Here is a 56896-nt window from a genome sequence, read left to right as displayed (position 1 = left end):
ACATGGACATTTTCGAGTTCGCCGCGATGATCGAGGAAACCCCGGTGCGCAGCCGGGTGATCGAATATACCGCGCAAGGCCCGGACGGGCGCCCGTCGCTGGCGGCGGTTTGCCTGACCGACGTGCTCGATGACGGCCTTTCGATGGTCTACAGCTTCTACGATCCGGAACGCGCCCAGCTTAGCCTTGGGACCTACGTGATCCTCGATCATATCCGCATCGCGCGCGAGGCGGGCCTGCCCTATGTCTACCTTGGCTACTGGGTGCCCGGCAGCCCGAAGATGGGGTACAAGGCCAACTTCTCGGCGCTTGAGGTCTACAAGGACGGACGCTGGCAGGACCTTGGCGACCCCGAGGATCACTCCGCGGCCACGCACCCCTTGTCCACCGACCCGATCGCGGAACAGGTCGCACGGATCAACCTTCCGGACAGCCGCCCCGTAAAGGGCTAACGGCCCGCATCACGTCAAGAAAAGCGAGCGATCACTCGGTGCAGGGCCACGCGGCCTGTGCGGGATCGACAGCGGGATGCCGCATCTCTGCCCCTGCCTCGATGCCCAGCAGCGCGGCCATGCCGCCGTTGATTTCCAGCACGTACTGGATGTCATTGCCGCCGGGGATTGGGGTTTCGTCCAGCGGGACGGCGTTCTCGTGCACCTTGCGGACGACACCATCCGACCCGATGAAGATCATATCCAGCGGAATCAGCGTGTTGCGCATCCAGAACGCCACCGGCGCCGGACGCGGATAGACGAACAGCATCCCCGCTTTCGCCGGCATCGACTCGCGGTGCATCAGCCCGCGGGTGATCTCTTCGCGGTCGTCCGCGATCTCGACCGTGAACTGGGTCTGGCCGCGATCCGTGCGGAAGACGACGGAATTCTCGGAACAGGCTGCCTGCACGGCCCCGGCCTGAAGCAGGGCGATCCCGGCCGCCCCGATAACACGCAACATCACTCTTTCGACCTCAACACCGTATCCCACGCGACCACCTGAGCGGCCATGCGTCCACGATGCCCGTCCACGACGCGCAGGACAACCGCCTCGCCGGGCTGCAGGTCGGCAAAGCCAGACCGGCGCAACACTTCTATGTGAATGAAGATGTCCTCTGGTCGGCCGAACACGTTGGCAAAGCCAAAGCCCTTGCCCTTGTCGAACCACTTCACCCGCGCCGGCTCCGCCGGCACCGCGGCAAGGTCGAGATCCTCGTCGTCGGACGCAAGTTCGTCCAGCGGCGGCGCCGTCTCTCCGCCCGGCGGTTGGATGCTAAGAACCTGCACCGCTTGAATGCCGCGCGGGGTCTCTTGCACGGTCAGCGTGATCAACGACCCGTCGGCGACAGAGTTCTGGCCGAAATTGCGCAACACGTTCGCATGCAGCAGGATGTCTCGGCCGCCGCCATCAGGCACGACAAAGCCGAACCCTTTCACGGGATCGAACCACTTCACCTGCCCTTCGACAGATGCGAAACTGTGATTTCCGTCGGTCATCGCCCACCTACGGCGTCCGGTTTTTGAATTTAACACCGGACAGTTGCGTCGTTATACTACTCACCGCCCCTCGCGGCGAAAGTCCAGAACAAACTGGTTACCAATAACAATTTGGCGCCAAATACTTGGTCAGCGCCTCAAGGATACAACCTATCGACGTCCCACGCCGACGAAATGTCGCTCCGCGTCCAGCGGAAGCGGTCGTGCAGCCGGAAGTCCCCGTCTGCCCAGAATTCGATTTCAAGCGGCCGAATGCGGAACCCGCCCCAGTAGGGCGGCCGTTTCGGGCTAGGGCCATGAGTGACGCCGGCCTTCGCAACCCGCGCCATCAGTTCGGCACGGCTCTTGAGTGGGCGCGACTGGTCAGATGCCCACGCGCCGATCCTACTTTGCAATGGACGATTGGCAAAATAGTTATCCGCCCCGGCCCCGTTTTCCTGTTCAACAAGGCCGCGAACGCGGATTTGGCGCCGCAAAGACTTCCAATGCATCACGAAGGCCGCCTTGCCGCTGGCCAGCAGTTCGGTGCCCTTCGCGGACTCGTAGTTGGTGTAGAACACAAAGGCGTCGGCCTCGGTCTCGCGCAGAAGCACCATGCGCGCGTTCGGAAGACCGTCGGCATCCACCGTCGCCAGCGCGATGGCGTCGGGATCGTTGATCTCGGTCTCTTTGGCCTCTGCCTGCCAAGCGCGCACGATCTCGAAAGGGTCGTCGCCGGCGAAGATACCGCTTCTGCTGACGGGCGCGGATCCGCTCATAAGTGTCTCCCGTGAAATCACCCGCTAGGGGTAAACCCCTGACACACATGGAGCAAGCCCTGTCCTCGGACACTTGCCGCTACGCCACCCTCGGGCCCGGCTCTTGAAGCGCACGGCCGGTTATCCTAAAGCAGGCAACAATCTTAGGTTTCAGAGGCGACCCATGGCACAAGACTTGATGGCGGGAAAACGCGGCCTGATCATGGGGCTGGCCAACGACAAATCCATCGCGTGGGGCATCGCCAAGGCGCTGTCCAACGCCGGAGCCGAACTTGCCTTTTCCTATCAAGGCGATGCGCTGAAAAAGCGGGTCGAACCGCTGGCGTCCAGCCTTGGGTCGGACGTGGTCCTGCCCTGCGACGTCGGGGACGAGGCCAGCATCGACGCGCTGTTCGACGCGCTGCAGGAAAAATGGGGCAAGCTGGACTTCGTGGTCCACGCCATCGGCTTTTCCGACAAGAACGAGTTGCGCGGCCGCTACGTCGACACCAGCCGCGCCAACTTCATGATGACGATGGACATCTCGGTGTTCTCGTTCACCGCCGTGGCCAAGCGCGCGGCGGCGATGATGCCCGACGGCGGCGCGATGCTGACGATGACCTACTACGGCGCCGAGCGCGTGATGCCCCACTATAACGTCATGGGCATCGCGAAAGCCGCGCTGGAGGCTTCGGTGCGCTATCTCGCCGAGGACCTTGGCAAGGACGGTATTCGCGTGAACTCGATCAGCGCGGGCCCGATCAAGACGCTGGCCGCCAGCGGCATCGGCGACTTCCGCTACATCCTGAAGTGGAACGAATTCAACTCGCCCCTGCGCCGCAACGTGACCATCGATCAGGTCGGCAATTCCGCCCTGTACCTGCTGTCCGATCTCGGCGCGGGCGTCACGGGTGAAACGCATCACGTCGACTCGGGTTACCACGTCGTGGGCATGAAGGCCGTCGACGCGCCCGACATCGAAAAGAACTGACCGCGCACAGCCAACCCGGGAGGACCAGCCGCGATGAGTGATCGACTGCCGCACGAAAAGGGGTTTCACGTCAGCTGGGACCAGATCCATCGCGACAGCCGTGCGCTGGCGTGGCGCCTTGACGGCAAGGGCCCGGACAACGGCGCATGGCGCGCCGTCGTGGCCATCACCCGGGGCGGCATGGCCCCCGCGATGATCGTCAGCCGCGAACTCGACATCCGTACGGTCGATACGATCAGCGTCAAAAGCTACGACAACCAAAGCCAAGCCGACGCCAAGGTCCTGAAGGCGCCCAACGCCGAGATGATGGGCGACGGCACCGGCATCCTTATCGTCGATGACCTTGTGGACACCGGCAAGACGCTGGAACTGGTCCGCCGGATGTATCCGCAGGCGCACTTCGCCACCGTCTACGCCAAACCGCAGGGCGAGCCGATGGTCGACACCTTCATCACCGGCGTCAGCCAGGACACGTGGATCTTCTTCCCTTGGGACATGGCGATGCAATACGTGAAGCCCTATCGCGGCAGCGATTGATCGACAGACCGATCACGACGCCGCAAGCCTGCGCACAAGGCGTTCCGCGGCCCCTTGCCCCCCTGCCCTCGCCCCTTTAGACAGCCCAGACAGGCTCAGAGGGAACCAGGGGACACCGGGCGATGGCTAAGAAGAAATCCGCGTACAACGCAGTAGTCTGGGTGATCCTGCTTCTGCTGATTGTCGGCCTTGCCGGTTTCGGCGCCACCAACTTCGGCGGCACGGTGAACTCGGTCGGATCCGTCGGCAATCGCGACATCTCGGTCGACCGCTACGCGCGCGAGCTTCAGAACGAACTGGCCAGCCTGTCCCAGCAATTCGGCACCAACCTGACCCTGCAACAGGCGCAGATGTTCGGCATCGACCAAGCGGTGCTGCAACGCATCCTGTCCACCACCGCGCTGGAGAACGAGGCCGAGCGCATCGGCCTGTCCGTCGGCGACCAGCGGGTCGGAGAGCAGGTCCTGAACATCACCGCCTTCCAAGGCGTCGACGGCGAGTTCGACCGCGAAGGCTATCGCTTTGCGCTGCAGAACGCCGGCCTCAGCGAAAGCGAGTTCGAGGAAGGTCTGCGCATGGACCTCGCCCGCACGCTGATGCAAGAAGCCGTGTCGGGCGCGGCGGCGATGCCCGACGCCTATGTCGACGCGCTTCTGAGCTATGCCGAGGAAACCCGCGATTTCACTTGGACGGTGCTGACCGCCGAGGATCTGGATACCCCGATCGCCGATCCGTCCGAAGACGACCTGAGCGCCTTCTGGGAAGAGAACCCCGACAGCTTCATGCTGCCCGAGACCCGTGACATCACCTATGCGCTGATCACCCCCGAAATGGTCGCAGGCACCATCGAAGGCGACGACGAGGCGCTTCAGCGCCTGTACGACGAGCGCATTGACGAGTTCCGCCAGCCCGAGCGCCGTCTTGTGGAACGGCTGATCTACACCGACCCCGCCGCCGCGCAGACCGCCGCCGACGCGCTTGCCGCTGGCGAGACCACGTTCGAGGATCTGGTGGCTGAACGCGGGCTGGACCTTGTGGATGTCGACATGGGCGACGTCGCGCAGGACGAACTTGGCGCCGCCGGGGAACCTGTCTTCGCGCTGGAAGAACCCGGCGTCGTCGGCCCCATCGACACCGATTTCGGCCCGGCCCTGTTCCGCATGAATGCCGTGCTCGAAGCGCAGGAAACGCCCTTCGAAGAGGCGCGCGAACAGCTGCTGGTCGAATACCGCACAGACGCCGCCCGACGCGCCGTGGCGGATATGATCGACGGCATCGATGACCTTCTGGCTGGCGGCGCCACGCTGGAAGAGGTCGGCGAGGAAACCGAGATGGAAACCGGCCAGATCGACTGGACCGAGGGTGCGACCGACGGCGTCGCCGCGTACCTAGAGTTCCGTCAGGCCGCGCTGGAAGCAGAGGTCGGCGATTTCCCCGAGATCATCGAAACCAGCGACGGTGCGCTGTTCGCCCTGCGCGTCAACGAGGTGATCGAGCCCCGCGTGGAACCCTTCGACGAGGCCCGCGATGACGTCGAAGCGGAATGGCGGCGGGTGAACACCGTGGCCGCACTGGCCGAACAGGCGCGCGCGCTGGCCGAGGCCGGCATGGAGACCGCCTTGGATGACACCCCCGCGGAAGAGCCGGTGACGGATGCTTCTGAAGAGGAGCCCGCGACGGAAGAAGATACCGCGACGGAGACCGAGGGCGACGCGACCGCCACCGACACGCCGGACGCCGAGGCAGAGACCGACGAAGCGGTCACCGAGTTGGACTTCCCGATCGTCGAGGAACCGGCCGGCATCCAGTACGTGACCGAAACCGGCATCGGCCGCGACGGCTTTATCCCCGACACGCCGACCGATTTCGTTGCCGCCATCTTCGAGATGGAGCCCGGCGACACGCAGGCGATCGAAGGCACCAATGCCGCCTACCTCGTCCGGCTGGACGCGATCAACGAACCCGACCTGTCCGACCCCGCCTATGCCGACGCGGCCGCGCAACTGCGCGATCAACTCGCGTCGTCGCTGGGGCAGGACATCCTGGGCGCCTATGCCGCGACCGTCCAGTCCGAGGCGGGCATTTCCCTTAACCAGACGGCGATCAACGCCGTCCACGCGCAGTTCCCGTAACACCACATGGCCCAGCTTACTCCCGCCTTCGAAGCCTTTGCCGAAGGGTACGACAAGGGCGAGAACCAAGTCGTTTATGCCCGCCTTGCGGCCGACCTCGACACGCCCGTCTCGCTGATGCTCAAGCTCACCGAGGCCCGCAAGGACAGCTTCATGCTGGAATCGGTGACCGGCGGCGAGGTGCGCGGGCGCTACTCGATCATCGGGATGAAGCCGGACCTTGTCTGGCGCTGCAACGGCGAGACCTCTGCGCTAAACCGGTCCGCCCGGTTCGATGCCGAGGCGTTCGAACCGCTGGACGGGCATCCGCTGGACACCCTGCGGGCGGTGATCGCCGAAAGCCGGATCGACCTGCCCGACGACCTGCCCGGCGCCAGCGCGGGGCTGTTCGGCTATCTTGGCTATGACATGATCCGGCTGGTCGAAACGCTGCCGGACGTGAACCCCGACCCGCTGGGCCTGCCCGACGCCGTGATGATGCGCCCGTCGGTGATCGCGGTTCTGGATGGCGTGAAGGGCGAGGTGACGGTCGTGTCCCCCGCGTGGACGACCTCTGGCCTGTCGGCCAAGGCTGCCTATGCGCAGGCCGCCGAACGGGTGATGGACGCGGTGCGCGATCTTGAGCGTGTGCCGTCCGACACCAGCCGCGACCTTGGCGAGGCGGCGCAGATCGGCGAGATGACGTCGAACTTCAGCCATGATGCCTATCTCGAGGCTGTCGAGAAGGCCAAGGAATACATCCGCGCGGGCGACATCTTTCAGGTGGTGCCGTCGCAGCGGTGGCGGCAGGAATTCACCCTGCCCCCCTTCGCGCTGTACCGCAGCTTGCGCCGCACCAACCCGTCGCCGTTCATGTTCTTCTTCAACTTCGGCGGCTTTCAGGTCATCGGCGCCAGCCCCGAGATCCTTGTCCGCGTGTTCGACAACGAGGTCACGATCCGCCCCATCGCCGGCACCCGCCCCCGCGGCGCCACGCCGGAAGAGGACCGCGCCTACGAGGCCGACCTGATGGGCGACGAGAAGGAATGCGCCGAGCACCTGATGCTGTTGGACCTTGGCCGCAACGACGTGGGCCGGGTCGCAAAGATCGGCACCGTCCGCCCGACCGAGAAGTTCATCGTCGAACGCTACAGCCACGTCATGCACATCGTGTCGAACGTGGTGGGCGAACTGTCGGACGAACACGACGCGCTGTCCGCGCTTCTGGCCGGTCTGCCTGCTGGCACCGTGTCCGGCGCGCCCAAGGTCCGCGCGATGGAGATCATCGACGAACTGGAGCCCGAGAAACGCGGCGTTTACGGCGGCGGCGTCGGCTATTTCAGCGCAGGCGGCGACATGGATATGTGTATCGCGCTGCGCACCGCCGTTCTGAAGGGCACCGACCTGTATATCCAGGCTGGCGGCGGTGTCGTCTATGACAGCGATCCCGAGGCCGAGTTTCAGGAAACCGTCAACAAATCCAAAGCGATCCGCGCCGCGGCGCAGGACGCCGGGCGCTTCGTGGGCAAGGGCAACCGCTAGGTCCTACTGCGCCTTCAACAGCGCAGAGGCCGGGGCCAGCGTCACGCTGGTCGCCCGCTGCCCCAGCGCCCATTCGGTGATCGCCGCGATCGTGTCGGGCCGCATGTGGCCCACCAGCAGGACACTGCCCTGCTGCCCGGCGCGGAACGCCCCCACATCCAGCACCCGCTTCATCGCCGCAACGCTTTCGCTGCCGTCATCGAAGGACCGGAACACCGCCAGCGCGGGCACGTCCATCGTGTCGGCGACCTGAAGCGCCGAGTTCAGGCCCCGTTCGTAGGTGATGATCCCCCGCCCCGTCGCGGCGGCGATCTCGGCCACCTGCGCAGCACGCGGGCGGTTCGCCTGCATCCGGGCGTCGGGCGTGTCCATCACCGCAACCGACTGCGGCACGGTGTCGAGGTATTCCTGAAACGCCACCTCGACATCGGCGGGCGTGGCGCCTTCCGGTAGCGGGGCCAGCACGGCCACCTCTACACCGGCGGCGCGGTAGGCACGCATCGCATCGGCCGCGCCCGGTTGCATCGGGTCGACCACCACGGTCAACGGCACCGGCAGCCCGGCGAGGGCGGCAGGATCGGGCCGCGACGGGCCGGGATCAAGAAGCACAAGCGACATCAGCGGGTTGCCCGGCACTGCTTCGAACGGAACGGCAAAGGCGTCCAGCGCCGGCTGCGGTCCTGCCTCGGGCTGTTCCGGTTCCGGCTCGGGCGCGCCGGCGCCGATGCGCGGCAGGCGGTCGGTGGTGATCCCGGGGGCAAGATTGCCGAAGCCGGGGGAATCGTCCTCGGCCTCGACCGCCGGCGCGGGCGGCTCGGCGGGCGTGTCGGACACCTCGGGCGCGTCCGGCGCGGCGTCTGGCTGCACTATCGCGGGCGGAACCGGCTCGGTCGCGGGGGCCTGTTCGGCAGAGGCGATCTCGACGCCACCATCAGACGTCTCGTCCTCCGGCGGCATGGGCGCAGCGGGCGCGTCGGTAACCTCTGGCGGCTCGACACTGGCCGGGACATCCGGCGTGGCGTCCGGCTCTGCGATGGCGGGCGCGTCGGTCGCGGGCGGTGCCGCTTCGGCGACGACCGGAGCCTCGCCCGCTGCGTCCTCTTCCGGTGCGGCGGGCGGGGTCGGAACCTCCGCGATCACCGGCGGCGCACTGGCCTCTGGCGTGTCCGGCGCGCTTTCCGGGGCTGCGATCATCGGCGTCTCGGCGTCATCGGCCGGCAAGTCCCCGGCCACCTCGGGCACCTCGGCGGGCGCATCCTCGGACGGCGCGACGGGTTCCTCGGGGGCGTCCGCCACGACGTCGGCCGGTTCCGGTTCCACGGGTGCGGGACGCTCTGTCGCGACTTCGGGCATGTCTTCCACCTCGGGCAGCGTATCCACCACGGCCTCGGGCGCGGCGGTGACCTCCTCTGCCGGCAAGTCGGGCGCGGGCGGAGTATCCGCAACCGGCGCGGCAGGCATGTCAGGCGCGGCCGGCGCGTCCATATCGGGCGCTGCGGGCATCTCGGCCTCGGGCGCGGGCATCACCGTTTCCTCGTTGCCCGGGGTGTCAGGAACCTCCGGCGTCTCGACCGTTGTTGCAGGCTCTTCAGGCGCAGCGATCTCGGGGACCGGCGCAGGATCGACCTCGGGCGGCGCGGTCTCGGCGGCTTCTGGCTCGGGCTCAGGCTCGGATTCTGACGCAATTTCCGGCGAAGCGTCTGGTTCCGGGGCCTCGCTCACCTCGGGCGCGCTGACATCGGGCGTGTCGGAGGGTTCCGGCGGCAGTGGCTCGGCATCGGGCACCGCAGGACCGGACACGGTGTCGCCCGGACCTTCGACCGCGCCGGTCGACGGCGCCGGATCGTCCAGCGTCACCACGCCTCCGAAATAGGATACCGGTGCAAGCCCCGCCCCCGAGACCACGGCCCCAACGACAGCGCCCGTCAGAAATCTACGCACGTGCCCACGCCCCCTCGCGCCTCATTGTTATTGCGCCGGGCACCTTGACCCTCGGCCCGGCCTCTGAGCATGTATAGCGCGATGAAAAACCGGGGGCACCCCCTAACGGAAGCCGTAACAGGCCGGGCCGCACATGATCCTGCTGATCGATAACTACGACAGTTTCACCTACAATCTCGCGCACTATCTGGGCGAACTTGGCGCCGACGTGGTCGTGCGCCGCAACGACGCTCTGAACGTGCAGGACGCAATGGCGATGAAGCCCGACGGGATACTACTGTCCCCCGGCCCCGCCACACCCGACGACGCGGGCATCTGCCTTGCGCTGACCGCCGCCGCGGCCGAGACGAAGACACCGCTGATGGGCGTCTGCCTTGGCCACCAGACCATCGGTCAGGCCTTTGGCGGCAAGGTGGTACGCTGCCACGAGATCGTGCACGGCAAGATGGGCACGGTGCTGCACAACAACACCGGCGTTTTCGAAGGCCTCCCCTCGCCCTTCAAGGCGACGCGCTATCACTCGCTGGTGGTGGAACGCGACAGCCTGCCCCCTGAACTGGAAATCACGGCGTGGCTGGAGGACGGCGTGATCATGGGTCTGCGCCACCGCGAGCTGCCCATCGAGGGCGTCCAGTTCCACCCGGAATCGATTGCTACGGAGCATGGCCACAAGCTGATGCAAAACTTCCTGAACCGCGTGCCGGAGGCGGCATGAGCGACGCCCTGAAACCGCTGATCGGCGCCGCCGCCGAGCGTCCGCTGACCCGCGAAGAGGCCGAGAAAGCCTTCCAGATCCTGTTCGCGGGCGAGGCGACGCCCAGCCAGATCGGCGGCCTGCTTATGGCGCTGCGGACGCGCGGCGAGACGGTCGAGGAATTCGCCGCCGCCGCCGCCGTGATGCGCGCAAAATGCCACAAGGTGACCGCGCCCGAAGGCGCCATCGACATCGTCGGCACCGGCGGCGACGGCAAGGGCACGCTGAACATCTCGACCGCGACCGCCTTCGTAGTGGCCGGCGCGGGGGTTCCCGTCGCCAAGCACGGTAACCGCAACCTGTCGTCCAAGTCCGGCTCTGCCGACGCGCTAAGCCAGATGGGCGTGCAGGTGATGCTGCCCGCCGAGGCGGTGGAAAAGGCGATGGCCGAAACCGGTATCGGTTTCATGATGGCCCCGATGCACCACCCGGCGATGGCCCATGTCGGCCCCACCCGCGCCGAGCTGGGGACGCGCACGATCTTCAACATCCTTGGGCCGCTGACCAACCCCGCCGGGGTAAAGCGCCAGCTGACCGGCGCGTTCTCGCGCGAGATCATTCGCCCGATGGCCGAGACGCTGAAGACGCTTGGCTCCGATGCCGCGTGGCTGGTTCACGGGTCCGACGGCACTGACGAGCTGTCGATTGCGGGCGTGTCATGGGTCGCCGCGCTGAAAGACGGCGACGTGACCGAATTCGAAGTCTCGCCCGAGGATGCCGGCCTGCCCGTACATCCCTTCGAGGACATCATCGGCGGCACGCCCGCCGAGAACGCCGCCGCCTTCCGCGATTTGCTGAACGGCACGACGTCGGCCTATCGCGATGCGGTGTTGCTGAACTCTGCCGCGGCCCTGCTGATGGCCGAGAAGGCGGGCGACCTGAAGGAAGGCGCGGACATGGCGGCGGAAAGCATCGACAGCGGCGCCGCCCGCGCGAAAGTGGAAGCACTGGCGAAAGCCACGACGGAGGCAGCATGAGCGGCAACGTTCTGGACCGGATCAAGGCCTACAAGCTTGACCATATCGCGGCCTGCAAAGCCGCCCGCCCGCTGGCGGATGTCGAGGACACGGCCCGCGCCGCGCCGCCGGTGCGCGGCTTTGCCGACCGCCTGCGCGACGCGGCGACGACGGGCTATGGCCTGATCGCCGAAATCAAGAAGGCGAGCCCCTCCAAGGGCTTGATCCGCCCCGATTTCGACCCGCCCGCACTGGCCCGCGCCTACGAGGCGGGCGGCGCGACCTGCCTGTCGGTGCTGACCGACGGCCCCAGCTTTCAGGGCGCCGACGAGTTTCTGACCGCCGCGCGGTCGGCGGTGTCGCTGCCGGCGCTGCGCAAGGACTTCATGTACGACACCTACCAGGTGGCCGAGGCCCGCGCGCTGCACGCCGACTGCATCCTGATCATCCTTGCCAGCGTGTCCGACGCACAAGCCGCCGAGCTTGAGGATGCCGCCTTCGGCTGGGGCATGGACGTGCTGATCGAGGTGCACGACGGCGAGGAACTGGACCGCGCGCTGGCGCTGAAGTCGCCGCTGCTGGGCATCAACAACCGCAACCTCAAGACCTTCGAGACGACGCTGGACACCACGCGCGAGCTGTCGAAACGGGTGCCGGACGACCGGTTCCTGATCTCGGAATCGGGCCTTTTCACCCCCGCCGACCTTGCCGACATGGCGCAGTACGGCGCGCGGGCGTTCCTGATCGGCGAAAGCCTGATGCGGCAGGACGACGTGGCCGCCGCCACCGGCGCGTTGCTGGCCGACCCGGTGCCCGCCTGATGGCCGAACTGACCCATTTCGACGCCAAGGGCGACGCCCACATGGTGGACGTGTCCGACAAGGCCGTCACCTCGCGCACGGCCGTGGCCGAAGGCTGCGTGATCATGTCGCCCGAGACCCTGGCCCTGATCACCGAGGGGCGCGCCAAGAAGGGCGACGTCGCTGGCGTCGCACGGCTGGCCGGGATCATGGGGGCAAAGCGCACCTCTGACCTGATCCCGCTGTGCCATCCCCTGCCCGTCACCAAGGTGTCGGTCGACGTCACCCCGGATGACAGCCTGCCCGGACTGCGCGTGCAGGCCACCGTCAAGACGACCGGCCAGACCGGCGTCGAGATGGAGGCGCTGACCGCCGTCAGCACCGCCTGCCTGACCGTGTACGACATGGTGAAGGCGGCGCAGAAGGACATGGTGATCTCGGACATCCACCTGCTGCTGAAAGAAGGCGGCAAATCGGGACGTTACGAGGCCCCATGATCACCGTCGACGAGGCTTTGGCCGAACTCTTCGCGCTGGTCACTGTCGCAGAGACCGAGACGGTTCCGCTTGACCGCGCCGCCGGTCGCGTGCTGGCGGCCGACGTCACCGCCCTGCGCGACCAGCCGCCGTTTCCCGCCTCGGCGATGGACGGCTATGCGGTAAAGGCCGACGAGGTGCGCCCCGGCGCGACGTTCCGCGTGGTCGGAGAATCCGCTGCCGGGCATGGCTATGACGGCAATGTCGGGGCCGGCGAGGCTGTCCGCATCTTTACCGGCGCACCGGTGCCCGAGGGCGCCGACCGCGTGGTGATTCAGGAAGATACCGCGCGCGACGGCGATACCATCGTGTTGCAGGACGATCTTGATCCGCAGGTCTACGTGCGCCCCGCAGGCGGCGACTTTCGCGCCGGTTCGGTCGTTCAGGCGCCCCGCCGCCTTGGCCCGCAGGATGTGGCGTTGCTTGCGGCGATGAACATCGCCGACGTCCCCGTCCGCCGCCGCCCCGTCGTCGCGTTGATCGCCACCGGGGACGAGCTGGTGATGCCCGGTGAAACCCCGTCGCGCGACCAGATTATCGCGTCCAACTCGTTCGGGCTGAAGGCCATGCTGGACGCCGCGGGCGCAGAGGCTCGCCTGCTGCCCATCGCCCGCGACAACCTGCCGTCGCTGCGCACCGCCTTCACGCTGGCGGCGGACGCGGACCTGATCGTCACCATCGGTGGTGCGTCGGTCGGCGACCACGACCTTGTCGCCCCGGCGGCCGAAGAGATGGGGCTGGACCGCAGCTTCTACAAAGTCGCGATGCGGCCGGGCAAACCGCTGATGGCCGGGCACATGGGTGGGTCCACCCTGATCGGGTTGCCGGGCAACCCGGTGTCTTCCATGGTCTGCGGACAGGTCTTCCTGCTGCCAGTCCTGCGCGCGATGCTGGGCCTTGGCACCGGCCCCGCCCCGCGCCTGCAACGGCCGCTGGATGCGGACATCGGCCAGAACGGGCCGCGCGAACACTACATGCGCGCGAAACTCAGCGCCGGGGGCATCGCGCCGTATGACCGTCAGGACAGTTCGCTGCTGACCGTGCTGGCCGCTGCCGACGCACTTTTGGTACGCCCGCCGCATGACGGCCCGCGCCGCGCGGGCGAAATGGTCGACTACATCCCTCTCTGATCCCGCCGTGCAAGTGATTCGCATGACCGTTGACACATAGCGGGAACGCGCATAGAACATTTAATGAACGCATGGCCCGCAGCAGACCGCTTCGGCGCGTGCATTTCGAATGGGGTGAGACAATGCTGACCAAGAAGCAGCTGGAACTACTGGAGTTCATTAACCGCCGGATGCAGCGCGATGGCGTGCCGCCGTCCTTCGACGAGATGAAGGATGCGCTGGACCTGCGCTCGAAATCCGGCATCCACCGCCTGATCACCGCGCTGGAAGAACGCGGCTTCATCCGCCGCCTTGCCCACCGGGCCCGCGCGATCGAGATCGTGAAGCTGCCCGAGGCGCTGGAAAAGAACGGGTTCACCCCCCGCGTCATCGAAGGCAGCCGGTCGGAACCACCTGCCTCGTCCATGCCGGTCGAAAGCGGCGGCGCGCTGGATGTGCCCCTGATGGGCCGCATCGCCGCCGGTGTCCCGATCGAGGCGATTTCCCACGTCGAACACAACGTGTCCGTCCCCGGCGGCATGGTCACCGGGCCGGCGCACCACTATGCGCTTGAGGTCAAAGGGGATTCGATGATCGACGTCGGCATCAACGACGGCGACATCGTGGTGATCCGCGAAACCAACGCCGCCGACAACGGCGACATCGTCGTCGCGCTGGTCGAAGGGCACGAGGCTACGCTGAAGCGGTTCCGCCGCAAGGGCTCTGCCGTCGCGCTGGAAGCCGCGAACCCGGCCTATGAGACCCGCGTGTTCCGCGAGGATCAGGTGAAGGTGCAGGGTCGCCTTGTCGGGCTGATCCGCACCTACTGAGACCACAGGCGGCGCGCACCGTCCTGCGCGCCGACCAGCCTTAGAACGCCGCCGTCGGGATAGACGGCCAAGGCTCCGGTTTCCCGGAGCCTTTTTTCGTTGATCAGGATGCAGGGGCCCGCCACCTCGTCCTCGGTCGACAGGATCACAAGCGAGGCTGTCCGGCATCCAGCGTCCGCGCGCGCGGCGGCATCGCGCCCGGTGACATGCAACACGGTGCGGCCGTCCAGATCGAACAATCCGGCCTCCATCGCGGGGCGGGCAAAGGCGTCCTCCTGCGCCGCCGCGTCGCCGTCGTTTTCCAGCCAACTGAGGGCGACGAAACCTTCGCCCCTTGGCTTGGACAAGGCGCGGCCGGTGTCCGTCATCACCCCGACCAGCCCGCCGGTGTCCGAAATCAGCAGCGGCGGCCGGTCCGCCTGCGACCACAGGATGAAGGCCACCGCCATCGGCACCAGCCCCGCCAGCCGCGCCCGCCCCTGCCACAGGATCAGCCACAGCGCCCCAAGCGCCAGCACCGGCAGCACCCACGGCCCGGGCGACACCACCGGGGTCGTCGCCCCCGGCCAGTCCGACACCCGATGCGCCACGCCAAGTATCCAGTCCAGCCCGGGCTGCATCAACCGCAGCGCCAACGGCGCCAGTCCCAGCGGCCAGCAAACCGCCGCCAGCACCGCCACGGGCATCACCAGCGTACCCATCACCGGCACCGCCAGCAGGTTCGCGATCAGACCGTAATCCGACAGCCGGTTGAAATGGGCCGCCGCCACCGGCGCCGTCGCCAGCCCCGCCACGGCGGACGAGACGAAAACCGCCAGTGCTGGTCTCGCCCACCGGGGCGGCGTCCAGCGGCGCATCTCGCGCAGTGCGCCGAACACCGCGACCAGCGCCGTCGTCGCCGCAAAGGACATCTGGAACCCCGGTTCCAGCAGCGTTTCGGGGCGCAGACACAACACGATCAGCGCCGCTATGGCAACCGAACGCAGGGTGATCGCCCGCCGGTCCAGCATCACCGCCGCCAGCATGACCGAGATCATGATCAGCGCCCTTTCTGTCGCCACGTTGCCGCCGGACAGAAGGTAGTAGAACACGCCCGCCGCCAGCGCGCCCGCCGCCGCCAGCTTCTTCACCGGCCAGCGCAGCGCGGCATAGGGCGCCAGTGCCATCGCCAGCCGTAGGGCGGCGAAGACAAAGCCCGTCAGCAGCCCCATGTGCAGCCCGGAAATCGCCAGCAGATGCGCAAGGTTGGACGCGCGCAATGCCTCCAGCGTGTCGCGGCTCATGCCGGATCGGTCGCCCGTGGTCAGCGCGGCGGCGAAGGCGCCCGCCTCACCGGGCAAGGCGGCCTGCACCGCGGCCGACATCGCCATGCGCAGACGGTGCACCCGCAGCCCGGCGGCGCCTTCGCGCGCCGGGGCGACGGCCAGCACCGGCGTCCGGGTGTAGCCCACCGCGCCCAGCCGGTCGAACCATGCCATGCGGCGAAAATCGAAACCGCCGGGTTCGGTCGGGCCCGAGGGGGGCGACAGGTGCGCCGTCATCATCACGCGCAGACCCGGGACCGGGTCGATCCAGCCTTGGGTGCCGTGCAGCGATACCCGCACCCGATGCGGCGTCCGGTTCGGCGCGGTGCGTTCCAGAACCACCCGGTCCAACGTCAGTCGCACGGCGTCGGATGCCGACCGGTCGATGTTGACGATCCGCCCCTCGACCGCGCCGTAGTAGCGAAAGCCCAGCACCGGTCCCGCCACGACATGCGCCCGCAGCGCGCCAAGACACAGGCCCGCCAGCACCAACGCCGGAACCAGCAGGAACGGCGACCAGCGCGGGCCCAGCCACCACGCGGCGACGCAGGCCGACGGACACGCCGCGCCACAGCCCGCCAGCAAGACGCGCCCCGGTTCCGCCGTCAGCGCAAAATACACCGCGATCCCAAGGCCCAACGCCACCGGCGCCCACGGAAACAGGTGCCCGCGCTGAGCCTCTACCACGTCGACGATCCAGCGAAGGGGTGCCACTCTTGTCCTCCTGACCCCGATTGACTAGACCGCTGGCAAGCCTAGTTCCGCACCCTTTCCAAAAGGTAAATGTTGCCCATGACCGACGCCCCCGTCGTCACCCGGATCGCGCCGTCTCCCACCGGCTACATGCACATCGGCACCGCCCGGACGGCGCTGTTCAACTGGCTCTATGCACGGGGCCGGGGCGGCAAGTTCCTGCTGCGGATCGAGGACACCGACCGTGCCCGGTCAACCCCCGAGGCGACCGAAGCGATCTTTCGCGGCATGAAATGGCTTGGGCTCGACTGGGATGGCGATGCCGTCAGCCAGTTCGAACGCGCCGACCGCCATGCCGAGGTAGCGAACCAGATGCTGGCCGAGGGCACGGCCTACAAGTGCTTTTCGACGCAAGAGGAAATCGCCGCCTTCCGCGAGGCCGCGAAGGCCGAGGGCAAGTCGACCCTGTTCCGCTCGCCCTGGCGCGATGCCGATCCGTCGACCCACCCCGACCTGCCCTTCGTGATCCGGGTCAAGGCGCCGCTGGACGGCGTCACCGTGATCCGCGATCAGGTGCAGGGCGACGTCAAAGTGAAGAACGATCAGCTGGACGACATGATCTTGCTGCGGTCGGACGGCACGCCGACCTATATGCTGGCCGTCGTCGTCGACGATCACGACATGGGCGTGACCCACGCGATCCGGGGCGATGACCACCTGAACAACGCCGCCCGACAGATGCTGGTTTACGACGCGATGGGATGGGACGTTCCGGTCTGGGCGCACATCCCGCTGATCCACGGCCCCGACGGCAAGAAGCTGTCAAAGCGCCACGGCGCGCTGGGGGTCGAGGAGTATCAGGCGATGGGCTTCCCCGCCGCCGCCATGCGCAACTATCTGGCCCGGCTTGGCTGGTCGCACGGCGATGACGAATTCTTCACGGATGAGCAGGCAATAGAGTGGTTCGACCTTGATGGAATCGGCAAGTCGGCGGCCCGCTTCGACATGAAGAAACTCGAACACCTTTCCGGTCAGCACATCGCTGCGACGGACGATGACGCGCTGGTTCCAGAGATCCAGGCTTACCTTGCGGCTGCAAAAGAGCCGACCCTGTCGGATGCAGATGCACAGGCGTTGCGCGGCGCGATGTTCTGCCTGAAAGATCGCGCGAAGACATTCCCGCAACTTATTGAAAAGGCGTATTTCGTCCTGGCTGACCGGCCGCTTGAAATGGACGAGAAATCGGCCAAGGCGCTGGACGATGTATCCCGTGGTATACTGGCTCAATTGACGCCGCAGTTGCAAAATGCTAGCTGGAACCGCGACGCGCTGGAAGAGGTCGTGACGCACGTGGCCGAGGCGAATGACACCAAGCTTGGCAAGGTGGCGCAGCCATTAAGGGCAGCCTTGGCCGGGCGTTCGGTGTCTCCCAGCGTTTTTGATATGATGCTGGTCCTTGGCCGTGACGAAACGCTCGCGCGCCTGGGCGATGTAACCGCTTGATCCGGGCACGGTGATCGCCGTGCCTGCACAGAGTAGCCCCGTCCGGGGTGTACCTTTCAGAGAGGGATGAGATGGCAGACAGCAACAAGACGGCGACGCTGAAAATCGACGGCAAGGAACTCGAGTTGCCGATGCACTCGCCCACCGCCGGTCCGGATGTCATCGACATCGGCAAGCTCTACGCACAGGGCGACGTGTTCACGTTCGACCCCGGTTTCACCTCGACCGCCTCGTGCGCGTCGACCATCACCTTCATCGACGGCGAGAAGGGCGAGCTGCTGCACCGCGGCTATCCGATCGACCAGCTGGCCGAAAAATCGCACTTCCTCGAAGTCTGCTATCTGCTGCTGTACGGCGAACTGCCGACCGCCGACCAGCTGGAAGACTTCGAAAGCCGTGTGACCAACCACACGATGCTGCACGAGCAGATGACCTACTTCTATCGCGGTTTCCGCCGCGACGCGCACCCGATGGCCATCATGGTCGGCGTTGTGGGCGCGATGTCGGCCTTCTACCACGACTCGACCGACATCAGCGATCCGTGGCAGCGCGAGGTCGCCTCGATCCGCCTGATCGCCAAGATGCCGACCATCGCGGCGTGGGCCTACAAGTACCACATCGGCCAGCCCTTCGTGTATCCGCGCAACGATCTCGACTATGCGTCGAACTTCCTGCGCATGTGCTTCTCGGTCCCGGCCGAGGAATACGAGGTGAACCCGATCCTGAGCCGCGCGATGGACCGGATCTTCACCCTGCACGCCGACCACGAGCAGAACGCTTCGACCTCGACGGTGCGTCTTGCCTCGTCCTCGGGCGCCAACCCGTTCGCCTGCATCGCCGCCGGTATCGCCTGTCTGTGGGGTCCTGCCCACGGCGGCGCCAACCAGGCCTGCCTGGAAATGCTGCGCGAAATCGGCACGCCGGACCGCATCCCCGAGTACATCGAAAAGGCGAAGGACAAGAACGATCCGTTCCGCCTGATGGGCTTCGGCCACCGGGTCTACAAGAACTTCGACCCGCGCGCGAAGGTGATGAAGCAATCCGCCGACGAAGTGCTGGACCTGCTGGGTGTCGAGAACAACCCGACCCTGCAGACCGCCAAGGAACTGGAGCGCATCGCGCTGGAAGATCCGTACTTCAAGGACAAGAAGCTGTACCCGAACGTCGACTTCTACTCGGGCATCATCCTTGACGCGATGGGCTTCCCGACCTCGATGTTCACCCCGATCTTCGCGCTGGCGCGGACCGTGGGCTGGATTTCGCAGTGGAAGGAACAGCTGTCGGATCCGGCGCACAAGATCGGCCGCCCGCGTCAGCTGTACACCGGCGCGACGTTCCGCGACTACGTGGATGTCGAAAACCGCTGATCGGCGGTGGCATCAAGATACCAGACGGCGGGCCTTCGGGTCCGCCGTTTTCGTTTTCAGGCCCAGTCGCGGCCCCGCCCCATTCGCCCCGAACCTGCTTACCCCGGCCCGCAGCCCAAATTTTTTCGCTGCCATGTTCCGTCTGTGCAAGCATCGCCCGGACCCGCGCTTGACTTAGCGTAACAGCGCCCGCCAAACTGCCTTTCGATTGAAGAACCATTGTTGATTGCCGGTCCGGAGCGATCCGAACCGCAGAACCATTTTATCAGGCCCCGGCATGCGACATCTCAGCCGCCCGCAGCCAATGACACCGCACGCCCCCGGCCAGCGGGACGTCGTGCCCGTCGCAGTGCCCCCAACTTCGCCCCTGTTGTAAGTCCGCCGAAAGGGCAAACCATGTTTCGCAAGCTTATTCCCACCATTCTGTACCTGACCGCAGCCGTCACCCCCGCCCTTGCCTTCGACCTGCCCGATCCAATCGACGACGCGGATTTTATCCAGACCGACCCCGAACTTGCCGCCATCGGCCGCCTGCTGTTCTACGACAAGGTGCTGTCCGGCAACCGCAACATCAGCTGCGGCACCTGCCACCATCACGACCTGAGCGGTGCCGACGGCCTGTCGCTGGGCATCGGCGAAGGCGGCGAAGGCATCGGCCGCGACAGGTCTCCGGGCTATGAGACCATGCGCATCCACGCCCGTATCCCGCGCAGCGCCCCGCCGATCTGGAACCTTGGGCACAAGGGCATCTCTTCGGTGTTCCACGATGGGCGGCTGCAACTGGGCGACCGCTGGGGCAACGGGTTCGATTCACCGGCGGAAGACTGGCTGCCCGAGGGCCTGACCTCGATCCTCGCGGTGCAGGCGCTGTTCCCGATCACCAGCCAGGACGAGATGGCAGGCAACCCGGGCGAGAACGACATCGCCGATGCCGTGGTGCCCCGGCTGGACGGCGGCTGGCCGGTGATCGCTGCCCGGATCCGGGAAATCCCCGCCTATGTCCGCATGTTCACCGCCGCCTACGATCATGTCGCCAGCGCCGAGGACATCACGATCGTCGAGATCGCAAATGCCATCGCCGCCTTCGAGGCGCAGGAATGGCGCAGCCACGACAGCGATTTCGACGCCTACCTCGCCGGAGAACCCGACGCGCTGGAAGCGCCCGAACTGCGCGGGATGAACCTGTTCTTCGGCGAAGCGCAGTGTTCCTCTTGCCACTCGGGCCCGCTGTTCACCGATCAGCAGTTCCATGCGCTTGCCCTGCCGCATTTCGGCCCCGGCAAGACCCGTCCGTGGGACCCGGTACCGCGCGATATCGGGCGGATGCTGAAGACTGACGACCTTGCCGACGCCTACCGCTTCCGCACCCCGTCCCTGCGCAACGTGGCGCTGACCGCGCCGTATGGGCACAACGGGTCGATGCCAACACTGGAAGCGATGATCCGGCACCACGTCGACCCCGCCGCCAGCCTTGCCGCGTGGACGCCCGAACTGGCGGGCCTGCCGGATGTGCCGTGGCTGTCGAACGCGGATTTCGTGATGCGCGAGGACAGGCTGGAGGACGCTCGGATGCTCGCGCGGGTCGATGTCGACGTGCCGACGCTGACCGACACGGAAATCGCCGAACTCGTCGCCTTCCTTGAATGCCTCACGGGGCGGACGGCCGCAGACCGCCCGCTGGGCCGGCCCGACGCGGTGCCCAGCGGCCTGCCGGTGGACTGAACCGCCGCATCGCCAATCGCGGCAGCCTGCGCTAGCTTGACGGTCCGAAGGAGACCGCGATGCAGCCTGCCCCCCTGCCCCTGACCCAAGAGCTTGTCCTGATCGGCGGCGGCCATGCCCACGCGCTGGTGCTGCGGATGTGGGGCATGAACCCGCTGCCGGGGGTCCGCGTGACGGTGATCGATCCGAACCCCTCGGCCCCCTACACCGGCATGCTGCCGGGGCACATCGCGGGTCACTATGCGCTGGACGCGCTGGAAATCGACCTTGTGAAGCTCGCCCGGTTTGCCGGCGCACGTCTGATCCTTGGCCGGGCCAGCGCACTCGACCGCGACGCCCGTCTGGTTCACGTCCCCGGGCGCCCGCCGGTCCCCTATGACGCGCTTGGGATCGACATCGGCATCTCTTCGGCGCCGCTGACGCTGGACGGCTTCGCCGAGCACGGCGTTCCCGCCAAGCCTCTGGGGCCCTACGCCGACCGCTGGCGCGCGTTCCTTGCCGACGGCGGTGGCCCGGTCACGGTGATCGGCGGCGGCGTCGGCGGTGTGGAACTTGCGATGGCGATGGCCCATGCCCTGACGCAGGCGGGCCACCCACCCCGCGTTACGCTGCTGGAACGCGACCACATCCTGCCCGGCATCGGCGACCGGGCGCGGGCCACGCTTCGCGCGCGCCTGTCCAAGCTTGGCGTCGACTGCCGCGAAGGCGCCAGCGTCGGCAACGTCACCGCCGACACGGTGACCCTGTCGGACGGCTCCGCCCTGCCCTCGGCCCTGACCGTCGGTGCGGCAGGCGCCCGCCCGCAGGCGTGGCTGGCCGACACCGGGCTTGACCTGACCGACGGCTACGTCACCGTCGGGCCCGACCTGCAATCGGTGAACACCCCGGCCGTCTTCGCCACGGGCGACTGCGCCCACCTGTCCCATGCGCCGCGCCCCAAGGCCGGGGTCTTCGCGGTGCGCGAGGCGCCGATCCTGTACCGCAACCTTCGCGCGGTGCTGGCCGGACATCCCCCGCCCAAGACCTACCGCCCCCAGCGCGACTATATGAAACTGATCTCGCTGGGCGACCGCGCGGCGCTGCTCGACAAGCACGGCCTGTCGCTGTCCGGCCGCTGGCTCTGGCGCTGGAAAGACCGCATCGACCGCCGGTTCATGCGCAAGTTCCACGACCTGCCCGCGATGCCGCCGCCACCGCTTCCGGCAGAGCACGCGGCAGGCATGGCAGAGGCGCTTGGCGACAAGCCCGCCTGCGGCGGCTGCGGCGCCAAGGTCAGCGGCACCACGCTGGCGCGGGTTTTGGCGCAGCTTCCCACCACCGGACGCCTAGATGTCGAAACGCAGCCGGGCGACGACGCGGCGGTTCTGGCGATCGGCGGCACCCGGCAGGTGATCACCACCGACCACCTGCGCGCCTTCACCGAGGACCCGTACCTGCAAACCCGGATCGCCGCCGTCCACGCTTTGGGCGACGCGTGGGCGATGGGTGCGAAACCACAGGCGGCGCTGGCGCAGATCATCCTGCCCCGCATGGCCCCGGCGCTTCAGGACCACTGGCTGGCCGAGATCATGGCCGCCGCCGGGTCGGTCTTTGCCGAAGCCGGGGCCGAGATTGTGGGCGGCCACACCTCGCTGGGGACCGAGCTGACCGTGGGCTTCACCGTCACCGGCCTGAGCGACCGCGCACCGATCACGCTGGCCGGGGCGCGGGCGGGCGACGCGCTGGTGCTGACCAAACCCATCGGCTCGGGCACCGTTCTGGCGGGCGAGATGCAGATGAAGGCGCAGGGCCGCTGGGTTATGGCGACGCTGGACCAGATGGCCAGACCGCAGGCCGACGCGGCGGCGGCGCTGGCCGGCGCCCACGCGATGACCGACGTGACCGGGTTCGGGCTGGCCGGACACCTGCTGGCGATCTGCGACGCCTCGAACCTCGCGGCCGAGCTCGACCTCGATGCGATCCCGCTGCTGCCCGGCGCGGTGGAACTGGCCGAGGCTGGCATCCATTCGACCCTTTACCCCGGCAACCGGGCGCTGGCGGACCGCATTTCGGTGCCGTGGGGGGCCAAGGGGGAATTGCTGTTCGACCCGCAGACAGCGGGCGGGCTGCTGGCCGCCATCCCCGCCGACACGACTGGCGAGGTGCTGCAGCGCCTGCGCGACGCTGGCCATTCCGCAGCGCGGATCGGGCGCATGGTCCCCGGCGCGCCCTTCGTCACCGTGACGTGACGCGTCAGCCCCGCTCGACGACTGCGGCGATCCGGTCGGCCGCGCGATCAAGGTCGTCGTCCTTGAGATCCTCCGCCTCGATCACCGCCATTTCGTCATGGTCATGTCGACTTCGCCACTTGGCATAGCGCGGGTCATAGTGCTGGCGCATCAGGTCACCGGCCAGCGGCGCGAATGCCCCGCCGGCCGCCAGTTTCAACCATGCATCCACCTGCTCGCGGCCCTGATAGGGCACCAACTGGCGAATGGTGTCGGCCAGCGCCTCGGGCGCGGCGGTCAGGTCGGCATAGGCCCGGGCCAGATACCGTGCCCGCGCGTCCAACGGCGCCGCGACCCGGATCCTCTGTGCCGTCCGCATCGCCGTCCAGACCGAGGGCGGCACCAGCAGGTCGCCGATCTTCGACGATTCCGCCTCCACCACCACCGGCCGCGCCGGGTCCAGCTGTGTGAAATCCTTCGCCAGCAGCGACTCGAACGCCTTCTGCGCCGGCTGCGGCCGCTCGACCGCGCCGAACAGCGATCCGCGATGCGCCGCCAACCCCTCTAGGTCCACCACCTGAACCCCGCGCGCGGACAGCCGGTGCAAAAGCGCGGTCTTCGCCGTCCCCGTGTTGCCGTCCAGCAGGATCAGCCGATGCGGCAGCGGCGTGTCGTGCAGCATCCCCGCCACCAGCCTGCGATAGCTGCGATAGCCGCCCTCGACCGTCTGCGCGCGCCAGCCGATCTGGCTGAGGATCGACGCGACCGAGCCCGACCGCTGCCCCCCGCGCCAGCAATAGACCAGCGGCCGCCAGCCCCCGTCCTTGTCGGCCAGCGGTCCTTCAAGATGCGACGCCACGTTACGCGCCACGATCGCCGCCCCGATCTTGCGCGCGCGGAACGGGCTTTCCTGCACGTACATGGTGCCCACGACGGCCCGCTCATCGTTCGACATGGCCGGAAGCGACATGGCGCCGGGGACATGGTCCTCGGCGAACTCGGCGGGCGAGCGGACGTCGATCACGGTGTCGTACCCATGAGCGTAGAAATCGGCGAGCGTGGGAAAAGGCTGCGGCATGACGGTCCTTCTAGTCAAAGCCGCCCGGCCCGGCAAACGCAGATATCTTCTTCTCTTGCCAAGTACCTCGGGGGAGCCGCGCGTCCCGCGCGGCGGGGGCAGCGCCCCCGTCCCCGGCCCGCAGACTATTCGATCCCACGGGCGGGATCGTCCTCCAGATCGTCGCGCCCCACAGGCGGCGCCCAGCCGCGTTCCAGCCGCGCATCATAGGCCGTCCCGCCACCGGTCATCGCCGCCTCGGTCTCGGCCCGCAGCGCCCGCGAGCGTTCGATGTAAGGGCCGTTCTGGTGGATCGGGATCTCGGGGTCGTACAGGTCCGCCAGTTCCCGCATCGTGCGCCGGTCGATGTCGACAAAGCCGCGCGCCATCCGCTCGGCGTCGAACGGGTGGACGCCCAGCGCCTCCAGCGCCGACCGTCCGGCCCGCACACCGCTGTCGAAGGTCTCGCGGACGATGTCGCGGCATCCCGCGCCCCACAGCTCGTAGACGTGATTGCGGTCACGCGCGCGGGCGATGATGTAGACATGCGGATGGTGCTTGCGGACATGCCGCACGATCTCGGTCGCCTGCGCCCGGTCGTCGATGGCGACCACCAGCATCTTCGCATTCTCGATACCGGCCGCGACCAGCAGGTCGGGCCGCGAGGCGTCGCCGAAGAACACCTTGATCCCGAAAGCGCGCAGCATCTCCAACTGGGCCGAGCTGTGGTCCAGCACCACCGTCCGATAGCCCGCGCCCAGCAGCAGCCGGTTCACGATGCCGCCCCAGCGCCCGTGACCAGCGATGATCACCGGCGCTTCTTCGTCGATCTCGTCGGGCGTGGTCTCGCCCGCGACCGAGAACCGCGGCGCGATCACCCGGTCGTACAGGATGAACAGGCCGGGCGTCAGCAGCATCGACAGCGCCACAACCAACAGCGCCACGTCCGCGATGGACTGCGGCACGACCTGCACCGCCGTGGTGAAACTCAGCAGAACGAAGCCGAACTCGCCCGCCTGCGCCAGCCCCAGCGCGAACAGCCAGCGGTTCGCGCCGTCCACGCGGAACGGATAGGACAGCGCCAGCAGGACCGCCGCCTTCAGTGCGATCAACCCCGCCGTCAGGCCGACGATGGTGAACAGCCGGTCCCACAACAGGCCAAAGTCGATGCCCGCCCCGACCGTCATGAAGAACAGGCCCAGCAACATGCCCCGGAACGGGTCGATGTCGGATTCCAGTTCGTGCCTGTATTCGCTGTTGGCCAGAACCACCCCGGCCAGAAAGGTCCCGAGCGCTGGCGACAGCCCCACGAGGTTCATCAAAAGCGCGATGCCGACCACCATGCACAGCGCCGTCGCGACGAACAGTTCGCGCAATCGCGCCAGCGCGATGTATCGAAACAGGCGCGGCGTCAGCCAAGAGCCCCCGACCACCACCAGCGCCATCGCCCCCACCGTCAGAAGCGCCCGTTTCCAGCCCGGGATCGTGTCGATCCAGCCGGGCGCGGCGGGCCCGTGCTCTTCGCCCGCATGGTCATCGACACCTTCTGCGGCATCGGCGTGGGCTCCGTCCTCGATCGGGACCTCGGGGGCCTCCACATGCGTTTCCACCGGTTCGACCGGCGCCGCGTAGCTGTCCATCAGCGCGGGCGCGGCCAGCAGCGGGATCAGGGCCAGCATCGGGATGACGGCGATGTCCTGGAACAACAGCACCGAGAAGCTTGCCTGCCCCCCGTCCGACCGCATCAGCCCCTTCTCGCCCAGCGTCTGCAACACGATGGCCGTCGAACTCAGCGCGAAGATCAGCCCAAGGCCCAGCGCAATCGACCATTCCAGCCCCACCGCCATCGCAAGCCCCGTCACCGCCGCCGTCGTGACGCCGACCTGCAGCCCGCCCAGACCCAGAAGCCGCCCCTTCATCTCCCACAGCATCGACGGCTTCAGCTCCAGCCCGACGAGGAACAGCATCATCACCACCCCGAACTCGGCGAAATGCTGAAGCGACACGACGTCGACCCGGAACGCCGACAGGATCGGGCTTAACGCGATCCCCGCGATCAAGTAGCCCAGCACCGACCCAAGGCCGAACTTCGACGCCAGCGGCACCGCGATCATCCCGGCGACAAGGAACAGGAAGGCAAGCGTCAGGAAATCCATGTCAGGCCTTTTCCCCAACGGTCTCGAAGGTCAGCACCGCATCTGATGCGGCCTCTTCCACCGGCACGCGCCCCGTGGAAAGCCCCGCCAGAAGCTGCCCGTAGCTTTCGGCATTTTGTTCGATCTGTGCAGAATTCTCGGCCTTGAGCGCACCAAAAAGTACCAGCGGTGCAAGAAAAGTCATATTGCACAGCCGCGTCGTCTGCTCTAGCGGGCGCAGATAAACGCGGATCGGATAGCGGTTGTGCCCTGTGGCCGCATAGGCGCTTTCCGGACCGGCGGTGGTCACCGCCAGCTGCACCGCCTTGCCCGCCAGTCGCGTACCCTCGTGGCCATAGGCAAAGCCATGCTCCAGCACGAGGTCCTGCCATTCTTTCAGAAGCGACGGGGTGGAATACCAGAACACCGGGAACTGGAACACGATGACGTCGTGCTCCAGCAGGCGCCGCTGCTCGCGGTCGACGTCGATGTCAAAGCGTGGATATTCGGCATAAAGATCGACGCAGGTCGCGCCGTCCACCGTCTTCGCCCGCGCCCACATCGCGGCATTCGCACGCGAAAACCGCTGACCGGGGTGGGCATAATAGATCAGCAGCTTCGGCATGGCCCTTCCCTTCGCGTGGCGTCAGGAAATTCTATGGCCTGCGCGCGGGCCTGTCCACGGCCCGCGCGATCCGGTCAGACCGGCTGACCCGATCAGCCGAACGAGATGTCCACCGACCCGAAGGTCCCGAAATCCGCGAAGACATGGCAGCCCGACGGCGCCTCGATCGGCCGGATGAAACTGCCCGACAGCACGACCTGCCCTGCCGAGATCCCCTGCCCGTACTGCGCAAGCCGCCGCACCAGCCAGACGATGCCCATCGCCGGATCGTTCAGCACCCCAGCGCCCAGCCCGGTTTCCTCGACCTCGCCATCGCGGGCGACGATGGCCCCGGTCCAGCGCAAATCGAACGCATCGACCGGGTGGCGTTCCCGGCCCAGCACAAGACCCGCATTGGCCGCATTGTCGGATATGGTATCGCAAATCTGCCTTGGCGCCCCCGAATCCGGGTCTTTTCGCAGGATACGTGTATCGAGGATCTCAAGGCTCGGCGCCACGTACTCGGTCGCCGCCAGCACATCGTCGCGCGAGATGTCGCCCGACAGATCGGATTTCATCACGAAAGCGATCTCGGCTTCGATCCGGGGCTGGATGAACCGTCCGGCGGGAACGGTCGCGCCGGTGTCGAAATGCATGTCGTCGAACAGGATGCCGCTGTCGGGCGTGTCGATCTGCAACGCCTGCTGCATCGCCTTCGACGTCAGGCCGATCTTCCAGCCCGTCACGATCGCCCCAGCCGCGCGCTTTCGTTCGCAGAACGCCGCCTGAACGGCATAGGCGTCATCCATGTCGATGTCGGGATGGGCCACGGTCAACAGCCCGATCTGGCGACCCGTTTGCTCTGCCTCGAACAGCGCCGCGCCGGCGGCTTCGATCTCATCCGGTGTCATTCGTCCACCACCCCGTTCACCAGCGTACCGATCCCTTCGACCGACACCTCGATTTCGTCTCCGGGCACCAGAAAACGTGGCGGGTCGAACCGCGCCCCCGCCCCCGTCGGCGTGCCGGTGACGATGATGTCGCCCGGCACCAGCGTCGTGAAGGTCGAGATATAGGCGATCTGCCGCGGGATCGGGAACAGCATCCGGCCGGTGCGATCCTGTTGGCGGACCTCGCCGTTCACCTTCGTCACGATCTCGACGTCCGCAAGCTGCGCCCGATCGGTAAACGGCACCAGCCACGGCCCCATCGCGCCCGACCCGTCCCAGTTCTTGCCCTGCGTGACGTTGAACTTCGCATGCCGCACCCAGTCGCGGATCGTCCCCTCGTTGCACAGCGTCACCGCCGCGATGTGGTCATAAGCCTCAGCCTCGGGAATGCGCCGTCCGCCCTTGCCGATCACGATGGCGATCTCGCCCTCGTAATCCAGTTGCGGCGACTCCGGAGGCCGGACCAGCGGCTGCCCGTGGCCGGTGAACGACCGCGGAAAGCGCGGGAACAACGACATGTTGGGCGGCGCCTCTTGCCCGTCCTTGTACTCGGCATTCCGGTCCGGGAAGTTCACCCCGACACAGATGATCTTCTCTGGCGCCGGCACCGGCGGCAGGAACGTCACCTCTGACAATGCGTGGGTGTCGCCGCGCGCGTCGGCTTCGGCGGCCAGCGCGTCGAACCCGCCCACCTCTACGACCTCGCGCAATGTCGGCCAGTCCGGGAACAGATCGTTCACCGCCGAAAATCCGGTTTCCGTCACCGCGCCGTACAGGACCGCCCCGCCCGCGCGTACCGTCGAGAACTTCATTACCGCCCCCTCCTTCTTCTCTTCGAAAATACCTCCGCCGGAGGCAAGAAAGTCAATGTCCCGCCCTCACGGCGCAACGATCGGCTGCGCCTTCAAAAGCGACGGGCGCACCTCGGCCCCTTCGAACACGCTGCCCTCTTCGAACCACGACTTCGGCGCCGGCGCCCCCCATAGGGTCTGGCGCTGAGGGTCCTTCAGATCCCATTTGATCGGCTCAAGATCGGGATCAACCGTCTGGTAGTCGGAACAATAGATCTCGATCCGGTGTCCGTCGGGGTCGCGGATGTACAGGAAGAACGCGTTCGAGATGCCGTGGCGGCCCGGTCCGCGTTCGATATTCGAAACCCAGCCGGTGGTCGCCATCAGGTCGAGAAGGTCGATGATGTTCAGCGGCGTCGGCACCCAGAACGCAGTGTGATGCAAGCGCGGGCCAGTGCCGTTGGTGAAGGCCATGTCGTGCACGCCGCCCTTGCGGTGGCACCAAGCCGCCCACAGGTGACCGCTGTCCTCGTCCTCGGTGTACTCGGTCACGCGAAAGCCCAGCTCGTTGTAGAAGGCGACGCTTTCGTCGACGTTGGGCGAGAAGCAGTTGAAATGGTCGATCCGCAAAGGCTTAACGCCCCTGTACAATTCGTACTTCTGATGGATCGGCGGCAGCCGGTCCATGCGGGCGTAGAATTCCAGCGGGATGCCGTGCGGATCACGGGTGCGGAAGGTGCGTGACTGGTACGGGCGCTCGACCCAGTCCACCGGCAGCCCCTTGTCCGAAAAGAACTTTTCGGCCCGATCAAGGCAGTCGTCGTCGAACACCTTGAAGGACAGATCGCGCGCGCTGGCGGTGTCGCCCTTCTTCAGCACGATGCAGTGGTGGCCGCGCTCTTCCATCGCGCGCAGCCAGATCGTGTCGGCGGTTTCGTCGGTCACCTGCAAGCCCAGCGTATCGACATAGAACGCGCGCGACTTGGCAAGGTCCGTGACCACCAGTTCGACGTGGCTGAGGCGCACGATGTTGAAGGGCGGGTAAAGGTTCGGTGCGGGAATGGGCATGTCAGGCCTCCTTCGCCCCAGAGACGGGGCAATTCATTGAACAGGCAGGATTACGTTGGTCTGGCCGGTGCCGGACGACGGGAAATACTCGGTCACCACCTCGCCCTTGCCGGTGTAGGCGTCCCAACCGAGCGCCCCCAGCATCATGACGGTGTCGTGCATCGAGCCTTCGCCGCAGCAGAAGTCGGCGTATTCGGGCAGCATCTTGATGAAGGTGTCCCATTCGCCGCGCTTCCAAAGCTCCAGCACGTGCAGGTCTACCTGTCGGTTGAACTCTTTCGAGATGGTGAAGGTGCCGTTGTTGGCGGCGTATTCGTCGTTCGGCCAGATCCGGTGCGACAACGAGCCGGAGGCGACCAGAAGCACCTTTGAATCGCTTTCCTCTACCGCCTCGCGGATCGCCTCGCCCAGCTTTCGAGAGCTTTCGTAGCTATGTACCGTGCACCACGCCGCGACCGAGACGACTTTCATCTCGTGTTCGCGGCTCATGAAGCGCATCGGCACCAGCGTTCCATACTCCAACTCCAACGAGTCGAGCTGATGCGACAGCGTGTAGACGTCTTTCTCCTGCGCCTTCGCCGCAATGGCGTCGCCCAAAGCCGGGTTGCCTTCATAGCGATACGGCAGGTTCTGGATGAACTGCGGGAACTCGTTCGATGTGAACAGCCCCTCGAAGCGGTCGTTAGCGTTGATGTGATAGCCAGCGTTCACCACCCAGTGGGTGTCGCAGATCACCACGGTGTCCGCGCCAAGGGCTTTCGCCCGGCGCGCGATCTCGGCATGCCCGTCGATCGCCGCCTGCCGCTTGCCCTGCACCGGCCCCTCTTGTTCCGACATGATCATCGTCGGAACATGAGTCATCTTGGCCGCAAGTACGATTTCCCCCATCGGTCTCCTCCTTGAAAGGGAACGTTCGCGCGTTTCCCGGTCGTCCGGTCCTGTTTCGAATGGCTGCTCAGGCGCCAAGCCGCTGGATCTTGTGATCCCCCAGCGCAAAGCCGATGTGCTTCTGTTCCATGTAGAATTCGAACGACCAGTCCCCGCCGTCGCGGCCGATGCCGCTGGCCTTGACGCCGCCGAAGGGCGTCGGCAGGTGCCGCACGTTCTCTGAATTCACCCAGATCATCCCGGCTTCAAGCTTGTCGGTGAACCGCAGCGCGCGGGTCAGATCGTTGGTCCAGACATAACCCGTCAGGCCGTATTCGACGCCGTTCGCGATCTCCAGCGCCTGCTCTTCGGTATCGAATTCGATCATCGTCAGGACCGGGCCGAAGATTTCCTCTTGCGCGATCCGCATGGTGGGCGTGGCGTCGGTGAACAGCGTGGGCTTCACGTAACAGCCCGCGTCCCCCGTCGTTTCGCCCCCTGCGGCGATGGTGGCGCCGTCCTGTTTCGCGATGTCGAAATAAGAGGTCACCTTGTCCAGATGCACCTTGTGGATCAGCGGCCCGACCTCGGTCGCCGGGTCCAGCGGGTGGCCGACCTTGATGTTGTTCACCCGCGCGATCAGCTTTTCCTTGAACTCGGCCGCGACCGAGGATTGCACCAGCAACCGCGAGGACGACGTGCAGCGTTCGCCGTTCAGCGAGTAGATCATGAAGATCGCCGCATCCAGCGCGCGGTCGAGGTCGGCGTCGTCGAACACCACCACGGGGTTCTTGCCGCCCAGTTCGAAATGCACCCGCTTCAGCGTGTCGGCGCCCTGTTTCATGATCATGCTGCCGGTTTTCGATTCCCCGACGAAGGCGATGGCCTTGATGTCCGGGTGCTCGGTCAGCGCACGGCCCGCGTCTTCGCCGAACCCGTTGACCACGTTCCAGACGCCCGGCGGCAAACCGGCGTCATGCGCAATCTCGGCTAGGATGCGCGCCGTGACCGGAGAGAACTCGGCCGGTTTGTGAACCACGGTGCAGCCCGCCGCGAGCGCCGGGGCGATCTTCCACGTCGACAGCATGAACGGGGTGTTCCACGGGGTGATCACGCCCACCGGGCCGATCGGCACGCGTGTGGTGACGTTCATCAGCGTCGGCGACGGCAGGCTTTGCCCGTCCCGCGCCGAGGGGGCACGATCCGCGAAAAAGCGGAAGTTCTCGGCCCCGCGCAGCGCCGCCTTCGACATGAAGCGCAGCGCCTGCCCGGTGTCCCAGCATTCGCAGAACGCGATTTCCTCGGCCCGCGCGACGATGCCGTCCGCGATGCGGTGCAGGATTTTCTTGCGCTCGGTCAGCGGCACGTCGCGCCATTCGGCAAAGGCGGCCTTCGCGGCCTTCGCGGCGGCGTCCACGTCCTCTGCCCCGCTGCGGGCGACGGTGGCGATGACGCTGTCATCGACGGGGGACGTGGTTTGGAACGTGGCGCCGGACTGCGCCGGGACCGCCTTGCCGTCGATCAGGTTGGTCACCATCCCGTCGCGGTACGGCGCAAGATAGTCCTGCAGCCGCGCGAGGTTGTTCTGCAACTCAGCCATTCTTCTTCCTTTCGATGAAATCGCGCACTGTGTTCAGCTTCGGCGCGAGCTCTGCGTCGATGTCGCGCATCTCAAGCGACAGCATGACGGGGCGGCGATCGACCAGATCGCCAAGGTGATTCTTCGCAGCGTCGAAGATCGCGGCCGTCGCCGCCTTCCGCTTGTCCAACGGACGGCCTTCGCGCAGCCGGACAGAGATGTCGATGAACCCATTCCGGGGGTCCCCATCGGCAATCGAGTAGATTTCACAACGGATTGCGCGAACGCGGACACCGGTTTCGGGGAAGATCTCCTGTGCTGCCGCGCTGGCGCGCAGCACGTCGCAGAGGTCCGCCAGATCGACGTCCTCTTCCAAATTCGCGGAGTATTCCACGATGATATGCGGCATCTCTCCCTCCCATTTCCATTAACGTGTTAATTAATGGCATGTGACTATAAAAGCAGATTTCCTTGACAGAATCCAATGGGTAATTTTCACTGTGAAGCATCGAGTGACCTAACGTAAACGAGTGTTATGAGTCTAGCTTCAGCCAGAAAAGATGTTCCACCCATGCGCGCTACGACACGATCCTTGCCGATCGCGCTGCTCAGGGCGCGAGAACGTGTCATGCAGCCCATCCGCTCCATTCTTGCCAAGGCCGAAGTGACGGAGGCGCAGTGGCGCGTTCTTCGCGTGCTGAACGAGATCGGACCGACGGACGCAACAGAGATCGCGGGCGAAGCCTGCCTTCTCATGCCAAGCCTGACCCGCATTCTACAGGGTCTGGAAGAAAAAGGGCTGACCTCGCGCCAGCCCCACCCCAGCGACGGGCGCAAGCAGCTGGTATCGATCACCGATGCCGGGCGGGCCTTGATCGACGCACATGTCGAAGAGGCCAACAAGGTCTATGACGCGCTAGAGCGTGAAATGGGCTATGAAAAGGTCAGCACGCTGCTGGACCTTCTGAACGAACTTTCCCGACTGGACCGCTAAACGGACCGACAGGGCTTTGGGGGATGGGGATCCCTACAAATGAAAACCGCCCCGATGGCGGGGCGGTCCTTGCAGTGAAGCTGTGGGGGCTGGTTGCGTGTGGGCTCAGGCCCCTTCGGCGCGTGCCAGATAGCGCGCGAAGACCCAGCCGGTCGTCTCGCCATCCTTGACGCGGACCGGAACCCAGCCGTTGCGCGTGTCGCCAATCCGTTCGGCAAGGGCGCCCTTGGCAAGACCGGTTACGACCGCGTGACTGCTGGACGGGCCTGCCCGCATGTTCAGCGCGTTGGCGGTGACCTTGAACAGCTCGGCGTCGACGGCAGGGTCAGCGGGCTCTGCAACCTCTGTCACTTCGGGCGCGGCCTCGGGCTCGGGCTGGGGCTGGGGCTCGGCGTCGGGAGCGGCATAGCCGGAAATGGTCGCGATCACGATCGGGTCGCTGTTGGCGTTCATCACAAGACTGCCGACCTCCTCGGTCGCCGGTGCCAGCGGGATCGAGCGATCGTCGTCGGGCGCTTCGACGCTGGCAAGGCTTTCGCCGGGCGCTTCAACTTCGGGGGCGGGATCGGCAGGCGCCTCGGAAACCACCGTCTCGGGGCTGTCGCCCTGACCTTCCGGCATTTCCGCGGCCTGAGGCTGTGCGTCCGGGCCTTCGACAGACGCATCGGGCATCGCCGGGAAGATGCCCAGCGCGGCGAAACGACCAAGGCCGTCGTCTTCGGCGGGCTTTGCAGCATCGCCGGTCATCCGGACGCCGACCTCTCGGTCGTCGAACAGGTGCGGCAACAGACCGAAGGGCACGGCACTGACCATGCCAAGCGCCATATTGCCCGTCACCATGCCCGGCATCGCCCCGCGCGGGGTGATCCCGGCGTCGGCGACGATCTCGGCTTTGGTGTCGACCGGCAGCAGCGCCTCGGGTGTCGACGCGGCGGCCGATCCTGACGGCACCTCGGCCGACGCAAGCGTCACGGTGTCGTCCATCGGCGGCAATGTCACCACATCGACGGGTTCGACCGGCTGCGCGGTCGCAGGTTCTTCGGACAGGGTGACGAACGGCAGCGTCACCGAGGCAGCAATAAGTATTCCGAAAAGCAGCAGGTAGCGCATAGTGCCCTCCAGGACGGTTTCCCCGGCCCGAACATAACCGCGCAATTTTGGTTAAAGCGTGGCAAGCTCGGGCCGGTACCGTGCCGGATCAGGCCGATTTGAACAGGCCGTCGGCCTTCGCGCCTTCGTAGGCTTCGTCGATGGATTTCAACGCCCGTTCGACCATCGTGTCGATCTCTTCGGGGGTAATCACCAGCGGCGGGCAGACGATCATCCGGTCGCCGACGTGGCGCATGATGACGCCGTTGGCGAAACAGCGTTCGCGCACGCGCAGACCGATGGTGCCGACCGGGGCCTCGAACTTGGCGCGGGCGTCTTTGTCGGGCGACAGCTGCAGACCACCCAACATCCCGAAGGTGCGCGGATCGGCGACCATCGGGTGCTCGCCCAGCGTGGCGAACTTCTCGGCCAGCGCGGGGGCGGCGATGTCACGGACATGCTGCAGCACGCCTTCCTCGTCCAGCAGGCGCACGTTCTCAAGCGCGACGGCACAGGCGACGGGGTGGCCCGAGTAGGTATAGCCGTGGTTAAAGTCGCCCGCCGCGTTTACAACAGCCGCCACATCCTTGTGGACGATCGAGCCGCCGACGGGCTGGTAGCCCGAGGTGACTCCCTTGGCGAAGGTCATGATGTCCGGCCGGATGTTCATCGCTTGGCTGCCGAACCATTCGCCGGTGCGCCCGAAGCCGCAGATCACCTCGTCCGCGATCAGCAGGATGTCATGCGCGTCGCAGATGCGCTGGATCTCGGGCCAGTAGGTTTCCGGCGGGATGATCACGCCCCCTGCCCCTTGGATCGGTTCCGCGATGAAGGCCGCGACGTTGTCTTCGCCCAGTTCGGCGATCTTCTCTTCCAGCTGGCGTGCACGGGCGAGGCCGAATTCCTCGGGGCTGGTGTCGCCGCCTTCGGCCCACCAGTGCGGCTGGTCGATGTGGGTGATATCCGGGATCGGCAAGCCACCCTGCGCGTGCATTGCCGACATCCCGCCAAGGCTGGCGCCGCCCATCGTGGACCCGTGATAGCCGTTCTTGCGCGAGATGATGATCTTCTTCGACGGCTTACCCATCGCGTGCCAGTAGTGGCGGACAAGGCGGATGTTAGTGTCGTTCGCCTCGGACCCGGAGGACGAGAAGAAGACGTGGTCCAGCCCTTCCGGCGCAAGCTCGGCGATGCGGGCGGCCAACGACAGCGCGGGCACGGTCGTGGTCTGGAAGAAGGTGTTGTAGTACGGCAGTTCGCGCATCTGGCGCGCGGCCACTTCGGCCAGTTCCGAACGGCCATAGCCGAGGTTCACGCACCACAGGCCGGACATGCCATCAAGGATCTCGACGCCGTCGCTGTCCTTCAGGAAGACGCCTTTCGCGCTGGTGATGACACGGGCCCCCTTCTTCGCCAGCGCGTCGCCGTGCGTGAAAGGGTGCATGTGGTGCGCGGCGTCAAGCGCCTGCAGTTCTGCCGTCGGCAGGTGATTCTGGATCGTGGTCATGTCGGGAACCTCGGGATAGAGTACGCCGCGCACGATATTATCCTGCGCGGCGCGGTCAATCTCCGAAACGCTGGGCATTGGACCGGTCCGCCCGTTACGCAGCGGCCGGACGCGTCATCCGGTCGTCCAGCGTCAGGACCACGGCGCCGGTCTTGTGCCGCGTTTCGACCCGACGGTGCGCATCGGCGATCTGTTCCAACGCGAACCGGCTGTCGATGACGGCCCGCACCGAGCCATCGGCCAGCATGTCGGCAAGCTGCGCCATGGACTCGCGCGTCTCGGACGTGACGCCGACGCGGACGCGCTTGGTGAACAGGCCACGCAGCACGTCCCGCAGACCGAACTCCAGCGGGGCGAACCGGCCGTTCGGCGACAGGATGCGCCGCACCCCGCGCCATGTCAGAACGCCAGCCGTGTCCAGCACCACGTCGAACCGGTCGCTGCCCCGGGTCACGTCGGTGTCGCGGTAGTCTATGGCGCGGGCGGCGCCTAGATCGCGGACAAGCGCGTGCAGGTCCGACCGGGCTAGCGCAGTCACCTCGGCCCCCATCGCGGTGGCGATCTGCACGGCATAGGCACCGACCCCGCCGGTCGCCCCGGCGATCAGCACGCGGTCGCCGCGCTGTACGTGCGCGATGTCCCGCAGGTAGCCCAGCGCGGCCAAGGCGCCGAACGGCACGGCGGCGGCCTCGTCAAAGCCAAGCCCCTCGGGCATCGCGGCGACGGCACCGTCGGCGTCTACCAAAAGGTATTCGGCATGGGCGCCGCCCTTGGCGGTTCCGAACACGGCGGCGCCCAGCCGGAACCGGGTGACCCCGGCGCCAAGGCCGACGACCCGCCCGGCGAAGTCGTGCCCGCCGACGGGCTGGCGTGGGCGGAACAGCCCGAACAGCAGGCGGGCGGGCAGCTTGAAGGCCGGGAAATCCGCCGCGCGGATGCGCCAGTCGGCCGATGTGACGCCAGCGGCGGCGACCTGAACAAGGATCTGGCCGGGCCCAGCGTCCGGGCGGGGCAGCGTTTCGATAGAAAGAACGTCGGCGGGGCCGTAGCGGCGGTGAGTTGCAACTTGCATGGTGTGTCTCCTTTATGTCTGCCACAACAGATACCCATGCGATGCCGTATGCGTAATTGACCAATATCGCCTCTCTGATATGCGTATCTGCATGGATTGGCGGTCTGTGAAATTCGACTGGAACCGCGCGCGGGCCTTCTTGGTCACCGCCGAAGAAGGCTCTTTGTCCGCCGCCGCGCGGGCGCTGGGGATGGCGCAGCCGACCCTTGGCCGACAGGTCAGCGCGCTGGAGGCAGAGCTGGGCCTTGCCCTGTTCGAGCGGGCGGCGCACGGGCTGGTGCTGACCCCTTCAGGTCTGGAACTGCTGGACCACGTCCGCGCGATGGGAGAGGCGGCAGGACGCATGTCGCTGGCCGCAGGGGGCCGTTCGCAAGAGATCGAGGGCACGATCTGCATCTCGGCCTCTGAACTGTACGCCGCGCACCTGCTTCCGCCGATCGTCGCCCAACTGCGGCAGCAGGCCCCCGGCATCGAGGTCGAGATCGTCGCGTCCAACGCGGCGGCGGACCTGCGCCGGCGCGAGGCCGATATCGCGCTGCGCAACTTCCGCCCCGAGCAGCCGGATCTTGTCGCCCGCAGACTGCGCGACGACCACGCGTGGCTGTACGCCACGCCAGAGTATCTGGAGCGGATCGGCAATCCCACGCGCCCCGAACACCTGTCGAGGGCCGAGTTCGTCGGCTTCGACACCGGCCCCGCGCTTCTGCGGGCGCTGAACGCGCTTGGCCTTGATCTTTCGCCTGCGAACATCACCGTGACTTGCGCCAGCCAAATGGTTCAGTGGTACCTTGTCCGCGCCGGAACCGGCATCGGCATGTTCCCCGAAACGCTGGGCGCAACCGATCCGGGCGTTTGCCGCATTCCGGTCGATCTGCCGCCGCTGGATGTGCCTCTTTGGCTGACAGCGCACAGAGAACTGAACACAAGTCGCAGGGTTCGCTTGGTTTTTGACCTGATTGCGAACGCCCTCACGCGATCCTGACTTCGCCGCCCCCGCGCTCGGACAATCCCCATTGCGGGGGAACGGGTTATCCGTTCAAATGCCCAATCGAAGGAGTTGCGACTCTTTCCCACAATTGGGGAGTACACTTATGAAAACGGAAATCGCCGCCCTGGTCGCCGCCACTCTGGCAGCCACGGCCGCCACCGCCGACGAGGTCCGGGTCTATAACTGGTCCGACTACATCGACGAAGAACTGCTGACGAAATTCGAGGAAGAAACCGGGATCGACCTGATCTACGACGTGTTCGACTCGAACGAGGTTCTGGAAACCAAGATGCTGGCCGGTGGCTCGGGCTATGACATCGTGGTTCCGACCGGTTCGTTCCTGCAGCGCCAGATCCAAGCCGGTGCGTTCCAGCCGCTGGACTACGAACAGCTGCCGAACGCCGAGAACCTGTGGGACACGATCAAGGAACGGACCGACAAGTACGATCCGGGCAACGAATACTCGATCAACTACATGTGGGGCACCACCGGTATCGGCGCCGACATGACCGCCGTCACCGAAGTTCTGGGCGAGGACGCCCCGGTCGACAGCCTCGCGCTGATCTTCGACCCGGCGAACATGGAAAAGCTGGCCGAATGCGGCGTGCATTTCCTTGATGCCCCGACCGAGGTGATCCCGGCCGCGCTGAAATACCTGGGCGAAGACCCGGACAGCAAGGACCCCGAGGTCATCGCGAAGGCGGAAGAAGTGCTGCTGGGCGTCCGGCCGTACATCCAGAAGTTCCACTCGTCCGAATACATCAACGCACTGGCCAACGGCGAGATCTGCGTTGCGTTCGGCTGGTCCGGTGACGTTCTGCAGGCGCGCGACCGCGCGGCCGAGGCCGACAACGGCGTCGAGATCGTCTACAACGCGCCGAAGGAAGGCGCGCTGATGTGGTTCGACCAGATGGCGATCCCGGTCGACGCTCCGAACCCCGAGGGCGCGCACACGTTCCTGAACTTCATCATGGATGCTCAGAACATGGCTGCGGCCTCGAACTACGTCTACTACGCCAACGGTAACGAGGCGTCGCAGGAGTTCCTGATCGAGGACGTGATCGGCGACTCGGCGATCTACCCGGACGAGGCGACGCTGGACAACCTGTACACCTTCACGCCCTATCCGCCGCAAGTGCAGCGCACCGTGACCCGGCTGTGGACCAAGGTGAAATCGGGCACCTGAGCTTGCCCGAGCTGACACAGAACGCGGCGGCCCGGACACGGACCGCCGCACCCTGCGAGACGGGACGCGTCTTCCCATCAGAGGGCGCGAGCCCTCTCGGGACAATGCGCGCACCCGCTTCGTTTCCCACCACGCCCCCGTTGCTGCTGGAAACCCGCGCATGAGCTCTCAGACCGTCTTCGCCCCTTGGACAGACCCGACCCAGAAACCGCTGATCCGCTTTCAGGGCGTGACCAAGCGGTTCGGAGACTTCACGGCCGTCGACAACATCGACCTCGACATCTACACCCGTGAATTCTTTGCCCTTCTCGGCCCGTCGGGCTGCGGCAAGACCACGCTGATGCGGATGCTCGCCGGGTTCGAGACGCCGACCGAAGGCACCATCCTTCTGGACGGTCAGGACATGGCGCCGGTGCCGCCGAACAAGCGGTCGACCAACATGATGTTCCAGTCCTACGCGCTGTTCCCGCACCTGTCCGTGCGTGACAACATCGCCTTCGGGCTGAAGCGCGAAGGCAAGCCCAAGGACGAGATCCACGCCCGCGTGGAAGAGATGCTGCGCCTTGTGCAGCTTCAGAAATTCGCGGCCCGCAAGCCGCACCAGATTTCCGGCGGCCAAAGACAGCGCGTGGCGCTGGCCCGGTCGCTGGCGAAGGCGCCGAAGCTTCTGCTGCTGGACGAACCGCTGGGCGCGCTCGACAAGAAACTGCGCGAGGAAACGCAGTTCGAACTGATGGACATTCAGGAAAAGACCGGCACCACCTTCGTGATCGTGACCCACGATCAGGAAGAGGCGATGACCGTCGCCAGCCGTGTCGCCGTGATGGATGCGGGCCAGTTGAAACAGGTCGCCACCCCGCCGCAGATCTACGAGAACCCGAACTCGGTCTACGTGGCGGACTTCATCGGCGAGGTCACCATCATCGAAGGCACGGTCCGCAAGGACGGCGAGGTCTACGCGATGGACTGGGCCGAGGGACAGCCGCCGATCCGCATCCGGTCCGCGCTGGACCTGACCGACGGCAGCCGCGGCTATGTCGCCGTGCGCCCCGAGAAGGTCGAGATCCATATGCAGAAGCCCGAGGACGACAACGTGCTGCGCGGCAAGATCATCGACATCGGGTATCTTGGAAACCTGTCGACCTATCACGTCGAACTGGCCAACGGTCAGATCATCCGCGCCCAGAACTTCAACACCGAGCGGTCGACCCGCCAGACCTTCACTTGGGAAGACGAAGTCTGGGTGAACTTCACCACCGCCTGCGGCGTCCTGCTGGAGTCCTGAGATGCGCCGTTTCGCCCTGATCGCCCTGCCCTACGCCTGGCTTCTGGCGCTGTTCCTGGTGCCGTTCATCATCGTCCTGAAGATCTCGCTGTCGGACTACGCGGTCTCGATCCCGCCCTATACGCCGCTGCTTGATCTGTCGGCGGGCTGGGAGGGCGTGAAGCGGTTCTTCTCGCAGCTGGACTTCGACAACTTCCTGTTCCTGACGACGGACGACCTGTACTGGAAGGCCTACCTGTCGTCGCTGAAGATCGCGGTGATCGCGACCATCCTGACGCTGCTGGTGGGCTTCCCCATCGCCTATGGCATGGCGAAGGCCGAGGAAAGCTGGCGCCCGATGCTGCTGATGCTGGTGATCCTGCCGTTCTGGACCTCTTTCCTGATCCGCGTCTATTCGTGGATGGGGATCCTCAGTCAGGACGGGTATCTGAACCAGCTTCTGCTGGGGCTTGGGCTGATCTCGGAACCGCTGCGCATCCTCAACACCAACGCCGCGGTCTATATCGGGATCGTGTACACGTATCTGCCGTTCATGGTGCTGCCGATCTATGCCACGCTGGAAAAGCTGGACAGTTCGCTGCTGGAAGCGGCCGAGGATCTTGGCTGCTCGCGCACATCGGCCTTCTGGCTGGTGACGATCCCGCTGTCGATCCCCGGCATCGTGGCCGGCTGTTTTCTGGTGTTCATCCCGACCATCGGCGAATTCGTGATCCCGTCGCTTCTGGGCGGCTCCGAGACGCTGATGATCGGCAAGGTGCTGTGGGACGAGTTCTTCTCGAACCGCGACTGGCCGCTGGCCTCTGCCGTTGCCGTCATCCTTCTGCTGATCCTGGTGATCCCCATTGTGCTGTTCCAGCGCAACGAGCAGAAACAGCGGGAGGCCGAGGGATGAGGGATCAGAATTTTCTGGAAAATTCTGCATGTCGGGGCCTATCGGAAGGCCCCTTGGGACACGATCTTCTAGAAGAACGTGACGCCCCGCCGCGGCCGGAGGTGCCCGCATGAGACGGTTTTCATGGTTCAACGCCACGTCTCTGACGCTTGGCTTCGCGTTCCTCTACCTGCCGATGGTGATCCTTGTGATCTACAGCTTCAACGCCTCGAAGCTGGTGACGGTCTGGGCCGGGTTCTCGACCCGCTGGTACGGGGAACTTCTGAGCAACGAAGCATTCCTGAACGCGGCATGGGTCACGCTGAAGGTCGCGGTGTTCTCGTCAACGCTGGCGACCGTGCTGGGCACGCTTGCCGCACTGGTGCTGGTGCGCGCCGGACGCTTCCCCGGACGCACCGCGTTCTCGGGCATGATCTACGCGCCGCTGGTGATGCCCGAGGTGATCACCGGCCTGTCGCTGCTGCTGCTGTTCATCGCCATCGGCCTTGACCGGGGCATCCTGACGATCGTGCTGGCGCACACCACCTTTTCGATGTGCTACGTGTCGGTCGTGGTCTCGTCCCGGCTGGCGACCTTCGACAAATCGCTGGAAGAGGCCGCGCTTGACCTTGGCTGCACCCCTTTCGAAGCGTTCCGGCTGGTAACGCTTCCCATCATCGCGCCTGCCGTGATATCCGGCTGGCTGCTTGCCTTCACCCTGTCGCTTGACGATCTCGTCATCGCGTCCTTCGTTACAGGCCCATCGGCCACGACATTGCCTATGAAAATCTGGTCCTCCGTCCGGCTCGGTGTCAGCCCGGAAATCAACGCGCTCTCGACGATCCTGATCGGAATCGTCACCGCGGGCGTCGTCACTGCGTCCATCGTATCGAAACGCGCCATCTCGGCGCGCCAGCGCGACGAACAGGCTGCGGCTGCCACATGACGAGCTTTCTTGACGAGTACGCGGCCTACACCGCCGCGCACGGCACGCCCGACCGCATCGAACTGCTGCTGCCCGACATCAACGCGATCCTTCGCGGCAAATGGCTGCCCGGCACAGACGCGAAGAAGCTGCAGGACGGCGGCGTTCGCCTGCCGCTGTCGACCTATGCGCCCAACATCATGGGCGAGGACATCCCCGAAACGGGCCTTGGCATCGCCATCGGCGACCCGGACGGCATCATGGTGCCGGTCGAGGGCACGCTGAAGCCGGTGCCGTGGGCCGAGGGGCACGTCGCGCAGGTCCAGTGCGAGATGACCGGCGACGGCGACGTGACCTCGCCGCTGTCGAGCCGCGACAAGCTGGCGGCGATGCTGCAACGCTTTGCGGACCGCGGGTTGAAGCCGGTGATCGCGACCGAGCTGGAGTTCTACCTGCTGCTCCCGCGCGAGGCGCCCGAGGATGCGCCCTGCCCGCCGCCGCACGCGCCCGAGACGCAGAACTACGAAATGAACGTGCTGGACCGCACGCACGAGATCCTGACCGAGATCCAGCAGGCCTCGGCGATTCAGGGGCTGGCGACGGATTCCCTGATCGCCGAGTACGGACCGGGCCAGTACGAGATCAACTTCCACCACAGCGACAACGCGCTGGAAGCGGCGGACACGGCGGTGCTGTTCCGCCGGCTGGTGCGCGGCGTGGTGCAGCGGCATGGGATGGAGGCCACGTTCATGGCCAAGCCCTATGCCGACTATCCGGGCAACGGGATGCACGTCCACGTCAGCGTGTCGGGCGAGGACGGCAACATCTTCCCCGGCACCGGGGACGATCCGTCCGAGGTGCTTGGCCACGCGGTGGCCGGGGTGCTGAAGACGATGCCCGAGGTGCAGGCGGTGCTGGCGCCGCACATGAACTCGTTCCGCCGGTTCGCGCCGGGCAGCTTCTCGCCCAACCGGCCGGACTGGGGGCTTGACCATCGCGGCGCTGCGGTGCGCCTGCCCGACACCGAGGGGCCGGGCGCACGGCTTGAACACCGGATCGGCGGCGCCGACTGCAACCCGTACCTTGCGATCACAGCGATCCTCGGCGGCGTGTTGTGGGGGCTGGACAACAAGCCGGAACTGCCTTTGCCGATCGACGATCCCACCGCCCCGCAGCCCGCGCCGCTGGCGCATGACTGGCGCAAGGCGGTGGATGCCTTCGCGGGGTCAGAGTTCATCGCAGACATCTTCGGCGAGCGGTTCGTCGAGATCTACGCGACGCTGAAATACGACGAGATCGCCAAGCTGACCTCCGAGATCACGCCGGCGGAATACCGGACCTATCTCGGGCGTCTCTGACCGGCTGGACGCGTGGAAGCGAGGGGCCTGCCCCTCGCGCTCCCCGAGGTATTTGAGAAGAGAAGAAGGGGCGCGGCCGCGGATTGAGCGGCGACGACGCCAAAAAGCAACGCGGTCCCCTTCGCGAACCGTGAGGGGTTGAAACGCGATTCAAATTCGCGCGCGGCTGTTCTATGGTGTGCCCAATAAATAAAAGACGAGGCGGGCATGCGAATTCTCATCACGAACGACGACGGGATCAATGCGCCGGGACTTGAGGTTCTGACGCGGATTGCCGAGGACGTCGCCGGGCCGGGCGGCGAGGTCTGGACCGTCGCGCCGGCGTTCGAGCAGTCGGGCGTCGCCCACTGCATCAACTACGTCCATCCGATGATGATCGCCGAGCTGGGTCCGCGCCGCTTTGCCGCCGAAGGATCGCCCGCCGACTGCGTATTGGCGGGCCTGTACGACGTGCTGCCCGATGGCCGCCCCGACCTTGTGCTGTCCGGCGTGAACCGGGGCAACAATGCCGCCGAGAACGCGCTGTATTCCGGCACCATCGGCGGCGCGATGGAAGCGGCGCTGCAGGGGCTGCCCGCGATCGCGCTTAGCCAGTTCTGGGGCCCGGACAATGCCGGGCTGGACGACCCGTTCGAGGCCGCAGCCGCCACCGGCGCGGGTATCGTGCGCAAGCTGCTGGATGCCGGCGAATGGGGCGGCGACGGCTATTCCACCTTCTACAACGTCAACTTCCCGCCCTGCCCCGCGTCGGCGGTCAAGGGCACCCGTGTCGCGGCGCAAGGCCTGCGCAAAGGCACCAATTTCAGCGCCGAGGCGCATATCTCCCCGTCCGGCCGCCGCTTTCTGTGGCTGAAGGGCGGCAACCAGCATGTCGACAGCGCACCCGGCACCGACAACCAGGTCAACCGCGAGGGCTATGTGTCGGTCACCCCGATGCGATGCGACCTGACGGCGCATGATTTGCTGGATAAGCTGCGGGGGACAGTCGAATGAACATGATGGCGCCGCCGATGATGGACGCAGAACGTACCATGCAGTTCCTGTTCGCCCTCCGGTCCAAGGGGGTCACGGACAAGCGCGTGCTGGAAGCGATGGAGAAGGTCGACCGCGGGCTTTTCGTGCGCGGCCACTTTGCCGGGCGCGCCTATGAGGACCTGCCGCTGCCGATCGCCTGCGGCCAGACGATCAGCCAGCCCGGCATCGTCGGGCTGATGACGCAGGCGCTGGAGGTTCAGCCGCGCGACAAGGTTCTGGAGGTCGGCACCGGGTCCGGTTACCAGGCCGCGATCCTCAGCCAGCTGGCGCGCCGGGTCTATACCGTCGACCGTCACCGCCGCCTTGTGATGGAAGCGCGCGAGGTCTTCGACGCGCTGGATCTGACCAACGTGACCACCATCGTCGGCGACGGCAGCTTCGGACTGCCGGACCAAGCGCCATTCGACCGCATCGTGGTGACCGCCGCAGCAGAGGACCCGCCCGGCCCCCTCTTGGCGCAACTTCGTACAGGCGGTATCATGGTGGTGCCGGTGGGTCAGTCGGATACGGTTCAAAGCCTTATAAAGGTTACCAAAACCGAGTCCGGGCTGGAGTATGAAGAGCTTGCGCCGGTACGATTTGTGCCCCTCGTCGAGGGGCTGGGACAGGACTGAGCGAAAGGCCCCGGGCAACAACGGGGTCGCGAGGGAACGAGCTATGGCAAGAATCCGCCGATCCAAAACCCGTGTCTGCCTTGCTTCTGCAAGCCTTCTGGCGCTTGCGGCCTGTGCCGACGGCTTCGACGTTGACATGCGCGACCTGAGCGGTGGTCTGGACACCACCGAGGCCACGCGCCTTGCGACAGAGCCCCGGCCCCAGCCGGACAGCCGCGGGGTCATCACCTATCCGAATTTCCAAGTGGCGCTGGCCGAGCGTGGCGACACCATCAGCGGCATGGCGAACCGGCTGGGCCTGAACGCCGCCGAGCTTGCCCGCTACAACGGCATCGCCGCCGGTGTTCCGCTTCGCGAGGGCGAGGTGATCGCCCTGCCCCGCCGCATCGACGGGACCGTCGTCACCGGTGGCACGGACGACATCGCGTCGCTGGCCACGGGCGCGCTGGACCGGGTGGACGGGGGCAACCGCAACCGGAACTCGACCGTCACCACCACGACGCTGGACGCCGCGCCGTCGGCGCCCTCGACGCCTGTCGCCGAGCCGGTGCGCCACAAGGTCACCCGTGGCGAGACCGCCTATTCCATTGCACGCCTTTACAAGGTGTCGGTGCGCGCCCTGTCGGAATGGAACGGGCTGGGCCCCGAGATGAACGTGCGCGAAGGTCAGGTTCTGCTGATCCCCGTCGCGTCGGACAGCCAGCCGTCTGCGGTTCCCGTCGCGGTAGAGGCCCCGGGCGTGGGCAGCCTTACGCCCGAGCCGCCCAGCGCCTCGCAGCCGCTGCCGGAAGAGGTCGACGTCGCCTCGGTCGCGCCGCCGCCGTCGCCGAACCTGTCGTCCGAACGCACAACCGACAGCGCATCGCGCCTGCTGTTGCCGGTATCCGGCTCGATCGTGCGGCCCTATCAGAAGGGCAAGAACGACGGGATCGACATCTCGGCCCCCGCCGGAACGCCGGTGAAGGCCGCCGAGGCCGGGACGGTCGCCGCGATCACCCGCGATACCGAGGAAGTGCCGATCCTTGTGATCCGGCACGCCGACGGTCTGCTGACGGTCTACGCCAACATTCAGAACATCCCCGTCGAGAAAGGCGCCAAGGTCAGCCGTGGCCAGACCATCGCCGAAGTGCGCGGGTCCGGGGCCTCTTTCCTGCACTTCGAGGTGCGCGAGGGGTTCGAAAGCGTCGATCCGGTGCCGTTCGTCAACTGACGCGGCGCCGGTGGTCCGCGACGCGGGCCTCGCCGCATTTACGTCACGGAAAGCCCCGTTCACGCGGGGCTTTCCGCATTTCGCGCCCCATTAACCTAAAAACCGTCCGAATCTCGCCCCGACGCGGTCCCCGTTAACCATCAATCGTGGTTACCGAACCAGGGGTGGTTTACGAAGCAGCGGCGGGGGCCGGCCAGTCAGGTCAGCGCCCGCCGAAGCATCGCCATCCCCCTCGGGAGGACGGACATGGCGACCTACAACATCCGTTTCTACAATGCCGATCCCTTCGGCATCCTGCCGCAAGACGCAGGCCAGACCTTTACGTGGTCGGGGCCGGTGGACGCGGTCGGCAAGGCCATCGTCACCGACCCGGACTCGGGCATCGGCGGCACCACGCTGGATGACGACAACGCGGGCAGCGAACGCGCGACGGCCGACATCAGCATCGGCGGCGTCACCTCGGACGGGTCGGACGTCGACGCGGAAGAGGTTTGGACGGTCCGGGATTCCGTGACCGGCGAAGAATTTCAGGTGGCCACCTTCGAGGTCGAGGACGGGGCCGCCGCCGGGTACTATACCATCACCGAGATCCCGCTGGTCGCCGGTCGGGAATACACGGTGCTGGAGTACGACAGCAATCCGGACGTCACCGCGGGCGACATCGCGTTCAGCGCGACGGATTATGTCGCCCCCGAGCACGAGATCACCGGCACGTCGGGCGATGACACCATCGACGGCAGCTATCTTGGCGATGCGCAGCAGGATTCCGTGGACGACGGTTTCGGCGGGGGCGCGGACGGCAACGACAACACGATCGACGCACAGGGTGGCGACGACGTGGTGGACGCCGGTCTTGGCGACGACACCGTCGACGGCGGGTCGGGCAACGACAGCATCGACGGCGGCGCGGGTAACGACAGTCTCGACGGCGGCACCGGCGCGGACGAGATCACCGGCGGTGCGGGCGACGACACGATCGAGGGCGGAACGGGCAACGATACCCTGTACGGTGATGGCAACGGCGGGGTGCAGGCGCTTGCATCCGGCGATGCCGAATACCTGGACTGGAGCGCGCAAGGCGGCGACGGGACGAACCTGTCCGGTGGCTTCAGCCAGACCACCGGCGACATGACGGTCTCGGTGTCCTTCAGCGACACCGGCAACAACTCGGCGCAGTATCGGGTCGAGACCTCGGACACCGCCTATACCGACGGCGGCGAGCCCTTCGATCCAAGATCGAACCTGTACCTGCACGGCGATGGCGACGGCGAGACGTCGCAGACGACGCTGGACTTCTCGGCGGCGCCGGACGCTGGCGTTCTGGACGAGGTCCGGGACGTGTCCTTCCGCCTGAACGATATCGACTATGCCCAGAACAACCACCGCGACGAGGTGACGATCCGGGCCTATGACGCGGACGGCAACCCGGTGTCGGTCAACCTGACAGCCGAAGGGAACGACACGACCGACGACACCGCCGGGACGATCCGGGCTGGCAACGCGCTGGAAGATCCGGACGATGCGCAGGGGTCGGTGCTTGTCGAGATCGCAGGCCCGGTGTCGCGGATCGAGATCCACTATTCCAACGGGCTGAACGGCACGCAGGCGATCTACGTGTCGGATGTGCATTTCACCACCGTTCCCGATCCCGACGCGGGAACGATGACCGGCAACGATAGCATTGATGGCGGCGAAGGCGACGACATCATCGACGGCGGCGCCGGGAACGACACGCTGATCGGGGGCGAGGGGTCGGATACGCTGACCGGCGGCGACGGCTCGGACGTGTATGTGCTGCACTCTGGCAGCGGCGCGGACGTGATCACCGACTTCGATACCGGCGACGATGACGGCGACGGCATTTTCAATGACCAGATCGACCTTGGCAACCTGACCGACGCCGACGGCAACCCGGTCAACGCGTGGGACGTGACGGTCACCGACGACGGCAAGGGGAACGCGGTTCTCAATTTCCCCGGCGGGGAAAGCCTGACGCTGATGGGCGTCGATCCCGCACAGATGTCGGGTGCGCAGGCGCTGGCGTCGGCTGGGGTGCCCTGCTTTGCCGAGGGAACGCTGATCCGCACCCCGCGCGGCGACGTGCCGGTGCAGAACCTGAAGGTGGGCGACAAGGTAACGACACTGCACCACGGGGCGCAGCGCATCCTGTGGCGCGGCGCACGTCGGGTGGACGCGGCGCGGCTGGCGGCGGAACCGCACAACCGCCCCGTTCGCATCCCCGAGGGCCTGCTGGGCAACTACGCGCCGCTGATCGTGTCGCCGCAACATGCGATGGCGCTGGACGAACGGCACGGCTTCGACGAGCCGGTGCTGGTCCGCGCCAAGTTCTTGGCCGAGGCGCCCGGCCCGGTGCGGGTGGCACATGGGCGGCGGGACGTGGTGTATCACCACCTGCTGTGCGCCCGGCACGAGCTGTTGCTGGCCAACGGCTGTGCGGCTGAAAGCTTCTATCCGGGGGAAGAGGCGCTGAAGATGTTTCCGCCCATCGCGCAGTTGCAGCTGACCTGTCTGATCCCGCAGCTGGGTCTTGCGCCCACGGCCGAGGTTTATGGCCCCACCGCACGCCCCATGCTGCGTCGGCGCGAGGCGCTGGAACGGCTGGACCTGCGGCTTCTGTCGCTGCGCTACCGGATGGCCTGACGGCCTTGCCCTACGCGCAGGGCGCTAGTTCTTGTCGAGGTCCCTGCGGAAATCCGGGCGTGGGTTGGTCGTGGGCGCCTCGTAGCCCTCATCCTCGTCGCGCGATGGGGCATCGTCGCCCTTCCCCGGCTCGCCGGGCTTTTCGTCGTCCTGCGGGAAGACGATGATCTGACCGCCGTCTAGCAGGAAGCTGCCTTGCAGCGTGTAGACTTGGAACGTGCCCTCGGACTTCTTGCCGCGCCCGTTGTCCATCACTTCGCGATCCCGGACGAACTCGTCCGTGGAAAAGCTGATCTCGTAGCTATAGGTGCCGTCGTACAGCTTTTCGCCGTTCGGATAATCGCGGTTTTCCAGCGGCTCGTCCTTGGTCTCAAGAAAGGCCCGCAGGTCGATTTTCGGGATGCGCTTGCCGGTCTCGACCTCGGCGCGATAGCCGTTCGGTCCGACCACGAACAGGCGGAACTTGCGCGCGCTTTCGGGGATCTTCTCGAACCCGAAGTACAGGATCGTGCCCTCGAATCGCTCGGTAATCACCGCCTCGCCGTCCGAGATCGTGACGGCCGATGCAAATCCCGTTCCGCCCATAAGCACTGCGGTTGCAAAAGCGACTGTCTTGAACATCTTCAAAGCCCTATGCCACGCCGGACCCGTCAAAGGGCCCGTTGTCAATAGGACGAAGGTAGCGGCAAACTCACGCTACGGCAACTTTCAAAGCCTGCCGGTCAACCGGAGCGGTCAGATCGCCGCGCCGCGTCGCCCCGCAAGGTCGGTGAAGTACTGCCACGCCACCCGGCCCGACCGGGCGCCACGGGTCGCCTGCCATTCGATGGCTTCGGCACGCAAGGTCTCGTCGTCGATCTCGACCCCGTGCGCGTCGCAGTAGCCCCGGATCATCGCAAGGTACTCGTCTTGCGAACAGGGATGGAAGCCCAGCCACAGGCCGAAGCGGTCCGACAGCGATACCTTTTCCTCGGTCGCTTCCGACGGGCTGATCGCGCTGGACCGCTCATTCTCGATCATGTCGCGCGGCATCAGGTGGCGGCGGTTGGACGTGGCGTAGAAGACCACGTTGTCGGGCCGCCCCTCGATGCCGCCATCCAGCACGGCCTTGAGCGACTTGTAGTGCTGGTCGTCGTGGCTGAAGGACAGGTCGTCGCAGAACAGGACGAAGCGGTCGCCGCTGTCCCGCAGAAGGGTCAGAAGGCGTCCGACGCTGGGCAGGTCCTCGCGTTGAAGCTCGACGATCTTCAGGGCATGGCCCTGCGCCAGAGCTTCCGCATGGATCGCCTTGACGAGGCTGGATTTCCCCATGCCCCGGCTGCCCCACAAAAGCGCGTTGTTGGCCGGCAAGCCACGGGCGAATTGCAGCGTGTTGGCCAGCAACGTGTCCCGTGCGCGGTCGATCCCCACCAGAAGCGGCAGGTCGACGCGGTTCACCTTGGGCACCGGCACCAGCCGGTCGGGTTCGACATGCCAGACAAAAGCGTCGGCGGCCGCGAAGTCCGGCGCCGCCATCGGCGCCGGGCTCATCCGTTCCAAAGCCTCGGCGATGCGGGTCAGCACCGCGTCGCTCATTCCTTGGCCTCCGGCTGCTCGGGCTCGTCGTCGTCCAGCCCGTACAGGTCGTCGAGGTCCTCGTCCTCGTCAAGGACACCCTCTTCGCGCAGCTTCTCGACGCGCTTGCGCTCGACCCGGCGGACCAGGAAGATCGAGATTTCGTACAGCCCGTAGACCACCACGAACAGGATCACCTGAGTGATGACGTCCGGCGGGGTGACCAGCGCGGCCAGCACGAGGATGGCGACCACGGCGTATTTGCGCACCTCGCCAAGGCCGCGCGACGACACCAGCCCGGCCTTGCCCATCAGGGTCAGCAGAACCGGCAGCTGGAAACACAGACCGAAGGCGACGATGAACTTGATCGTCAGGTTCAGGTATTCCTGCGCGGACCCCTGGAACACGACCGAAAGGCCCTGTTGGACCTCTTCGGTGGGCACAGCCTCGCCCTCGGCGCCGAACTGCTGGAAGCCAAGGAAGAAGTCATAGGCCAGCGGCGTGACGACGTAGAACGCAAAGGCCGACCCCAGCAGGAACATGAAGGGCGACGCCACGAGGAAGGGCAGGAACGCGCCTTTCTCGGACTTGTAAAGGCCCGGCGCCACGAAGCGCCACATCTGGTAGGCGATCATCGGGAAGGACAGCATGAAGCCGCCCAACAGCGACACCTTGATCGCGACGAAGAAACCTTCCTGCGGGCTGATGAAGATCAGGTCACAGTCCTGCCCCCGCTCGCCCAGCACCTGACACAGGGGGGCCGTCAGGAAGTTGAAGATCGGCGTGGCGACGGTGAAGCAGATCACCATGCCCACGATGAACGCAAGAACCGACCGGATCAGCCGCGTCCGCAGCTCGGCCAGATGTTCGATCAGCGGCGCCGAGGAGGCGTCGATCTCGTCTTCGTCGGTTGCGCTCATTTACTGTCGTCTCCAGCAGCGGGGCCGGGCTTCGGCGCCGCCGGGTCGGGAACCGGGGCCGTCTTGGGCGCGCCGTCCGCCGTCGCGGCGTCCGGCGCAGCCGCTGCCGCTTCGGCAGCCTTGCGGGCTTCGGCGGTCTTGGCGGCGTTTTCGCGGATCTTCTTGGCCTGCTCGGCGCGTTCTTCGGTCATCGCGGCGGTAGCCGGACCGGGTTCGCGCTTCACGGCCTTGGACGGGTCCCACTTTTCGAACTTGTCGGCGGCCTCGTTCAGCTTGTCGAGGCCCATCGACTTGGCGGAAGTGGCGGACTTCAGGTCTTTCGCCACGTCCTTCATGCCCGCCTCGTCGGCGGCATCGTTCATGGCGCGCTGAAACTCTCGGGCCATGTTCTTCATCTTGCCGGTGAACCGGCCAAGCGTGCGGAACATGCCGGGCAGGTCCTTGGGGCCCACCACGATCAGCGCGACGATGCCGATCAGAAGAAGTTCGGTCCAGCCGAGGTCAAACATGGCGACGGTCCGTCATTGGAGAAAAGGACGAAGGGTTCAGACCTTGTCCTTTTCCTTTTCATCCTCGGGGGTCACGTCGCGGGCAGAGGACGCGCCGTCCTCAAGCTCGTCGTTGCTGTCCTTGACGCCCCGCTTGAAGGCGGTGATGCCCTTGCCGACCTCTCCCATCAGGGACGAGATCTTGCCGCGCCCGAACAGGACAAGCACGACGACGGCGATCAGAAGAAGGCCGGGAAGGCCGATGTTGTTCAGCATGGGTCTCTCCATGATCGGGCCGGCATCTGCGGCCCCTGGCTGGAACGGTGAAAGATCACGGACCGTTTCTATGGACTGGCGAGCGCCTCGAAAAGTGGCAAAGCGACGCCGCCCGGGATTTCCGTTGAAGATTTCGGCACCGCGCGGGGACGGCTTGCCCTCCTGACAGGTTTTTGTCAGTTATGCGGTGAAAATCTCCGCTCAATCGCGCATGGCCCATCCGAATCGATGTCTCGCTCTGACCGCCTTTACGCCCTGATCCAGTCGCTGCGCGACGGCCGGCTGCACCGCGCGTCCGAGCTGGCCAAGACGCACGGCGTCAGCGAACGCACGATCTGGCGCGACATGGACACGCTGATGGCGTCCGGCGTGCCGGTTCGGGGCGAACGCGGGCTGGGATACCGGATGACCGCGCCGGTGACGTTGCCGCCGCTGAACCTGTCGATGACCGAGCTAGAGGCGCTGCACGTCGGGCTGGCCGCCGTGGCGCATGGCGGCGACGCAGAGCTGTCGGCGGCGGCGCGAAAACTGTCGGGCCGGATCGACACGCTGCTGCCCGAGGACCGCACCGGCGCGCGGGGTGGCTGGACCTTTGCGGTGCACCCGCTGGCGGACGCGGCGGCGGGGTTCGCCCACATGCCGCGCATCCGGGCCGCGATCCGCAGCCGCCAGAAGCTGGCCGCGCATCATCAAGAGGACGACGCCAGCCTGCAGCGCCGGGTGATCCGGCCGCTGAAGCTGGACTATTGGGGTCGGGTCTGGACGGTGGCCTGCTGGTGCGAAACCACGGGCGGCTTCGCCACGCTGCGGGTCGACCGGATCGCACAGCTGGACATCCTGCCCGCGCTGTTCGTCGAGGAACAGGGCAAGACCCTGGTGGATTTCAACCACGCGCAGGGCTAAGCCGCGCGGCGTCCGGCAGGCCGCCCTACGAGGTTACCGGGAACACGAAACACCTGTCGCGCCGCACCGTCAGCCACAGCGGGCGTCCCGGCTTCGGCAGGAAGACGTTCGGCACCGTCGCCTTCAGGATCGACAGGTCGTGGTCCATCCGGAACTCGACCAAGCTTTCCGACCCCATGAACCGCGCGCGCTGCACCACGCCGCGGGCGGGCACCCCGTCGCGCGACGTCGGCAACGGCCCGGTGCCGTTGCGGTCGAAGTCGATCTTCACGTGCTGCGGGCGGAAGACGATGTCGACCTCGGTCCCGTCGGGAACGCCGGGCGCAAGAAACTGGCCGAAGGGCGTGTCGGTCAGCGCGCCGCGCACGACCCCGCGGATTACGTTGATGTCCGAGAAGAACGCCGCCGCCGCCTTGTCCGCCGGAGCGTTGTAGACGTTGTAAGGCGCGCCCTGCTGCACGATCCGGCCGTCGCGCATCAGCGCGATCTCGTCGGCCATGCGCATCGCCTCTTCCGGCTCGTGCGTGACCAGCAGCACCGCAGCGCCCGCCTCTTTCAGGATTTCCAGCGTCTCGTCCCGGATGCCGTCGCGCAGGCGGTTGTCCAGCCCGCTGAACGGCTCGTCCATCAACATGACGCTGGGCCCCGGAGCAAGGGCACGGGCCAGCGCCACGCGCTGTTGTTCGCCGCCCGACAGTTCGTGCGGGAAGGCGTCGATGTGGCGCATCAGATCGACGCGATCCAACAGCGCCTCGACCCGCGCGCGCCGTTCGGCCTTGCCGCCCGTCAGGCCGAAGGCGACGTTGTCGGCCACCGACATATGCGGAAACAGCGCGAAGTCCTGGAACATCAGGCCGATCGACCGGCGCTCGGGCGGGACGCGGAACACCGTGTCGCACACCAGCTTGCCGTCCAGATGGATCTCGCCCGAGTCCTGCATGTCGACCCCGGCGATGCACCGCAGGGTCGTCGACTTGCCGCAGCCGGACGGCCCCAGCAGACAGGTCACCTGCCCCGGCATCACGCGCAGCGAGACATGGTCCACCACCGTCCGGCCCGCGAAATGCCGGGACAGGTCGCGGATCTCCAGCCGGGGCACGGGGGCCGCGGTCTGTTCCGTCTTCGGCAAGGGCTCTGGCGCGTTCATGCGGTGGGGCGAAGTCCGATCAAATCTGTCGATCACTCGGACCTAGCAAGCCCGCCCCCCTGCCGCAAGCGCGGCGCGGGGGCGGATCGTCACGGTCTGTTCAGAGCGTGAAGTTGTTGTAGCCGCCATCCAGCAGGATGTTCTGGCCGACCATGAACCCGGCGAACTGCGAGCACATGAAGGCGCAAGTGGCACCGAATTCCTCGGTCGTGCCATAGCGGCGGGCCGGGATGTCCTTGAACTTCTCGGCACGGATGTCGTCGATCGTCACACCCGCGTCGGCGGCGCGCTTGCCGTCCATCGTGTCGGTGCGGTTCGTGGTGTGCGAACCCGGCAGCAGGTTGTTGATGCACACGCCCGAGGGCGCGACCTGCCGCGCAGTGCCAGCGACGAAGCCGGTCAGGCCGGTCCGGGCCGAGTTCGACAGGCCAAGGATCGCCATCGGCGCCTTGACCGACTGCGAGGTGATGTTGACCACGCGGCCCCAGCCACGCTCCATCATGCCCGGCAGCGCGGCCTGCATCAGCGCGATGGGGGTCAGCATGTTGGCGTCCAGCGCCTTGATGAAATCGTCGCGCGTCCAGTCGGCCCACATGCCCGGCGGCGGGCCGCCCGCGTTGGTGACAAGGATGTCCAGCTGGCCAGCAGCCTCAAGCACCTTCGCGCGGCCCTCTTCCGACACGATGTCGGCGGCCACGGCGGTGACCTCGACGCCGAAGTCGTCGCGGATCGCCTGCGCCGCCTCTTCCAGAGCCTCGGCGCCGCGTGCGTTCATCACGATGTCCACGCCAGCCTCGGCCAGCGCGCGGGCACAGCCCAGTCCCAGCCCCTTCGACGACGCGCAGACCAGCGCCCGCTTGCCCTTGATACCCAGATCCATCCTGTCGGTTCCTCCCGTACGATTTCAGTGTCGTCCCGGGCGTAGCATCCTGCCCCGGCGAACGGAAGTGACGGATGGCGGATGAAGCCGTCCGCGGCAAATACTGCGGTGCAGCAAAATGTGGCAAAAACCGCGAAACAATAATGGAGAAAAGCAAAGGATCGTTGCGTCAACAGTGGCTTATGCCGGGTGAACTGCCGCAATATTTACCCGAAGTTGACGTTAATGTGCGCCGCATCCTATAGCATTAATGACCACGGCGACGGGTTTCGCAGTCGGAGGAATGGTGGGGGCCATATCCGAACGCGAAGCCGTGGAATATGAACCTGAGCACAGGCTGCTGCAATATGAATGTCGATGGTATTTCCCAGCGCGGGGGTGCGCAGGGGCTGCCCGTCCTAAGGGCGACCGAGTTCGTGGTCTCGAACGGGGCCAACCTTGGCGATCCGGTGGCGCACGCTTCTGAATTGATCCTCGACGATCTTTATACGCTGGACCCCGATGCACGCCGCCTGCGCCTGACGCTTGAGATCGCCGACCAAAGTTCGAATTTCACCATCGCCGCCGGCACCCAGGTCGGGCGCCCCGGCGCGGCGCTGCACCTTGACTGCTGCGCGACCTTCATGGCGCCAGATGGCTCTATCGTCGAGGCGCTGATCCTTGTCGAGCTGGACCGCGACGACATGATCGCGGGCACCTATGTCATGCCGCTGGCCGACCTGCGGCCCCGCACCGAATATGCCCTTGTCGCCGTCGACACAGAAACCGCGCGCCAGAAATTCGCCGCGCTGGCCTGCGTGTCCTTCACGCGCGGCACCCGCATCACGATGGCCGATGGCGCCCAGCGCCCGATCGAGGACATCCGTCCCGGCGACAGCGTGCTGACCCGCGACAGCGGTGCCCAGACGGTGCGTTGGGTCGGGCAGCAGACGGTGCGCGCAAGCGGCGCCTTCGCCCCGATCACCATCGCCCCTGGCGCGCTGAACAACGAAGGGCCACTGAAGCTGTCCCCGAACCAAAGGCTGTTCGTCTATCAGCGCGAAGACACCCTTGGCGCCGGACGGTCCGAGGTCGCGATCAAGGCAGAGTATCTTGTGAACGGCGAGACGGTGACGCGCGGCAACGGCGGCTTCGTCGAATATTTCCAGATCCTGTTCGACGCGCACGAGTTCATCTTCGCCGAAGGCATCGCGACCGAAAGCCTTGCCTTGGACACCCGGACCGGCCCCGCCCTTCCGCGCGAGATCCGCGCGAAGCTGACCGCTGCCGAAGCGGGCCGACCGCGCCGCGCCCCCTTGGCGCGGCCGCGTCCCGTGGATCTTCCCGAAGGAATGTTGGACAGCGCCATCGCAGCGGACGTGCTGCGCAAGGCTTCTGCGCACTGACGCCGTCGGTATGGTCGCCGAAACGCCCATACACGACCTTTATCGTCGGCACCTAGCCAGCCATCTGCAGATCAAGGTCCGCATCCAGTCCAAGCGCGGACCGCAGGCGCACGGGAAGCAGCCGCTGGGACGCGACACGCGGCAGATCGCACTCGCGTACGATCCGGTCGGCGCCGACAGTCGCAATGTAATCGGCGTAGTTGTCGAACCGCGACCGGCCACGGGCGTCGACGTAGGTTTCCGACGCAACGCCGTTCGCCAAGATGAAATCATGCGCCTCGGTCTCGACGTGGTACACGGTGAACTCGGCTGGCAGGTCCTGCATCGTGACCCAGTCGATACCCTTCACACCGACCAGCGCCGCCGC

General features: G+C 66.2%; 54 protein-coding genes (2 of these 54 only partly in view). 29 read left to right on the top strand and 25 right to left on the bottom strand.

Features of this window, described 5'->3' with window-relative positions; all coding sequences use genetic code 11:
- Positions 1-452, top strand: the 3' portion of a protein-coding gene (locus P1K30_RS13300; protein ID WP_275633231.1) for an arginyltransferase. The gene continues 379 nt to the left of window position 1, outside the view; the window shows 452 of its 831 coding nt (coding positions 380-831); its start codon lies beyond the left edge, outside the window; it ends in the stop codon at positions 450-452.
- A gap of 31 nt (positions 453-483) precedes the next feature.
- On the opposite strand, the gene P1K30_RS13295 is transcribed toward P1K30_RS13300, so the two are convergent.
- From P1K30_RS13295 to pdxH, 3 genes are all read right to left on the bottom strand, one after another.
- Positions 484-954, bottom strand: a complete 471-nt coding sequence (locus P1K30_RS13295) for a DUF192 domain-containing protein (protein ID WP_275633230.1) — start codon at positions 952-954, stop codon at positions 484-486.
- Positions 954-1490: a cold-shock protein gene (locus tag P1K30_RS13290; RefSeq protein WP_275633229.1), complete on the bottom strand. Its 537-nt coding sequence runs from the start codon at positions 1488-1490 to the stop codon at positions 954-956. The genes P1K30_RS13295 and P1K30_RS13290 overlap by 1 nt, the downstream gene beginning before the upstream one ends.
- 137 nt (positions 1491-1627) lie before the next feature.
- Positions 1628-2248, bottom strand: coding sequence for a pyridoxamine 5'-phosphate oxidase (gene pdxH, locus P1K30_RS13285; protein ID WP_275633228.1), 621 nt, complete (start codon positions 2246-2248; stop codon positions 1628-1630).
- Between the two features lie 163 nt (positions 2249-2411).
- Here pdxH and fabI point away from each other — a divergent pair, with 163 nt between their 5' ends.
- From fabI to trpE, 4 genes are all read left to right on the top strand, one after another.
- A complete protein-coding gene (gene fabI, locus P1K30_RS13280) occupies positions 2412-3218 on the top strand; it encodes an enoyl-ACP reductase FabI (protein WP_275633227.1) in 807 nt (268 codons plus the stop codon).
- A 33-nt stretch (positions 3219-3251) separates the two neighbouring features.
- Positions 3252-3755, top strand: a complete 504-nt coding sequence (gpt, locus tag P1K30_RS13275; RefSeq protein ID WP_275633226.1) for a xanthine phosphoribosyltransferase — start codon at positions 3252-3254, stop codon at positions 3753-3755.
- Between the two features lie 122 nt (positions 3756-3877).
- Positions 3878-5887 (top strand): peptidylprolyl isomerase, encoded by a 2010-nt coding sequence (locus tag P1K30_RS13270; RefSeq protein ID WP_275633225.1) that lies wholly within the window; start codon positions 3878-3880, stop codon positions 5885-5887.
- 6 nt (positions 5888-5893) lie between these two features.
- Positions 5894-7408 (top strand): anthranilate synthase component I, encoded by a 1515-nt coding sequence (gene trpE, locus P1K30_RS13265; RefSeq protein WP_275633224.1) that lies wholly within the window; start codon positions 5894-5896, stop codon positions 7406-7408.
- Between the two features lie 3 nt (positions 7409-7411).
- On the opposite strand, the gene P1K30_RS13260 is transcribed toward trpE, so the two are convergent.
- Positions 7412-9349 carry a polysaccharide deacteylase family 2 protein gene (locus tag P1K30_RS13260; protein WP_275633223.1) on the bottom strand — a complete coding sequence of 646 codons (1938 nt, stop codon included), beginning with the start codon at positions 9347-9349 and terminating at the stop codon, positions 7412-7414.
- A gap of 133 nt (positions 9350-9482) precedes the next feature.
- Between P1K30_RS13260 and P1K30_RS13255 the strand changes: the two genes are divergently transcribed.
- The 6 genes from P1K30_RS13255 (at position 9483) to lexA (ending at position 14334) form a co-directional block, all read left to right on the top strand.
- Positions 9483-10064, top strand: a complete 582-nt coding sequence (locus P1K30_RS13255) for an anthranilate synthase component II (RefSeq protein WP_275633222.1) — start codon at positions 9483-9485, stop codon at positions 10062-10064.
- Positions 10061-11080: an anthranilate phosphoribosyltransferase gene (gene trpD, locus P1K30_RS13250; RefSeq protein WP_275633221.1), complete on the top strand. Its 1020-nt coding sequence runs from the start codon at positions 10061-10063 to the stop codon at positions 11078-11080. The genes P1K30_RS13255 and trpD overlap by 4 nt, the downstream gene beginning before the upstream one ends.
- A complete protein-coding gene (gene trpC, locus P1K30_RS13245; protein WP_275633220.1) occupies positions 11077-11880 on the top strand; it encodes an indole-3-glycerol phosphate synthase TrpC in 804 nt (267 codons plus the stop codon). The genes trpD and trpC overlap by 4 nt, the downstream gene beginning before the upstream one ends.
- The gene (moaC, locus tag P1K30_RS13240; RefSeq protein WP_275633219.1) at positions 11880-12356 is read left to right on the top strand and encodes a cyclic pyranopterin monophosphate synthase MoaC; all 477 of its coding nucleotides are present in this window, start codon (positions 11880-11882) and stop codon (positions 12354-12356) included. The genes trpC and moaC overlap by 1 nt, the downstream gene beginning before the upstream one ends.
- The gene (locus P1K30_RS13235) at positions 12353-13525 is read left to right on the top strand and encodes a molybdopterin molybdotransferase MoeA (RefSeq protein WP_275633218.1); all 1173 of its coding nucleotides are present in this window, start codon (positions 12353-12355) and stop codon (positions 13523-13525) included. The genes moaC and P1K30_RS13235 overlap by 4 nt, the downstream gene beginning before the upstream one ends.
- A 122-nt stretch (positions 13526-13647) precedes the next feature.
- A complete protein-coding gene (lexA, locus tag P1K30_RS13230; protein WP_275633301.1) occupies positions 13648-14334 on the top strand; it encodes a transcriptional repressor LexA in 687 nt (228 codons plus the stop codon).
- On the opposite strand, the gene P1K30_RS13225 is transcribed toward lexA, so the two are convergent.
- The gene (locus P1K30_RS13225; protein ID WP_275633217.1) at positions 14328-16352 is read right to left on the bottom strand and encodes a ComEC/Rec2 family competence protein; all 2025 of its coding nucleotides are present in this window, start codon (positions 16350-16352) and stop codon (positions 14328-14330) included. The two genes, lexA and P1K30_RS13225, sit on opposite strands and share 7 nt — an antisense overlap.
- 78 nt (positions 16353-16430) lie before the next feature.
- Here P1K30_RS13225 and gltX point away from each other — a divergent pair, with 78 nt between their 5' ends.
- The 4 genes from gltX (at position 16431) to selD (ending at position 23151) form a co-directional block, all read left to right on the top strand.
- Complete coding sequence (gene gltX, locus P1K30_RS13220; RefSeq protein ID WP_275633216.1) at positions 16431-17834, top strand: glutamate--tRNA ligase; 1404 nt, start codon at positions 16431-16433, stop codon at positions 17832-17834.
- Positions 17835-17905: 71 nt separating this feature from the next.
- Entirely contained in the window at positions 17906-19201 is a 1296-nt protein-coding gene (gene gltA / locus P1K30_RS13215; RefSeq protein ID WP_275633215.1) for a citrate synthase, read from the top strand.
- A gap of 396 nt (positions 19202-19597) precedes the next feature.
- Positions 19598-20923, top strand: a complete 1326-nt coding sequence (locus P1K30_RS13210; RefSeq protein WP_275633214.1) for a cytochrome-c peroxidase — start codon at positions 19598-19600, stop codon at positions 20921-20923.
- Between the two features lie 59 nt (positions 20924-20982).
- Entirely contained in the window at positions 20983-23151 is a 2169-nt protein-coding gene (gene selD, locus P1K30_RS13205; protein ID WP_275633213.1) for a selenide, water dikinase SelD, read from the top strand.
- Between the two features lie 4 nt (positions 23152-23155).
- On the opposite strand, the gene mnmH is transcribed toward selD, so the two are convergent.
- From mnmH to P1K30_RS13160, 9 genes are all read right to left on the bottom strand, one after another.
- Positions 23156-24208, bottom strand: coding sequence for a tRNA 2-selenouridine(34) synthase MnmH (gene mnmH / locus P1K30_RS13200; RefSeq protein WP_275633212.1), 1053 nt, complete (start codon positions 24206-24208; stop codon positions 23156-23158).
- Between the two features lie 125 nt (positions 24209-24333).
- Positions 24334-26343: a cation:proton antiporter domain-containing protein gene (locus tag P1K30_RS13195; protein ID WP_275633211.1), complete on the bottom strand. Its 2010-nt coding sequence runs from the start codon at positions 26341-26343 to the stop codon at positions 24334-24336.
- A 1-nt stretch (position 26344) separates the two neighbouring features.
- Positions 26345-26947, bottom strand: a complete 603-nt coding sequence (locus tag P1K30_RS13190; protein WP_275633210.1) for an NAD(P)H-dependent oxidoreductase — start codon at positions 26945-26947, stop codon at positions 26345-26347.
- Between the two features lie 92 nt (positions 26948-27039).
- Positions 27040-27837 carry a 2-oxo-hept-4-ene-1,7-dioate hydratase gene (gene hpaH / locus P1K30_RS13185; RefSeq protein ID WP_275633209.1) on the bottom strand — a complete coding sequence of 266 codons (798 nt, stop codon included), beginning with the start codon at positions 27835-27837 and terminating at the stop codon, positions 27040-27042.
- Positions 27834-28688 (bottom strand): fumarylacetoacetate hydrolase family protein, encoded by an 855-nt coding sequence (locus tag P1K30_RS13180; protein WP_275633208.1) that lies wholly within the window; start codon positions 28686-28688, stop codon positions 27834-27836. Before P1K30_RS13180 ends, hpaH begins: the two co-directional genes overlap by 4 nt.
- 66 nt (positions 28689-28754) lie before the next feature.
- Positions 28755-29735, bottom strand: a complete 981-nt coding sequence (gene hpaD, locus P1K30_RS13175) for a 3,4-dihydroxyphenylacetate 2,3-dioxygenase (RefSeq protein WP_275633207.1) — start codon at positions 29733-29735, stop codon at positions 28755-28757.
- A gap of 33 nt (positions 29736-29768) precedes the next feature.
- Positions 29769-30623, bottom strand: coding sequence for a 3,4-dihydroxyphenylacetate 2,3-dioxygenase (gene hpaD / locus P1K30_RS13170; RefSeq protein WP_275633206.1), 855 nt, complete (start codon positions 30621-30623; stop codon positions 29769-29771).
- A 67-nt stretch (positions 30624-30690) separates the two neighbouring features.
- Entirely contained in the window at positions 30691-32202 is a 1512-nt protein-coding gene (hpaE, locus tag P1K30_RS13165) for a 5-carboxymethyl-2-hydroxymuconate semialdehyde dehydrogenase (RefSeq protein ID WP_275633205.1), read from the bottom strand.
- Positions 32195-32590, bottom strand: coding sequence for a 5-carboxymethyl-2-hydroxymuconate isomerase (locus P1K30_RS13160; RefSeq protein WP_275633204.1), 396 nt, complete (start codon positions 32588-32590; stop codon positions 32195-32197). The genes hpaE and P1K30_RS13160 overlap by 8 nt, the downstream gene beginning before the upstream one ends.
- Positions 32591-32809: 219 nt before the next feature.
- On the opposite strand from P1K30_RS13160, the gene P1K30_RS13155 reads away from it, so the two are divergent.
- A complete protein-coding gene (locus P1K30_RS13155) occupies positions 32810-33175 on the top strand; it encodes a MarR family transcriptional regulator (RefSeq protein ID WP_379560743.1) in 366 nt (121 codons plus the stop codon).
- A gap of 105 nt (positions 33176-33280) precedes the next feature.
- Here the strand turns inward: P1K30_RS13155 and P1K30_RS13150 are convergent, their stop codons facing one another.
- The 3 genes from P1K30_RS13150 to P1K30_RS13140 all read right to left on the bottom strand — a co-directional run bounded on the left by P1K30_RS13150 (position 33281) and on the right by P1K30_RS13140 (position 36843).
- The gene (locus P1K30_RS13150) at positions 33281-34285 is read right to left on the bottom strand and encodes an SH3 domain-containing protein (RefSeq protein WP_275633202.1); all 1005 of its coding nucleotides are present in this window, start codon (positions 34283-34285) and stop codon (positions 33281-33283) included.
- Between the two features lie 88 nt (positions 34286-34373).
- The gene (locus P1K30_RS13145) at positions 34374-35771 is read right to left on the bottom strand and encodes an aspartate aminotransferase family protein (protein WP_275633300.1); all 1398 of its coding nucleotides are present in this window, start codon (positions 35769-35771) and stop codon (positions 34374-34376) included.
- A gap of 94 nt (positions 35772-35865) precedes the next feature.
- Entirely contained in the window at positions 35866-36843 is a 978-nt protein-coding gene (locus P1K30_RS13140; protein WP_275633201.1) for an NAD(P)-dependent alcohol dehydrogenase, read from the bottom strand.
- A gap of 91 nt (positions 36844-36934) precedes the next feature.
- Between P1K30_RS13140 and P1K30_RS13135 the strand changes: the two genes are divergently transcribed.
- From P1K30_RS13135 to P1K30_RS13090, 10 genes are all read left to right on the top strand, one after another.
- Positions 36935-37825 (top strand): LysR family transcriptional regulator, encoded by an 891-nt coding sequence (locus P1K30_RS13135; RefSeq protein ID WP_275633200.1) that lies wholly within the window; start codon positions 36935-36937, stop codon positions 37823-37825.
- Positions 37826-37934: 109 nt separating this feature from the next.
- Complete coding sequence (locus tag P1K30_RS13130) at positions 37935-39017, top strand: polyamine ABC transporter substrate-binding protein (RefSeq protein WP_275633199.1); 1083 nt, start codon at positions 37935-37937, stop codon at positions 39015-39017.
- A 160-nt stretch (positions 39018-39177) separates the two neighbouring features.
- Positions 39178-40302 carry an ABC transporter ATP-binding protein gene (locus P1K30_RS13125; protein ID WP_275633198.1) on the top strand — a complete coding sequence of 375 codons (1125 nt, stop codon included), beginning with the start codon at positions 39178-39180 and terminating at the stop codon, positions 40300-40302.
- A gap of 1 nt (position 40303) precedes the next feature.
- The gene (locus P1K30_RS13120; RefSeq protein ID WP_275633197.1) at positions 40304-41194 is read left to right on the top strand and encodes an ABC transporter permease subunit; all 891 of its coding nucleotides are present in this window, start codon (positions 40304-40306) and stop codon (positions 41192-41194) included.
- Positions 41195-41303: 109 nt separating this feature from the next.
- On the top strand, positions 41304-42119 hold the full coding sequence (locus tag P1K30_RS13115) for an ABC transporter permease subunit (RefSeq protein WP_275633196.1): 816 nt from the start codon (positions 41304-41306) through the stop codon (positions 42117-42119).
- On the top strand, positions 42116-43456 hold the full coding sequence (locus P1K30_RS13110; RefSeq protein ID WP_275633195.1) for a glutamine synthetase family protein: 1341 nt from the start codon (positions 42116-42118) through the stop codon (positions 43454-43456). The genes P1K30_RS13115 and P1K30_RS13110 overlap by 4 nt, the downstream gene beginning before the upstream one ends.
- Before the next feature lie 207 nt (positions 43457-43663).
- Positions 43664-44449, top strand: a complete 786-nt coding sequence (gene surE / locus P1K30_RS13105) for a 5'/3'-nucleotidase SurE (protein WP_275633194.1) — start codon at positions 43664-43666, stop codon at positions 44447-44449.
- 2 nt (positions 44450-44451) lie between these two features.
- Positions 44452-45105: a protein-L-isoaspartate(D-aspartate) O-methyltransferase gene (locus P1K30_RS13100; protein WP_275633299.1), complete on the top strand. Its 654-nt coding sequence runs from the start codon at positions 44452-44454 to the stop codon at positions 45103-45105.
- Positions 45106-45148: 43 nt separating this feature from the next.
- Entirely contained in the window at positions 45149-46315 is a 1167-nt protein-coding gene (locus P1K30_RS13095) for a peptidoglycan DD-metalloendopeptidase family protein (RefSeq protein WP_275633193.1), read from the top strand.
- Positions 46316-46561: 246 nt separating this feature from the next.
- The gene (locus P1K30_RS13090; protein WP_275633192.1) at positions 46562-48976 is read left to right on the top strand and encodes a Hint domain-containing protein; all 2415 of its coding nucleotides are present in this window, start codon (positions 46562-46564) and stop codon (positions 48974-48976) included.
- Positions 48977-49000: 24 nt separating this feature from the next.
- Here the strand turns inward: P1K30_RS13090 and P1K30_RS13085 are convergent, their stop codons facing one another.
- From P1K30_RS13085 to P1K30_RS13065, 5 genes are all read right to left on the bottom strand, one after another.
- The gene (locus P1K30_RS13085) at positions 49001-49561 is read right to left on the bottom strand and encodes a hypothetical protein (RefSeq protein WP_275633191.1); all 561 of its coding nucleotides are present in this window, start codon (positions 49559-49561) and stop codon (positions 49001-49003) included.
- 150 nt (positions 49562-49711) lie between these two features.
- A complete protein-coding gene (locus P1K30_RS13080; RefSeq protein ID WP_275633190.1) occupies positions 49712-50551 on the bottom strand; it encodes an ATP-binding protein in 840 nt (279 codons plus the stop codon).
- Positions 50548-51450: a twin-arginine translocase subunit TatC gene (gene tatC / locus P1K30_RS13075; protein WP_275633189.1), complete on the bottom strand. Its 903-nt coding sequence runs from the start codon at positions 51448-51450 to the stop codon at positions 50548-50550. Before tatC ends, P1K30_RS13080 begins: the two co-directional genes overlap by 4 nt.
- A complete protein-coding gene (gene tatB / locus P1K30_RS13070) occupies positions 51447-51959 on the bottom strand; it encodes a Sec-independent protein translocase protein TatB (RefSeq protein ID WP_275633188.1) in 513 nt (170 codons plus the stop codon). Before tatB ends, tatC begins: the two co-directional genes overlap by 4 nt.
- 36 nt (positions 51960-51995) lie before the next feature.
- A complete protein-coding gene (locus P1K30_RS13065; RefSeq protein WP_275633187.1) occupies positions 51996-52214 on the bottom strand; it encodes a twin-arginine translocase TatA/TatE family subunit in 219 nt (72 codons plus the stop codon).
- A gap of 228 nt (positions 52215-52442) precedes the next feature.
- Between P1K30_RS13065 and P1K30_RS13060 the strand changes: the two genes are divergently transcribed.
- Entirely contained in the window at positions 52443-53117 is a 675-nt protein-coding gene (locus P1K30_RS13060) for a helix-turn-helix transcriptional regulator (protein WP_275633186.1), read from the top strand.
- Between the two features lie 25 nt (positions 53118-53142).
- On the opposite strand, the gene P1K30_RS13055 is transcribed toward P1K30_RS13060, so the two are convergent.
- The gene (locus tag P1K30_RS13055; protein ID WP_275633185.1) at positions 53143-54264 is read right to left on the bottom strand and encodes an ABC transporter ATP-binding protein; all 1122 of its coding nucleotides are present in this window, start codon (positions 54262-54264) and stop codon (positions 53143-53145) included.
- A gap of 100 nt (positions 54265-54364) precedes the next feature.
- Positions 54365-55144 (bottom strand): SDR family oxidoreductase, encoded by a 780-nt coding sequence (locus tag P1K30_RS13050; RefSeq protein WP_275633184.1) that lies wholly within the window; start codon positions 55142-55144, stop codon positions 54365-54367.
- Positions 55145-55218: 74 nt separating this feature from the next.
- On the opposite strand from P1K30_RS13050, the gene P1K30_RS13045 reads away from it, so the two are divergent.
- Together P1K30_RS13045 and P1K30_RS13040 are read left to right on the top strand one after the other, a co-directional pair.
- The gene (locus P1K30_RS13045) at positions 55219-55389 is read left to right on the top strand and encodes a hypothetical protein (protein ID WP_275633183.1); all 171 of its coding nucleotides are present in this window, start codon (positions 55219-55221) and stop codon (positions 55387-55389) included.
- A 75-nt stretch (positions 55390-55464) separates the two neighbouring features.
- Positions 55465-56529, top strand: coding sequence for a Hint domain-containing protein (locus P1K30_RS13040; RefSeq protein WP_275633182.1), 1065 nt, complete (start codon positions 55465-55467; stop codon positions 56527-56529).
- 52 nt (positions 56530-56581) lie between these two features.
- Here P1K30_RS13040 and P1K30_RS13035 read toward each other — a convergent pair whose 3' ends face one another.
- Positions 56582-56896 carry the 3' end of a Hint domain-containing protein gene (locus P1K30_RS13035; protein WP_275633181.1) on the bottom strand. The gene runs 759 nt beyond the window's last position, so the window shows 315 of its 1074 coding nt (coding positions 760-1074); its start codon lies beyond the right edge, outside the window; the stop codon is at positions 56582-56584.

It is taken from the genome of Psychromarinibacter halotolerans (assembly GCF_029168315.1).
GTDB classification, from domain to species: domain Bacteria; phylum Pseudomonadota; class Alphaproteobacteria; order Rhodobacterales; family Rhodobacteraceae; genus Psychromarinibacter; species Psychromarinibacter halotolerans.
This window is presented reverse-complemented; position numbering and strand designations above follow the sequence as displayed.

Coding starts and splice junctions, on each gene's coding strand:
- P1K30_RS13110 (WP_275633195.1), top strand. CDS start 42,116: ATGACGAGCTTTCTTGACGAGTACGCGGCCTACACCGCCGCGCACGGC.
- lexA (WP_275633301.1), top strand. CDS start 13,648: ATGCTGACCAAGAAGCAGCTGGAACTACTGGAGTTCATTAACCGCCGG.
- P1K30_RS13290 (WP_275633229.1), bottom strand. CDS start 1,490: ATGACCGACGGAAATCACAGTTTCGCATCTGTCGAAGGGCAGGTGAAG.
- surE (WP_275633194.1), top strand. CDS start 43,664: ATGCGAATTCTCATCACGAACGACGACGGGATCAATGCGCCGGGACTT.
- P1K30_RS13190 (WP_275633210.1), bottom strand. CDS start 26,947: ATGCCGAAGCTGCTGATCTATTATGCCCACCCCGGTCAGCGGTTTTCG.
- gpt (WP_275633226.1), top strand. CDS start 3,252: ATGAGTGATCGACTGCCGCACGAAAAGGGGTTTCACGTCAGCTGGGAC.
- P1K30_RS13145 (WP_275633300.1), bottom strand. CDS start 35,771: ATGACCACGATCCAGAATCACCTGCCGACGGCAGAACTGCAGGCGCTT.
- P1K30_RS13270 (WP_275633225.1), top strand. CDS start 3,878: ATGGCTAAGAAGAAATCCGCGTACAACGCAGTAGTCTGGGTGATCCTG.
- P1K30_RS13045 (WP_275633183.1), top strand. CDS start 55,219: ATGGCGGATGAAGCCGTCCGCGGCAAATACTGCGGTGCAGCAAAATGT.
- P1K30_RS13050 (WP_275633184.1), bottom strand. CDS start 55,144: ATGGATCTGGGTATCAAGGGCAAGCGGGCGCTGGTCTGCGCGTCGTCG.
- tatB (WP_275633188.1), bottom strand. CDS start 51,959: ATGTTTGACCTCGGCTGGACCGAACTTCTTCTGATCGGCATCGTCGCG.
- P1K30_RS13155 (WP_379560743.1), top strand. CDS start 32,810: ATGCAGCCCATCCGCTCCATTCTTGCCAAGGCCGAAGTGACGGAGGCG.
- P1K30_RS13040 (WP_275633182.1), top strand. CDS start 55,465: ATGAACCTGAGCACAGGCTGCTGCAATATGAATGTCGATGGTATTTCC.
- mnmH (WP_275633212.1), bottom strand. CDS start 24,208: ATGCCGCAGCCTTTTCCCACGCTCGCCGATTTCTACGCTCATGGGTAC.
- P1K30_RS13125 (WP_275633198.1), top strand. CDS start 39,178: ATGAGCTCTCAGACCGTCTTCGCCCCTTGGACAGACCCGACCCAGAAA.
- fabI (WP_275633227.1), top strand. CDS start 2,412: ATGGCACAAGACTTGATGGCGGGAAAACGCGGCCTGATCATGGGGCTG.
- gltX (WP_275633216.1), top strand. CDS start 16,431: ATGACCGACGCCCCCGTCGTCACCCGGATCGCGCCGTCTCCCACCGGC.
- P1K30_RS13055 (WP_275633185.1), bottom strand. CDS start 54,264: ATGAACGCGCCAGAGCCCTTGCCGAAGACGGAACAGACCGCGGCCCCC.
- selD (WP_275633213.1), top strand. CDS start 20,983: ATGCAGCCTGCCCCCCTGCCCCTGACCCAAGAGCTTGTCCTGATCGGC.
- trpE (WP_275633224.1), top strand. CDS start 5,894: ATGGCCCAGCTTACTCCCGCCTTCGAAGCCTTTGCCGAAGGGTACGAC.
- P1K30_RS13195 (WP_275633211.1), bottom strand. CDS start 26,343: ATGGATTTCCTGACGCTTGCCTTCCTGTTCCTTGTCGCCGGGATGATC.
- gltA (WP_275633215.1), top strand. CDS start 17,906: ATGGCAGACAGCAACAAGACGGCGACGCTGAAAATCGACGGCAAGGAA.
- P1K30_RS13060 (WP_275633186.1), top strand. CDS start 52,443: ATGTCTCGCTCTGACCGCCTTTACGCCCTGATCCAGTCGCTGCGCGAC.
- pdxH (WP_275633228.1), bottom strand. CDS start 2,248: ATGAGCGGATCCGCGCCCGTCAGCAGAAGCGGTATCTTCGCCGGCGAC.
- moaC (WP_275633219.1), top strand. CDS start 11,880: ATGGCCGAACTGACCCATTTCGACGCCAAGGGCGACGCCCACATGGTG.
- P1K30_RS13235 (WP_275633218.1), top strand. CDS start 12,353: ATGATCACCGTCGACGAGGCTTTGGCCGAACTCTTCGCGCTGGTCACT.
- P1K30_RS13100 (WP_275633299.1), top strand. CDS start 44,452: ATGATGGCGCCGCCGATGATGGACGCAGAACGTACCATGCAGTTCCTG.
- P1K30_RS13090 (WP_275633192.1), top strand. CDS start 46,562: ATGGCGACCTACAACATCCGTTTCTACAATGCCGATCCCTTCGGCATC.
- hpaD (WP_275633206.1), bottom strand. CDS start 30,623: ATGGGGGAAATCGTACTTGCGGCCAAGATGACTCATGTTCCGACGATG.
- P1K30_RS13085 (WP_275633191.1), bottom strand. CDS start 49,561: ATGGGCGGAACGGGATTTGCATCGGCCGTCACGATCTCGGACGGCGAG.
- P1K30_RS13065 (WP_275633187.1), bottom strand. CDS start 52,214: ATGCTGAACAACATCGGCCTTCCCGGCCTTCTTCTGATCGCCGTCGTC.
- trpD (WP_275633221.1), top strand. CDS start 10,061: ATGAGCGACGCCCTGAAACCGCTGATCGGCGCCGCCGCCGAGCGTCCG.
- hpaE (WP_275633205.1), bottom strand. CDS start 32,202: ATGGCTGAGTTGCAGAACAACCTCGCGCGGCTGCAGGACTATCTTGCG.
- P1K30_RS13095 (WP_275633193.1), top strand. CDS start 45,149: ATGGCAAGAATCCGCCGATCCAAAACCCGTGTCTGCCTTGCTTCTGCA.
- hpaD (WP_275633207.1), bottom strand. CDS start 29,735: ATGCCCATTCCCGCACCGAACCTTTACCCGCCCTTCAACATCGTGCGC.
- P1K30_RS13255 (WP_275633222.1), top strand. CDS start 9,483: ATGATCCTGCTGATCGATAACTACGACAGTTTCACCTACAATCTCGCG.
- P1K30_RS13120 (WP_275633197.1), top strand. CDS start 40,304: ATGCGCCGTTTCGCCCTGATCGCCCTGCCCTACGCCTGGCTTCTGGCG.
- P1K30_RS13210 (WP_275633214.1), top strand. CDS start 19,598: ATGTTTCGCAAGCTTATTCCCACCATTCTGTACCTGACCGCAGCCGTC.
- P1K30_RS13130 (WP_275633199.1), top strand. CDS start 37,935: ATGAAAACGGAAATCGCCGCCCTGGTCGCCGCCACTCTGGCAGCCACG.
- P1K30_RS13135 (WP_275633200.1), top strand. CDS start 36,935: ATGGATTGGCGGTCTGTGAAATTCGACTGGAACCGCGCGCGGGCCTTC.
- P1K30_RS13140 (WP_275633201.1), bottom strand. CDS start 36,843: ATGCAAGTTGCAACTCACCGCCGCTACGGCCCCGCCGACGTTCTTTCT.
- P1K30_RS13160 (WP_275633204.1), bottom strand. CDS start 32,590: ATGCCGCATATCATCGTGGAATACTCCGCGAATTTGGAAGAGGACGTC.
- P1K30_RS13295 (WP_275633230.1), bottom strand. CDS start 954: ATGTTGCGTGTTATCGGGGCGGCCGGGATCGCCCTGCTTCAGGCCGGG.
- P1K30_RS13080 (WP_275633190.1), bottom strand. CDS start 50,551: ATGAGCGACGCGGTGCTGACCCGCATCGCCGAGGCTTTGGAACGGATG.
- P1K30_RS13180 (WP_275633208.1), bottom strand. CDS start 28,688: ATGAAGTTCTCGACGGTACGCGCGGGCGGGGCGGTCCTGTACGGCGCG.
- hpaH (WP_275633209.1), bottom strand. CDS start 27,837: ATGACACCGGATGAGATCGAAGCCGCCGGCGCGGCGCTGTTCGAGGCA.
- trpC (WP_275633220.1), top strand. CDS start 11,077: ATGAGCGGCAACGTTCTGGACCGGATCAAGGCCTACAAGCTTGACCAT.
- P1K30_RS13115 (WP_275633196.1), top strand. CDS start 41,304: ATGAGACGGTTTTCATGGTTCAACGCCACGTCTCTGACGCTTGGCTTC.
- P1K30_RS13150 (WP_275633202.1), bottom strand. CDS start 34,285: ATGCGCTACCTGCTGCTTTTCGGAATACTTATTGCTGCCTCGGTGACG.
- tatC (WP_275633189.1), bottom strand. CDS start 51,450: ATGAGCGCAACCGACGAAGACGAGATCGACGCCTCCTCGGCGCCGCTG.